The organism is Paenirhizobium selenitireducens ATCC BAA-1503, assembly GCF_900492185.1.
GTDB lineage: Bacteria > Pseudomonadota > Alphaproteobacteria > Rhizobiales > Rhizobiaceae > Allorhizobium > Allorhizobium selenitireducens_A.
This window is the reverse complement of sequence record NZ_UEYP01000006.1, coordinates 276,551-334,221: the sequence shown is the minus strand read 5'-3', so window position 1 is coordinate 334,221 and position 57,671 is coordinate 276,551. Positions and strand designations below refer to the sequence as shown.

Annotated in this window: 51 protein-coding genes and 3 tRNA genes (2 of these 54 running past the window's edge); 15 read left to right on the top strand and 39 right to left on the bottom strand. The window is 62.4% G+C overall.

What is annotated here, in order from left to right; translation table 11 throughout:
• A protein-coding gene (gene dprA / locus RHIZ70P_RS13600) for a DNA-processing protein DprA (protein WP_115670830.1) crosses the window boundary here: on the top strand, positions 1-157 show its final stretch. Its footprint begins 995 nt before the window's first position; the window shows 157 of its 1,152 coding nt (coding positions 996-1,152); the start codon falls outside the window, past its left edge; its stop codon occupies positions 155-157.
• Here dprA and RHIZ70P_RS13595 read toward each other — a convergent pair.
• Positions 110-337 (bottom strand): hypothetical protein, encoded by a 228-nt coding sequence (locus RHIZ70P_RS13595; RefSeq protein ID WP_232365456.1) that lies wholly within the window; start codon positions 335-337, stop codon positions 110-112. The two genes, dprA and RHIZ70P_RS13595, sit on opposite strands and share 48 nt — an antisense overlap.
• A gap of 243 nt (positions 338-580) precedes the next feature.
• Between RHIZ70P_RS13595 and topA the strand changes: the two genes are divergently transcribed.
• The 6 genes from topA (at position 581) to rpmG (ending at position 8,261) form a co-directional block, all read left to right on the top strand.
• On the top strand, positions 581-3,271 hold the full coding sequence (gene topA, locus RHIZ70P_RS13590; protein WP_115670829.1) for a type I DNA topoisomerase: 2,691 nt from the start codon (positions 581-583) through the stop codon (positions 3,269-3,271).
• A 98-nt stretch (positions 3,272-3,369) separates the two neighbouring features.
• The gene (rnr, locus tag RHIZ70P_RS13585) at positions 3,370-5,631 is read left to right on the top strand and encodes a ribonuclease R (protein ID WP_235842230.1); all 2,262 of its coding nucleotides are present in this window, start codon (positions 3,370-3,372) and stop codon (positions 5,629-5,631) included.
• A gap of 23 nt (positions 5,632-5,654) precedes the next feature.
• Positions 5,655-6,107, top strand: a complete 453-nt coding sequence (locus RHIZ70P_RS13580) for a DUF983 domain-containing protein (RefSeq protein WP_115670893.1) — start codon at positions 5,655-5,657, stop codon at positions 6,105-6,107.
• Positions 6,104-6,808 (top strand): NUDIX hydrolase, encoded by a 705-nt coding sequence (locus RHIZ70P_RS13575; RefSeq protein ID WP_115670827.1) that lies wholly within the window; start codon positions 6,104-6,106, stop codon positions 6,806-6,808. The genes RHIZ70P_RS13580 and RHIZ70P_RS13575 overlap by 4 nt, the downstream gene beginning before the upstream one ends.
• A 10-nt stretch (positions 6,809-6,818) precedes the next feature.
• On the top strand, positions 6,819-8,003 hold the full coding sequence (locus RHIZ70P_RS13570) for an MFS transporter (RefSeq protein ID WP_115670826.1): 1,185 nt from the start codon (positions 6,819-6,821) through the stop codon (positions 8,001-8,003).
• A gap of 90 nt (positions 8,004-8,093) precedes the next feature.
• Positions 8,094-8,261 (top strand): 50S ribosomal protein L33, encoded by a 168-nt coding sequence (rpmG, locus tag RHIZ70P_RS13565; protein WP_015915679.1) that lies wholly within the window; start codon positions 8,094-8,096, stop codon positions 8,259-8,261.
• Positions 8,262-9,132: 871 nt separating this feature from the next.
• On the opposite strand, the gene RHIZ70P_RS13560 is transcribed toward rpmG, so the two are convergent.
• Positions 9,133-10,506 carry a PleD family two-component system response regulator gene (locus RHIZ70P_RS13560; RefSeq protein WP_115670825.1) on the bottom strand — a complete coding sequence of 458 codons (1,374 nt, stop codon included), beginning with the start codon at positions 10,504-10,506 and terminating at the stop codon, positions 9,133-9,135.
• A gap of 13 nt (positions 10,507-10,519) precedes the next feature.
• A complete protein-coding gene (locus RHIZ70P_RS13555) occupies positions 10,520-10,891 on the bottom strand; it encodes a response regulator (RefSeq protein ID WP_115670824.1) in 372 nt (123 codons plus the stop codon).
• Positions 10,892-11,025: 134 nt separating this feature from the next.
• Between RHIZ70P_RS13555 and RHIZ70P_RS13550 the strand changes: the two genes are divergently transcribed.
• Both RHIZ70P_RS13550 and RHIZ70P_RS13545 read left to right on the top strand, forming a co-directional pair.
• Positions 11,026-11,319, top strand: a complete 294-nt coding sequence (locus RHIZ70P_RS13550; RefSeq protein WP_115670823.1) for a DUF3572 domain-containing protein — start codon at positions 11,026-11,028, stop codon at positions 11,317-11,319.
• Positions 11,320-11,967, top strand: coding sequence for a hypothetical protein (locus RHIZ70P_RS13545; protein ID WP_115670822.1), 648 nt, complete (start codon positions 11,320-11,322; stop codon positions 11,965-11,967).
• Here RHIZ70P_RS13545 and RHIZ70P_RS13540 read toward each other — a convergent pair.
• On the bottom strand, positions 11,962-12,549 hold the full coding sequence (locus tag RHIZ70P_RS13540) for a GNAT family N-acetyltransferase (RefSeq protein ID WP_115670821.1): 588 nt from the start codon (positions 12,547-12,549) through the stop codon (positions 11,962-11,964). The two genes, RHIZ70P_RS13545 and RHIZ70P_RS13540, sit on opposite strands and share 6 nt — an antisense overlap.
• Positions 12,550-12,617: 68 nt before the next feature.
• On the opposite strand from RHIZ70P_RS13540, the gene RHIZ70P_RS13535 reads away from it, so the two are divergent.
• Together RHIZ70P_RS13535 and RHIZ70P_RS13530 are read left to right on the top strand one after the other, a co-directional pair.
• Positions 12,618-13,916: a DNA polymerase IV gene (locus RHIZ70P_RS13535; RefSeq protein ID WP_115670820.1), complete on the top strand. Its 1,299-nt coding sequence runs from the start codon at positions 12,618-12,620 to the stop codon at positions 13,914-13,916.
• 167 nt (positions 13,917-14,083) lie between these two features.
• Complete coding sequence (locus RHIZ70P_RS13530) at positions 14,084-15,331, top strand: L,D-transpeptidase family protein (RefSeq protein WP_115670819.1); 1,248 nt, start codon at positions 14,084-14,086, stop codon at positions 15,329-15,331.
• 11 nt (positions 15,332-15,342) lie between these two features.
• Here RHIZ70P_RS13530 and dnaE read toward each other — a convergent pair whose 3' ends face one another.
• Positions 15,343-18,834 carry a DNA polymerase III subunit alpha gene (gene dnaE, locus RHIZ70P_RS13525; protein ID WP_115670891.1) on the bottom strand — a complete coding sequence of 1,164 codons (3,492 nt, stop codon included), beginning with the start codon at positions 18,832-18,834 and terminating at the stop codon, positions 15,343-15,345.
• A gap of 368 nt (positions 18,835-19,202) precedes the next feature.
• On the opposite strand from dnaE, the gene RHIZ70P_RS13520 reads away from it, so the two are divergent.
• Entirely contained in the window at positions 19,203-19,787 is a 585-nt protein-coding gene (locus RHIZ70P_RS13520) for a hypothetical protein (RefSeq protein WP_235842225.1), read from the top strand.
• A 21-nt stretch (positions 19,788-19,808) separates the two neighbouring features.
• Here the strand turns inward: RHIZ70P_RS13520 and RHIZ70P_RS13515 are convergent, their stop codons facing one another.
• From RHIZ70P_RS13515 to RHIZ70P_RS13390, 26 genes are all read right to left on the bottom strand, one after another.
• Complete coding sequence (locus tag RHIZ70P_RS13515) at positions 19,809-20,498, bottom strand: ABC transporter ATP-binding protein (protein ID WP_115670817.1); 690 nt, start codon at positions 20,496-20,498, stop codon at positions 19,809-19,811.
• A 12-nt stretch (positions 20,499-20,510) separates the two neighbouring features.
• Positions 20,511-21,821 carry a lipoprotein-releasing ABC transporter permease subunit gene (locus tag RHIZ70P_RS13510; protein ID WP_115670816.1) on the bottom strand — a complete coding sequence of 437 codons (1,311 nt, stop codon included), beginning with the start codon at positions 21,819-21,821 and terminating at the stop codon, positions 20,511-20,513.
• Between the two features lie 19 nt (positions 21,822-21,840).
• Positions 21,841-23,163, bottom strand: coding sequence for a proline--tRNA ligase (proS, locus tag RHIZ70P_RS13505; RefSeq protein ID WP_115670815.1), 1,323 nt, complete (start codon positions 23,161-23,163; stop codon positions 21,841-21,843).
• Between the two features lie 598 nt (positions 23,164-23,761).
• A complete protein-coding gene (locus tag RHIZ70P_RS13500) occupies positions 23,762-24,031 on the bottom strand; it encodes a DUF1467 family protein (RefSeq protein WP_115670814.1) in 270 nt (89 codons plus the stop codon).
• 98 nt (positions 24,032-24,129) lie between these two features.
• Positions 24,130-24,534, bottom strand: a complete 405-nt coding sequence (gene mce, locus RHIZ70P_RS13495; RefSeq protein ID WP_115670813.1) for a methylmalonyl-CoA epimerase — start codon at positions 24,532-24,534, stop codon at positions 24,130-24,132.
• A 59-nt stretch (positions 24,535-24,593) separates the two neighbouring features.
• A complete protein-coding gene (locus RHIZ70P_RS13490; protein WP_115670812.1) occupies positions 24,594-26,261 on the bottom strand; it encodes a ribonuclease J in 1,668 nt (555 codons plus the stop codon).
• 17 nt (positions 26,262-26,278) lie between these two features.
• Complete coding sequence (locus RHIZ70P_RS13485; RefSeq protein WP_115670811.1) at positions 26,279-27,046, bottom strand: biotin--[acetyl-CoA-carboxylase] ligase; 768 nt, start codon at positions 27,044-27,046, stop codon at positions 26,279-26,281.
• Positions 27,043-28,488: an NADH-quinone oxidoreductase subunit NuoN gene (gene nuoN, locus RHIZ70P_RS13480; protein WP_115670810.1), complete on the bottom strand. Its 1,446-nt coding sequence runs from the start codon at positions 28,486-28,488 to the stop codon at positions 27,043-27,045. Before nuoN ends, RHIZ70P_RS13485 begins: the two co-directional genes overlap by 4 nt.
• Before the next feature lie 18 nt (positions 28,489-28,506).
• A complete protein-coding gene (locus RHIZ70P_RS13475; RefSeq protein ID WP_115670809.1) occupies positions 28,507-30,018 on the bottom strand; it encodes an NADH-quinone oxidoreductase subunit M in 1,512 nt (503 codons plus the stop codon).
• Positions 30,018-32,018 carry an NADH-quinone oxidoreductase subunit L gene (gene nuoL, locus RHIZ70P_RS13470; RefSeq protein ID WP_115670808.1) on the bottom strand — a complete coding sequence of 667 codons (2,001 nt, stop codon included), beginning with the start codon at positions 32,016-32,018 and terminating at the stop codon, positions 30,018-30,020. Before nuoL ends, RHIZ70P_RS13475 begins: the two co-directional genes overlap by 1 nt.
• Before the next feature lie 7 nt (positions 32,019-32,025).
• On the bottom strand, positions 32,026-32,334 hold the full coding sequence (gene nuoK / locus RHIZ70P_RS13465; protein WP_115670807.1) for an NADH-quinone oxidoreductase subunit NuoK: 309 nt from the start codon (positions 32,332-32,334) through the stop codon (positions 32,026-32,028).
• 29 nt (positions 32,335-32,363) lie between these two features.
• Complete coding sequence (locus RHIZ70P_RS13460; RefSeq protein WP_115670806.1) at positions 32,364-32,978, bottom strand: NADH-quinone oxidoreductase subunit J; 615 nt, start codon at positions 32,976-32,978, stop codon at positions 32,364-32,366.
• 151 nt (positions 32,979-33,129) lie between these two features.
• Positions 33,130-33,621 (bottom strand): NADH-quinone oxidoreductase subunit NuoI, encoded by a 492-nt coding sequence (gene nuoI, locus RHIZ70P_RS13455; RefSeq protein WP_115670889.1) that lies wholly within the window; start codon positions 33,619-33,621, stop codon positions 33,130-33,132.
• Between the two features lie 40 nt (positions 33,622-33,661).
• Entirely contained in the window at positions 33,662-34,705 is a 1,044-nt protein-coding gene (gene nuoH / locus RHIZ70P_RS13450; protein WP_115670805.1) for an NADH-quinone oxidoreductase subunit NuoH, read from the bottom strand.
• 12 nt (positions 34,706-34,717) lie between these two features.
• Positions 34,718-36,799, bottom strand: a complete 2,082-nt coding sequence (gene nuoG, locus RHIZ70P_RS13445; RefSeq protein WP_115670804.1) for an NADH-quinone oxidoreductase subunit NuoG — start codon at positions 36,797-36,799, stop codon at positions 34,718-34,720.
• Positions 36,800-36,986: 187 nt separating this feature from the next.
• Positions 36,987-37,721, bottom strand: coding sequence for a 5' DNA nuclease (locus RHIZ70P_RS13440; RefSeq protein ID WP_115670803.1), 735 nt, complete (start codon positions 37,719-37,721; stop codon positions 36,987-36,989).
• 13 nt (positions 37,722-37,734) lie between these two features.
• A complete protein-coding gene (nuoF, locus tag RHIZ70P_RS13435) occupies positions 37,735-39,039 on the bottom strand; it encodes an NADH-quinone oxidoreductase subunit NuoF (RefSeq protein ID WP_115670802.1) in 1,305 nt (434 codons plus the stop codon).
• Between the two features lie 11 nt (positions 39,040-39,050).
• Complete coding sequence (locus RHIZ70P_RS13430; protein WP_115670801.1) at positions 39,051-40,232, bottom strand: NADH-quinone oxidoreductase subunit E; 1,182 nt, start codon at positions 40,230-40,232, stop codon at positions 39,051-39,053.
• Between the two features lie 19 nt (positions 40,233-40,251).
• Positions 40,252-40,494 carry a hypothetical protein gene (locus tag RHIZ70P_RS13425; RefSeq protein ID WP_115670800.1) on the bottom strand — a complete coding sequence of 81 codons (243 nt, stop codon included), beginning with the start codon at positions 40,492-40,494 and terminating at the stop codon, positions 40,252-40,254.
• A complete protein-coding gene (locus RHIZ70P_RS13420; RefSeq protein WP_115670799.1) occupies positions 40,494-41,684 on the bottom strand; it encodes an NADH-quinone oxidoreductase subunit D in 1,191 nt (396 codons plus the stop codon). Before RHIZ70P_RS13420 ends, RHIZ70P_RS13425 begins: the two co-directional genes overlap by 1 nt.
• A gap of 56 nt (positions 41,685-41,740) precedes the next feature.
• Positions 41,741-42,118 carry a four helix bundle protein gene (locus RHIZ70P_RS13415; protein WP_268877530.1) on the bottom strand — a complete coding sequence of 126 codons (378 nt, stop codon included), beginning with the start codon at positions 42,116-42,118 and terminating at the stop codon, positions 41,741-41,743.
• 53 nt (positions 42,119-42,171) lie between these two features.
• The gene (locus tag RHIZ70P_RS13410) at positions 42,172-42,774 is read right to left on the bottom strand and encodes an NADH-quinone oxidoreductase subunit C (protein ID WP_115670797.1); all 603 of its coding nucleotides are present in this window, start codon (positions 42,772-42,774) and stop codon (positions 42,172-42,174) included.
• Between the two features lie 18 nt (positions 42,775-42,792).
• Complete coding sequence (locus tag RHIZ70P_RS13405) at positions 42,793-43,374, bottom strand: NuoB/complex I 20 kDa subunit family protein (protein WP_115670796.1); 582 nt, start codon at positions 43,372-43,374, stop codon at positions 42,793-42,795.
• Entirely contained in the window at positions 43,365-43,730 is a 366-nt protein-coding gene (locus RHIZ70P_RS13400) for an NADH-quinone oxidoreductase subunit A (RefSeq protein WP_115670887.1), read from the bottom strand. Before RHIZ70P_RS13400 ends, RHIZ70P_RS13405 begins: the two co-directional genes overlap by 10 nt.
• Positions 43,731-43,967: 237 nt before the next feature.
• Positions 43,968-44,044 (bottom strand) — tRNA-Asp (locus RHIZ70P_RS13395).
• An 82-nt stretch (positions 44,045-44,126) separates the two neighbouring features.
• Positions 44,127-44,203: transfer RNA gene (locus RHIZ70P_RS13390), tRNA-Asp, on the bottom strand.
• Positions 44,204-44,541: 338 nt separating this feature from the next.
• Between RHIZ70P_RS13390 and RHIZ70P_RS13385 the strand changes: the two genes are divergently transcribed.
• Positions 44,542-44,617: transfer RNA gene (locus RHIZ70P_RS13385), tRNA-Val, on the top strand.
• Positions 44,618-44,660: 43 nt separating this feature from the next.
• On the opposite strand, the gene RHIZ70P_RS13380 is transcribed toward RHIZ70P_RS13385, so the two are convergent.
• On the bottom strand, positions 44,661-45,989 hold the full coding sequence (locus RHIZ70P_RS13380; protein ID WP_115670795.1) for an MFS transporter: 1,329 nt from the start codon (positions 45,987-45,989) through the stop codon (positions 44,661-44,663).
• A gap of 120 nt (positions 45,990-46,109) precedes the next feature.
• The gene (locus RHIZ70P_RS13375; RefSeq protein WP_147293996.1) at positions 46,110-47,210 is read right to left on the bottom strand and encodes a hypothetical protein; all 1,101 of its coding nucleotides are present in this window, start codon (positions 47,208-47,210) and stop codon (positions 46,110-46,112) included.
• Positions 47,211-47,395: 185 nt separating this feature from the next.
• On the opposite strand from RHIZ70P_RS13375, the gene RHIZ70P_RS13370 reads away from it, so the two are divergent.
• The gene (locus tag RHIZ70P_RS13370; RefSeq protein ID WP_115670793.1) at positions 47,396-48,382 is read left to right on the top strand and encodes an aldo/keto reductase; all 987 of its coding nucleotides are present in this window, start codon (positions 47,396-47,398) and stop codon (positions 48,380-48,382) included.
• Between the two features lie 91 nt (positions 48,383-48,473).
• Here the strand turns inward: RHIZ70P_RS13370 and RHIZ70P_RS13365 are convergent, their stop codons facing one another.
• From RHIZ70P_RS13365 to clpP, 6 genes are all read right to left on the bottom strand, one after another.
• Positions 48,474-50,672 (bottom strand): esterase-like activity of phytase family protein, encoded by a 2,199-nt coding sequence (locus RHIZ70P_RS13365; protein WP_115670792.1) that lies wholly within the window; start codon positions 50,670-50,672, stop codon positions 48,474-48,476.
• 103 nt (positions 50,673-50,775) lie between these two features.
• Positions 50,776-51,021 (bottom strand): hypothetical protein, encoded by a 246-nt coding sequence (locus tag RHIZ70P_RS13360; protein WP_115670791.1) that lies wholly within the window; start codon positions 51,019-51,021, stop codon positions 50,776-50,778.
• Positions 51,022-51,297, bottom strand: coding sequence for a DNA-binding protein HupB (gene hupB / locus RHIZ70P_RS13355; RefSeq protein WP_115670790.1), 276 nt, complete (start codon positions 51,295-51,297; stop codon positions 51,022-51,024).
• Between the two features lie 206 nt (positions 51,298-51,503).
• Positions 51,504-53,921, bottom strand: a complete 2,418-nt coding sequence (lon, locus tag RHIZ70P_RS13350; protein WP_115670789.1) for an endopeptidase La — start codon at positions 53,919-53,921, stop codon at positions 51,504-51,506.
• Between the two features lie 453 nt (positions 53,922-54,374).
• Entirely contained in the window at positions 54,375-55,652 is a 1,278-nt protein-coding gene (gene clpX, locus RHIZ70P_RS13345) for an ATP-dependent Clp protease ATP-binding subunit ClpX (protein ID WP_115670788.1), read from the bottom strand.
• A 296-nt stretch (positions 55,653-55,948) separates the two neighbouring features.
• Positions 55,949-56,581 (bottom strand): ATP-dependent Clp endopeptidase proteolytic subunit ClpP, encoded by a 633-nt coding sequence (gene clpP / locus RHIZ70P_RS13340; RefSeq protein WP_115670787.1) that lies wholly within the window; start codon positions 56,579-56,581, stop codon positions 55,949-55,951.
• 345 nt (positions 56,582-56,926) lie between these two features.
• Here clpP and RHIZ70P_RS13335 point away from each other — a divergent pair, with 345 nt between their 5' ends.
• Positions 56,927-57,671: the 5' portion of a GGDEF domain-containing protein gene (locus tag RHIZ70P_RS13335; protein WP_115670786.1), read on the top strand. The gene runs 518 nt beyond the window's last position; the window shows 745 of its 1,263 coding nt (coding positions 1-745); the start codon lies at positions 56,927-56,929; the stop codon falls past the right edge of the window.

Sequence of the window (57,671 nt, the reverse complement as noted above, 5' to 3'; positions counted from 1 at the left end):
CGACGCGCTCGGGCCGACGCCCGTAGAGATCGACGACATCGTGCGTCATACCGGACTTGCGCCGGCAGCTGTCTATCTCGTGTTGCTGGAACTCGACATTGCCGGGCGGTTACACCGGCATCCGGGTGGGCTTGTTTCCATTGCGATGATGGATTGACAGGGCGCGGCGGCCCATCTGCAGGTCGCCCGCCTCGACATAGGCCATTTCGATCAGGTAGCAGAGCATTTCCGCTCCCTCGTTTTCCGCGACCATGCGCAACTCGCCGAGCATCTGCCGGACGTAGGCAATGTTTTCCGCCGCGCGTGACTCGCCGCCGTTCATCGCTTTCGAGACCATGCTTCCCATCCACATTTGCCGCCTGGAGCGACCGAACCCCTGTGGTAAAAAACGATAGTTCCATTTATCGGAAATTGCAATCTTCAACAAATCTACACCAGGTTGCATCGCGTTGCAGGGAGGAGAAAAACCAACTGCCCTCTTGACCGCAGCCGAATCCCCCTCCATGTCGGGAAACCGGTTATCGGGACCAGGCCCTTTCGCCCCCGGAGGCAAGCCTTTTCCGCAGTACAGAGAAACGCAATGGATGTCGTAGTCGTAGAATCTCCGGCCAAGGCCAAGACGATCAACAAGTATCTGGGTCCCGGCTATAAGGTGCTGGCATCCTTTGGCCACGTGCGCGATCTGCCGGCCAAGGACGGCTCGGTGCGCCCCGATGACGACTTTGCCATGGACTGGGAGGTGGACGCAGCCTCGGCCAAGCGGATGAAGGACATTTCCGACGCCATGAAGGGCGCCGACGGCCTCATCCTTGCAACCGACCCGGATCGCGAGGGGGAAGCGATTTCCTGGCACGTGCTGGACCTCCTGAAGAAGAAAAAGGTGATCGGCGACAAGCCTGTCAAGCGCGTCGTCTTCAATGCCATCACCAAGAAGGCCGTGCTCGACGCCATGGCCCATCCGCGCGACATCGATACGCCGCTGGTCGACGCCTATCTGGCGCGCCGCGCGCTCGACTATCTCGTCGGTTTCAACCTCTCGCCGGTGCTGTGGCGCAAGCTGCCCGGCGCCCGTTCGGCCGGCCGCGTCCAGTCGGTGGCCTTGCGCCTCGTCTGCGACCGCGAGGACGAAATCGATCGCTTCGTCGCCGAGGAGTACTGGAACATTTCCGCGCTGCTGAAGACACCGCGCGGCGACGAATTCGAGGCAAGGCTGGTCTCGCATCTCGGCAAGCGCATCCAGCGCAATTCGGTGACGAACGGCGAGCAGGCAGGCGGAATCAAGACCTTGCTCGAAGGCGCGCAGTATGTCGTCGACAGCGTCGAGGCCAAGCCCGTCAAGCGCAATCCCGGCCCGCCCTTCACCACCTCGACGCTGCAGCAGGCCGCCTCCTCCAAGCTCGGGTTCTCGGCATCCCGCACCATGCAAGTCGCGCAAAAGCTCTATGAAGGCATCGACATCGGCGGCGAGACGGTCGGTCTCATAACCTATATGCGTACCGACGGCGTGCAGATGGCGCCCGAGGCGATCGACGGTGCCCGCGCCGCCGTCGCGGACCAGTTCGGTCCGCGCTACGTGCCGGAGAAGCCGCGCTTCTATTCGACCAAGGCGAAAAACGCCCAGGAAGCCCACGAAGCGATCCGCCCGACCGATTTCAACCGCTCGCCCGACAAGGTGCGCCGCTTCCTCGACGCCGACCAGATGCGTCTCTACGACCTGATCTGGAAGCGCGGCATTGCCAGCCAGATGGCGTCGGCCGAGATCGAGCGGACCACGGTGGAGATCCTTGCCGACAACGATGGTGAAAAGGCCGGCCTGCGCGCCGTCGGTTCGGTCATCCGCTTCGATGGTTTCATCGCCGCCTATACCGACCAGAAGGAAGAGGGCGAACCGAGCGAGGACGGCGACGACGAAGGCCGCCTGCCGGAGATCAATGCCCGCGAGGCGCTCGCCAAGAAACAGATCAACGCAACCCAGCACTTCACCGAGCCGCCGCCGCGCTATTCGGAAGCAACGCTGATCAAGAAGATGGAAGAACTCGGCATCGGCCGTCCTTCCACCTATGCCGCGACCCTGAAGACGCTCAGCGACCGCGAATATGTGACGATCGAAAAACGCAAGCTGATCCCGCATTCCAAGGGACGGCTGGTCACCGCCTTTCTCGAGAACTTCTTCACCCGTTATGTCGAATACGACTTCACCGCGGATCTCGAGGAGAAACTCGACAAGATCTCCGCCGGCGAACTGAACTGGAAGGACGTCCTGCGCGAATTCTGGACGAGTTTCTTCGCCCAGATCGAGGACACCAAGGAACTGCGCGTCACCAACGTGCTCGACGCCCTGAACGAGGCATTGGCACCGCTGGTCTTCCCGAAGCGCGAAGACGGCTCGGACCCGCGCATCTGCCAGGTCTGCGGCACGGGCAACCTGTCGCTCAAGCTTGGCAAATACGGCGCCTTTGTCGGCTGCTCCAACTATCCGGAATGCAGTTTCACCCGCCAGCTCTCCTCGGACGGTGGCGCGGACGCCGAAGCCTCCGGCAACAACGAGCCGAGGGCACTCGGCAAGGACCCGGTGACGGACGAGGAGATCACCCTGCGCAGTGGCCGTTTCGGCCCTTACGTGCAGCGCGGCGACGGCAAGGAGGCCAAGCGCTCCTCGCTGCCCAAGGGCTGGACCCCGGACAGTATCGACTTCGAAAAAGCACTTTCGCTGCTGTCGCTGCCGCGCGAGGTCGGACCGCATCCGGAAACCGGCAAGATGATCACCGCCGGCCTTGGTCGCTACGGGCCGTTCATCCTGCATGACGGCACCTATGCCAACCTCGACAGCATCGAGGACGTTCTGTCGGTCGGCCTCAACCGCGCCGTCACAGTTCTGGCGGAAAAGCAGAGCAAGGGTCCCGGCGGACGCGGGCGCACCGCCGCTGCCGCACTGAAGGAAATCGGTGAACATCCGGACGGCGGCGCGATTACTGTTCGCGATGGCAAATACGGTCCCTATATTAACTGGGCCAAGGTCAACGCGACGCTCCCCAAGGGCAAGGATCCGCAGTCGGTGACGATGGAGGAGGCCTTGCTCCTGATCGCCGAGAAGGCTGGCAAGAGCGGCACCAAGAAGGCCCCGGCGAAGAAGGCCCCGGCCAAGGCCGCTGCGAAACCGAAGGCCGCCAAGGCCAAGGCTTCGGACGCGGATGCCACTGTCGCCAAGGCGAAGAAGACAACCGCCGCCAAGCCGAAGGCCAAGGCGGCACCAAAGACGAAGAAGAGCTAGATTTGAGCAAGACCCCGCGCGACCGTTCTCCCACTCCCGCCTCCGGCAACCGCAGGAGCCGGCGCGCGGAGGCCGCGGGCGCGAAATGCGACAAGCCGGTGATCATCCATGGCGAAATTCCGTCACGCGAGGTGTTGCTGGAGTTCATCGCCGACAATCCGGACCGCGCCTCCAAGCGGGAGATCGCCAAGGCATTCGGCCTGAAGGGCGATGCGCGGGTCGAGCTCAAGGAAGTGCTGCGCGCGCTGGAGAGCGACGGCCTGGTGCAGAAGGACCGCAAGTCGCTGAAGCGGCCCGGCGCCCTTCCCCCGGTCACAGTGCTCGACATCACCACCCGCGACAAGGACGGCGAGTTGATCGGCCGCCCGGCGGAATGGAACGAGGAACTGGGCGTCGCGCCCGCCGTCGCCATCCGCCAGTCGAGCGCCGACCGCGCCAAGGGCAAGGCGCCCGTCGGTGGACTGGGCGACCGGGTGCTGGCCAAGATCTTCGCCTCCAAGGACAGGGCCGGCCCGGCCTATACCGCCCGCATCATCAAGATCATCGACCGCCACCGCGACGCGCTTCTGGGCGTCGTTCGCGAAATGCCCGGCGGCGGCGCCCGCCTGATGCCGATCGAGCGACGCGGCGAGGAGATGCAGATTTCGCCGAACGACCTTGGAGAGGCCAAGGATGGCGACCTGGTCGAAGTCGAGATCGCCCGCACCGGCCGCCTCGGGCTGACAAAAGCGCGTGTGCTTACCGTCATCGGCTCGGTCGCCTCGGAAAAGGCGATCTCGATGATCGCCATCCATGCCCATGGCATTCCGCACATATTCCCGCAATCGGTGATCGCCGAGGCGGACGAAGCGAAACACGCGACGATGTCCCACCGCGAGGACTGGCGCGATGTGCCGCTGATCACCATCGACCCGCACGACGCCAAGGACCATGACGACGCGGTCTATGCCGAGCGCGACCCCTCGCCCGACAATCCGGACGGCGTGATCGTCACCGTCGCCATCGCCGACGTCTCCTGGTATGTCCGGCCAAAGTCGGCGCTCGACCGCGAGGCGCTGAAGCGCGGCAATTCGGTCTACTTCCCCGACCGGGTCGTGCCGATGCTGCCCGAGCGCATCTCCAACGATCTCTGCTCGTTGCGCGAGGGCGTCGACCGTCCGGCGCTCGCCGTGCGCATGACGTTCTCGAAGGAAGGCCGCAAGGCCGGCCATACCTTCCACCGCGTCATGATGAAGAGCGCGGCCAAGCTCTCCTACCAGCAGGCCCAGGCGGCAATCGACGGCAAGCCCGACGACAAGGCCGGTCCGCTGCTGGAGCCGATCCTCAAGCCGCTGTGGCACGCCTACGAGGTGTTGAAGCGCGGCCGCGACCGGCGCCAGCCGCTCGAACTCGACATGCCCGAGCGCAAGATCATCCTCAAGCCCGACGGCACGGTCGATCGGGTGCACGTGCCCGAGCGGCTCGATGCGCACAAGCTGATCGAGGAGATGATGATCCAGGCGAACGTCGCCGCCGCCGAGACGCTGGAGAAGAAGCGCCAGCCGTTGGTCTACCGCGTGCACGACGCGCCGAAGCTGTCGAAGCAGGAGGCGCTGCGCGAGTTCCTGGCGACGATCGGCCTGACGCTCGCCAAGGGCGCCGGCCTGCGTTCCAACTCGTTCAACGGCATTCTCGCCAAGGCGCTCGACACGCCGCACCAGACCATGGTCAACGAAATGGTGCTGCGCAGCCAGAGCCAGGCGATCTACAGCCCGGAGAATATCGGCCATTTCGGACTCAACCTCTTGAAATACGCCCATTTCACCTCACCGATCCGTCGCTATGCCGACCTGATCGTGCATCGGGCGCTGGTCGGCTCGCTCGGGCTCGGAGAGGGCGGCATCACGCCCGAGGAAGAGGCGGCACTCGACGACATCGCCGCGGAAATCTCGACGTTCGAGCGGCGCGCCATGGCGGCCGAGCGCGACACCATCAACCGGCTGATCGCCCATCATCTGGCGGGCCGGATCGGCGACGAGTTCGACGGGCAGATCTCGGGCGTCACCAAGGCCGGCCTGTTCGTCACATTGCCGCAGTTTGGTGCCGATGGCTTTGTTCCTGTTTCAACGCTCGGGCGCGACTACTATATCTATGACGAGGCGCATCAGGCGCTGTCGGGGGAGAAGACCGGCCTGGGGTATCGCCTCGGTGATTCCATTCAGGTCAGACTGGTCGAGGCCGTGCCGCTTGCCGGTGCCCTTAGATTCGAGATGCTGAGCGAGGGGCGCGCCATGCCGGTCGCCACACGCTCGTTCCACAAGGCCGGCCGGCGCGGAGCGTCCAGGAAGCCGGGCACGCGACCCAACCGGCCGAGACGGTGAGGAAGACCATGGAAGGAAATGAGATGCCAGCCAGCCAGCAACAGGAAGCGATACGCTTCGGCGGCGCAGCCCCAGAGGAACGCCCGCTCGGGCGCTCGATCATGCGCGGTCTCCTCAACCAGTGTCCGGCCTGCGGCAGCGGCAAGCTTTTCCGGGCCTATCTGAAGCCGGTCGATACCTGCGCGGCCTGCGGCGAGGAGATTTTCCATCACCGCTCCGACGACCTGCCGCCCTATCTGGTCATCATGGTCCTCGGTCACGTTCTGCTCGGCGGCTTCATGATGACCGATCTGATCTTTCCGGCGTCGGACTGGATCCATCTCGCCATCTGGGCACCGCTCGGCATCGTCACCGCGCTTGTCACGATCCAGCCGATCAAGGGCGGCGTGATCGGCCTGCAATGGGCGCTGCGCATGCACGGCTTCGGCGGCGAGACCGACGAGCCCGAGAGCTTCGGTCCGAAGACCAACCCATGACACCGCATCCCTTCGAGGTGCAGGACAAGGCATCCCAGGCTGCCGTGAGACTGCGGCCGCGCGACGCGGCATCACTTCTCCTCATCGATCGCTCGGGCTCCAGCCCGCGCGTGCTGGTCGGCAAGCGCGGCAGCGGCCACGCCTTCATGCCGAACCTTTATGTCTTCCCAGGCGGACGGCGTGACCGCAGCGACAGCCGGCAGGCCATCCTGCGCGATCTGCACCCCCACGTGCTGGCAAAGCTCAGCGGTGACCTGGAGAGCGGGACCGCGCTGAGCCGCAGCCGCGGCCTGGCATTCGCCGCCGTGCGTGAACTCGAAGAGGAGACCGGGCTTGTCATCGGTCGCCGCGAGATCGGCCGCAACCGCACACCCCGCCTGTGCGCCGATCTCGGCAGCCTGCGCTATGTGGCGCGCGCCATCACGCCACCCGGAAATGTCCGGCGCTTCGATACCCGTTTCTTTCTCACCTTCACCGACGAGGCCGAAGTCGATCCGGGGGCTATCTCCGATTCGTCCGAGCTGCACGACCTTCGCTGGCTTGACATGCACGACCTTTCCGGTCTGAACATGCCGGACATCACGAAGACCATTCTCGAGGACGTGAAGGCGCAGATGACCGTGGACCCCTCCCTGCCGTTTGGAGGCAGCCTGCCCTTCTATTTTTCCCGCCGCGGCCAGTTCTTCCGCGAAGTTATCTGAGGATTATCCGATGACGAATTCGGGAAACGGCGCCAACGGTCACCGTGAGGATATTCACTGGCCCTCGCTTGTTGCGGCCATCTCGGCGATCTCCGCGGTCGGCATCGCGATCGGGCTCGGCCTGCCACTGCTCAGCATCATTTTGGAAAAGCGCGGCATATCGTCCACGCTGATTGGACTAAACTCCGCCATGGCGGGGATCGCGGCCATGGTCGCCGCCCCCATCACGACAAAACTCGCGCACAGCGTCGGCGTTGCCCGTACCATGCTTTGGGCGGTCGCGCTGTCGGCCATTAGCGGGCTGGGCTTCTACTATGCCGACCAGTTCTGGATGTGGTTTCCGCTACGGCTGGTCTTCCATGGGGCAACGACGACGCTTTTCATCCTGTCCGAGTTCTGGATCAATGCAGCGGCGCCACCCTCGCGCCGGGGGCTGGTGCTCGGCATCTACGCAACGGTACTGTCGCTCGGCTTCGCCTGCGGCCCGCTGCTCTTCTCGCTGATCGGCAGTGACGGCATCCTGCCGTTTGCCGTCGGTGGCATCGCCATTCTCCTTGCGGCGGTACCGATCTACATTGCCCGCGGCGAGAGCCCGCAACTGGACGAAAAGCCGAGCAGCCATTTCCTGCGCTACATTTTCCTGGTTCCGACCGCGACCGCCGCCGTCTTCGTCTTCGGCGCCGTGGAAGCCGGCGGTCTTTCGCTGTTCCCGATCTACGCGACGCGGATAGGATTCGGCGAATCGCAGGCCGCCTTGCTGCTGACCGTGATGGGAATCGGCAACATGATCTTCCAGATCCCGCTCGGGCTGCTGTCGGATCATCTCAAGGACCGCAGGCTTCTGCTGTCGGCCATGGCCGTGATCGGGCTCGGCGGGTCCCTCGCCCTTCCCCTATTGTCGGAAAGCTGGCTGCTGATGGCCGTCGTACTGCTTTTCTGGGGCGGCAGCGTCTCCGGCCTCTATACGGTCGGCCTCAGCCATCTCGGCTCGCGCCTGACCGGTTCCGACCTTGCGGCCGCCAATGCTGCCTTCGTTTTCTGCTATGCAGTCGGCACCGTCGCCGGCCCGCAGGCGATCGGGGCGGCGATCGACATCTCCGGAAACCACGGCTTTGCCTGGGCGATTGCCGGCTTTTTCGGCCTCTACGTCGCACTTTCCGTGGCCAGGCTGTTTTTCAAAGGTAAACGGACTTGACTTTTCCGGCGCGATTTGTAGTTTCGCGCCAGATTTGCCGTGGGCTTCGTTCGGTCGTCCACGGCTTCGTTTATTAAAGGCAGGACGACCATGGCCAAGGCTACAACAATCAAGATCAAGCTGCTGTCGACAGCCGACACGGGTTTCTTCTACGTCACGACCAAGAACAGCCGTACGATGACGGACAAGATGACGAAGACGAAGTACGACCCGATCGCTCGCAAGCACGTCGAATTCAAGGAAACCAAGATCAAGTAATTCTTGATCGATTTCCAGCGTTTCAGGCGCGTTGCCCCCCGGGCAGCGCGCCTTTTCGTTTTGGGATGGTAGAGCAATCGCCGCAGATGTTCGTCTGCCCGCAGCACCCGCTCGACGGGGTGCGCCATAAAAGCAAAAGGCACCGCGCCTAAACGGCTGCGGTGCCTTTGCTACGTGAACGGGGGTCGGTCGGTACACAAATACGGCACGAGGAACCGTTTATCACTTGCGTACCAACCGACCGACCCCACGACCCAGGAGATGCGGCGGACCTGAGCATCATGGGGCATCGATTAGCCTCTTTCACGAGGCGTTCTTTCTGTTGACCTCAACTTCGCTCAACTTGAGAAGAAAATCAATAGTTTCTTAACTCTTCCACATTTTGCTTATGGCTATGGTTAAAATGACAGAGGCCGACACAGTTTAGGTCACCGGAATACAAACGGCCCGCATCAAATCTACTTTATAACGATATTGCGTTACTGAAGTAAAAACGGCCGCCGGACGCACGAGAGTCCACGCTCACACAGTCCGGGCCCGTCAATATATCACTATTCTCTAATATAAATGAGTAAAGAAACAAAACCGAACGCATCAAGTGCGTCGGATATTCCAACTATAGTTGAGGCTTACTCAAATTAACCCAGGCAAAGCGGTTTCAACATTATTGAAACCAAACAAAAGCTTCAAACAGCTGACGCATACAACAAAAGGAATTAAGCGACGACGGGCGAACCAACGCTGGATTTTGACCATTGTCATTCACAGACAAGTTGAGCGCAATCCCCCAATCCGGCAACTTGACAAAACGGAGATTCACCGAATTTCCAAGATCGGATGTGAGGCCCGGATCATTCTGCTACACTACGTTTCAAGCCGCGGCGGCGACCACGCGGTTGCGGCCGTCGCGTTTCGCCTGGTAGAGCGCCAGATCGGCCTTCTTCAACAACTGCTCCGGCGTATCGACTCCTCGGCTGGCCGTCGCGATGCCCATGGACGCCGTGATTTCCAGCGCCATGTCCGTTCCTTTCAACTGGAACGGTTTCGACTCGATGATGGCCCGCAGCCGCTCGGCGACATGGGCCGCGACGTCCGGTGAGGTATCCGGCATCACCACGACGAACTCTTCGCCCCCGTAGCGGCAGGCCAGGTCCGCACCACGCACCGTCGAGCGGATTCGCATGGCGAACTCCTTCAACACCTCGTCGCCGGCATCGTGGCCATAGGTATCGTTGACCTGCTTGAAGCGGTCGATATCGGTAATGCAGACCGAGAGCGGCTTGCCACGTGCCTGAGCGCGGGTAAACAGCATCTTTAGATGGCTGTCGAGATAGCGGCGATTGTGCAGCCCGGTCAGGCCGTCCGTCACCGCGAGTTCGATCGTCTGCGTCACACTGTGGCGCAGGCGGTCATTGAAGCGCTTGCGCCGGATCTGGGTCAGCGTGCGGGCCACCAGCTCGTTGGGATCGAGCGGGCGCACGATGTAGTCGTTCACCCCGAGATCGAGCGCGCGCACGATCATCTGTTCGTCGCCAAGCTCGGTGATCAGAAGGATCGGGATGATCCGGGTGCGCTCCAGCGAGCGTAGCTGGGAGCAGAGCCGAAGCGGATCATAGTCATCGAGATTGCCGTTGACGATCACCAGATCATAGGCGTTTTCGGCAGCGTCGAACACCGCTGCCTGCGGATCCGACATTGCGGTTACGGAAGCGATCGGCTTCAGCGTCTTGATGATGCGTTCCTGCGAGCTGCCACGGCTGTCGACCAGCAGCACCTGGGCGGTCTCTTCGAGCCTGCCGTCGCTGAGGCGGAGCGGATCGTCGATGCCGATGGATTGGGCGGTATCGGCACGGATGCGCAGCTCGTCGCTCAGCGTCTTCAGGCGCACGAGGCTCTTGACCCGGGAGATCAATTGCAGGTCGTTGACCGGCTTGGTGAGGAAGTCGTCGGCGCCCGCCTTCAACCCACGTACCCGGTCGGACGGTTGATCGAGCGCCGTCACCATCACCACCGGGATGTGCGCCGTGCGCGGATTGGCCTTCAGCCGCTCGCACACCTCGAAGCCGTCCATGTCCGGCATCATGATGTCGAGCAGGATGACGTCGACCTGGGTACGGTCGCAAATGTCCAGCGCGTCCCGGCCGTTGTCGGCGGTCAGCACATCGAAATATTCGGCGATCAGCCGGGCCTCGAGCAATTTGACGTTGGCCGGTATATCGTCGACGACAAGAATTCTCGCGGTCATCGGCCCCGTTCCCTCACGCGTCGCCCAGATAGGTCTTGATCGTCTCGATGAACTTGGGCACCGAAATCGGTTTCGACACATAGGCCTCGCAACCGCCCTGGCGGATGCGCTCCTCGTCGCCCTTCATCGCAAAGGCCGTGACGGCGATCACGGGGATCACGTGCAGTTCCGGATCTTCCTTCAGCCATCGCGTCACATCGAGGCCCGAGACCTCCGGCAACTGGATATCCATCAGAATAAGGTCGGGACGGTGCTGGCGGGCCAGATCGAGCGCCTCCAGGCCATTGCGGGTCTGGATCGTCTCATAGCCCGAAGCTTCGATAAGATCGCGGAAGAGCTTCATGTTGAGCTCATTGTCTTCGACAATCATTACCTTCTTCGGCATAAACCCCGTCCCTTGATCCCGCCTGGCGTCCGCTCAATCTTCACGGCGCGGCAGTCTGCACTTCTGGTGCAATCCCATGCTAAGGTCATTTGGTTGAGAAATAGGTAACTCTGTCGGAGAAGACAAAAAGGCCCATGAAGAACAGCAGCATATCCGCCCATGCCGAGGAAACCGCCATTGCCGTGCTCGGCTGGCTGGCCGGAGAACCAGACATGCTCGGGCGTTTTCTGGCGCTCTCGGGCACGCGCCCCGACCAGTTGCGCCAATCGGTTGGCGACCCTGCCTTCATGGCCGGCATGCTCGATTTCCTGATGGCGCACGAGCCGTCCCTCCTGGCCTTTTGCGCCGCGACCGGCACCGAGCCGGAGGCGGTGGTCAGGGCATCGCATCACTATACCGGTCCGACGCTCGATTCGGGAGAATGCTGAATGGTGATCGGGCTCGATGCGGTCCGATTGACGGAGAGACCGCTGGTCGTCTGCGACGTCGATGACGTCGTTCTCGAATTCGTCACACCGTTCCAGGCATTCCTCGAAAGCCGAGGCCATCGGCTCCTGCCGCGTTCGTTCCGGCTGCATGGCAACATCGTTTCGCAAGCGACAGAGACCGCCCTGCCCGATCGCGAGGTCAGCGATCTCATCGAGGCCTTCTTCGATGCCCAAGAGGCCTGGCAATCCCCGTTTTCCACAACGGCTGCGGCGATCGAGGCCATCGCCCGCGATGCCGACATCGTGTTCCTGACCGCCATGCCGCCGCGCTTTGCTGACCGACGCCGGCGCCTGCTCGACTCGATCGGTCTCAGCCAGCCGCTGGTGGCGACCAAAGAGCCCAAGGGTCCAGTTGTCGAAACCCTGCATGGCGGGCGCCCGTTGCCGGTCGCCTTCATCGACGACATGGCGCACAATCTGGCTTCGGTTGGAACACATGTCGCCGACTGCCTGCTCTTGCATATGATCCCGGTCTCCGAGATCCATCGCCATGCGCCGCTGGCCGAACCGCCTGTCCTGCGCGTTGCCGACTGGCCCGAGGCAACGCAGCACATCCGCCGGCATTGCAGCGCCGGCAGGGCTTCATAAGAGCGCCAGCCGCATCAGCGGCCTGCCCTCCTTGCGCAAGGCCACTTCCTCGAAACCGGCAGCGCGAAAAATCCGCGTCGGCCCGACATAGAGACCAACGGATTTCGACTGCTTGGTACGATCGATCGGACAGGCCTCGATGCGGCTTGCACCGTTTTGTCTGGCGAAATCGACGGCTGCGGCCAGCAAGGCGTGGCTGAGGCCGGCGCCACGGCCGGACGAGACAACGAAAAAGCAACTGATCGCCCAGACACCCGGATCGGCCGCATCGGCTTCGTCCACCGGGCGGGACACGGTGCGCGATGAATTCCAGTTGGGGACATCGCTTCGCGGCCCCACCTGTACCCAGCCGATCGGTTGGCCGTCGCGATAGCCGATCAGGCCCGGCGGCGGCCCCGACAGCACGCGCGCCCGCATGTGCTGCTTCTTCTCAGCACCGCCGAGCAGCTTGCGCTGCGCCGGCATAAGGCGGAAATGGGTGCACCAGCAGCCATAGCCGGCGCCCTGCGGCCCCATCACCGTTTCGAAATCGGGCCAGAGGTCAGGGGACAAAGGCTTTGTTGTGAACGCGGTCTCATTCATCGAATCTTGCCTCTTGAGTGCGATGAGGCTAGCGCGTATGGTTGCCATGTTCAACCTTTGTTCTCATCATGACCGCGCCCACCGATCATCTTCCGGGCTTCTGTCGCGACTGCCTGACCGGTCAGGCGGAGGGCGCAAGGCGTTGCCGTGCTTGCGGCAGCCCCCGCCTCGTCTACCATCCGGAACTCTACCGGCTGACGCTCGCCCATATCGATTGCGACGCCTTCTATGCCTCGGTGGAGAAGCGCGACAATCTCGACCTCGTCGACAAGCCGGTGATCATCGGCGGGGGAAAGCGCGGCGTCGTGTCGACCGCCTGCTACATCGCCCGCATTCACGGGGTGCGCTCGGCCATGCCGATGTTCAAGGCGCTGGAGGCCTGTCCGCACGCCGTGGTGATCCGGCCGGACATGGAGAAATACGCGCGAGTCGGGCGCCAGGTCCGGGCCATGATGGAGGAACTGACACCGCTGGTTCAGCCGCTGTCGATCGACGAGGCCTTTCTCGAGCTCAGGGGGACCGAGCGGCTGCATCACGACCCGCCGGCGCGGGTGCTGGCGCGCTTTGCCCGCCGGGTGGAGACGGAGATCGGCATCACGGTCTCGGTCGGGCTTTCCTATTGCAAGTTCCTGGCCAAGGTTGCATCCGACCTGCAGAAGCCGCGCGGCTTCTCGGTGATTGGCGAGGCCGAGGCGCTGTCCTTCCTCGCCCCCCGCCCGGTCACGACAATCTGGGGCGTCGGAAAGGCCTTCGCCGCGACGCTGGAGCGCGATGGGATCCGCACGGTCGGCCAATTGCAGACGATGGAAGAAGGTGACCTGATGTGCCGCTACGGCACGATGGGGCAGCGGCTGTTCCGTTTGTCGCGCGGCATCGACGACCGCGACGTCCATCTCAATGACCCCGCCAAGAGTGTTTCGGCCGAGACCACCTTCTTCGACGACATCTGGCATTTCGAGGATCTGGTGACGCACTTGCGGGCGCTGTCGGAGAAGGTCGCGTGGCGATTGAAGAAGAGCGGCATCGCCGGACAGACCGTCGTCCTGAAACTCAAGACTGCGGACTTCAAGGGACGGACGCGCAATCGCCGTCTCGACGATCCGACGCAACTGGCCGACCGGATCTTCCGCACCGGACTGGCACTGCTGGAAAAGGAAGCCGATGGCACGCGCTTCCGCCTGATCGGCATCGGCGTGACGGACCTGCAGGGGGAAGCGCTTGCCGATCCGCCGGATCTCGTCGACGAACAGGGGCGGCGGCGCGCCGCCGCCGAGGCGGCCATGGATAAACTGCGCGAAAAATTCGGCAAGGCAAGCGTACAGACCGGCTATACCTTTCCGGCCAAGGACAGGGCGAAAGAACGATAAATTATACTTGAGGTTTCAAGCCGATTTAACAAAGGGTGAAGGAGGCGAGCAAAATATCAAGTTCACCTGACGTACACGAGTTCGTGAACATCGATTTCTCTTCAAACTTTCCTTAATTTTGGAATTATAGTCTGTGGAAATTCGTATTGCGTAGGGGGTCTCGTATCATGCTCAAGTCACTGGCTGCCTCACTCGGCCTCCTGTCCGCGACCATTCTCGCCCAACCGGCTCTCGCGGGCGGTGGCGAAGCGCTGCAGATCTTCGTGTCGAAGGCCGAGCAGACGCTCACCGTTTATGACGGCGATCGGGTGATCGCGACCTCCAGGGTATCGACCGGCAAGGCCGGCCATACCACGCCTTCCGGCATTTTCTCGATCCTGGAAAAGCGCAAGTACCACGAATCCAATCTCTATTCGAACGCGCCGATGCCGTGGATGCAGCGCATCACTTGGTCCGGCGTGGCCCTGCACGAATCAAGCAGCGTGCCCAGCTATCCAGCCTCGCACGGCTGCATCCGCCTGCCGCGTGCCTTCGCCAAGGACCTGTTTGCGATGACCGAGCGCGGCGCGCATGTCATTATCACCGACCAGCCGGTCACGCCCGTCTGGCTCGAGCATGCGGCACTGTTCTCACCGCGCATTCCCGCACAGGAAGGCCAGTTGCTCTCCGACGCAGAATTGCGGCCCACGACGATCGACGCCTCGCTGAAGCCGGTCGAGGTGGCGATGGCCGATGTGCTGCCAAAAGCCGGGGCGACGGCCAAGGTGGTGCTCAAGGACGAGCCGCCGCTTCGCATCCTCATCACCCGGCGCGGCCAGCGCGAAACACTGCTCGACGCGCAGGCGCTGTTGGGCGAACTCGGCTTCGACGCCGGCGTTCCCGACGGACATATCGGCAAGCTGACCGTCTCGGCCGTCAACGGCTTCAAGCGCTGGAAAGGTCTCGACACCCGCGGCGAACTGGTCACGGCCGAATTCCTCGACGCGCTTTACCAGAGCGCCGGCAAGGGCCCGCCGCCGCTCGGACAGATCATGGTGCGGCAGAAGTTCAAGCCGATGTTCGAAGCGCCGGTCACGATCGCCGATCCGCATGTCGCACTCGGCACGCACCTCATCGAGGCCGTCGACGTCGACCGCTATGGCGGCAAGGCCGCCTGGCGCGCGGTGACGCTCGACAATCACATCTCGAAGACGATGGCCAAGCGGCTCGGCATCACAGAACCGTCCGGCGACGCCACCATCGACAATGCCGCGGCCGCGCTGGACCGGACCACCATCCCCGACGACATCCGCCACCGGATCGAGACACTGATGAGCGAAGGGACCTCGCTGACCATCTCCGATACCGGCATCGGACCTGAAACCGGTCCCGGCACGGACTTCATCACCATCACCCACCGCGCGCCCAAGGCCTGAGCGCCGGCGGCTCAGACCAGTTCGACGTCGATCACACCCGGCGCGGAGCGCATGGCTGCGGCGATCTCGGGCGAAATCCGGTATCTCTCGGTGAGTTCCACCTCGATCTCCCGCTGGCCGTCATCCTTGATGACGATGAAGGAGACAAGGCCGTCGCCGCGGGTGTTGAGATGGGCGGCGACCGTCTTCAGCGGGCCGGAATCGCGCACATAGACCCGCAGCGCCTTCTGCATCTGGACCGATTTCTCTTCCAGCGACTGGGCCGTCTGGATTCGCAGCCCGATGCCTTCCGGCCGTTCCTCGGCGGCCACCGTGATGACCAGCGACTTGCCCGATTCGAGCAGGTCGCGGTATTGGTTCAACCCTTCCGAGAACAGCACCGCTTCATATTGTCCCGACGCATCGGAGAAGGTGACGATGCCCATCTTGTTGCCGGTTCGGGTCTTGCGTTCCTGGCGCGCGATCACGGTGCCAGCCAGCCTGCCGGCGGTCGCGCCCTGGCGAACGGACTGGGAAAAATCGGCGAAATTCTGGACACGCAGCTTGTCGAGCAGCGACCGATAGGAATCGAGCGGGTGCGCCGTCAGGTAGAAGCCGAGCACCTGGAATTCGCGCATCAGCTTTTCCGACGGCAGCCAGGCCGCATAGGCGGGGAAGGAGATGCGCTCCGGTCCGCTCGCGGCGCCTGAGCCGAACATGTCGGACTGGCCGCTTACCGCGTTTTCCTGGGCACGCTGGGCATAGCCGAGGATACGGTCCAGGCCGCCCACCAGCTCGGCGCGATCGCGGCCGAAGCAATCGAAGGCACCGGCGCAGATCAGGCTTTCAAAGACCCGGCGATTGACCTGCTTCGGATCGATCCGCAGGCAGAAATCCTCGATCGATTCGAAAGGCTTGTCGCCGCGTACGGCAACGATGTGCTCGACCGCCGAATCGCCGACGCCCTTCAATGCGGCGAGCGCATAGAAGATCCGGTTCGGACCCGCCTGGAACTGGCGGAACGAGGTCTGCACCGAGGGCGGCACGATCTCGATGCCGAGCCGGCCGGCATCCTGGCGGAAGTCGTTGAGCTTTTCCGTGTTCGCCATGTCGAGCGTCATCGAGGCGGCGAGGAACTCGGTCGGATAATGCGCCTTCATATAGGCGGTCTGGTAGGAGACGATGGCGTAGGCTGCGGCGTGCGACTTGTTGAAGCCGTAGTTGGCGAACTTGGCCAGCAGTTCGAAGATGTTTTCCGCCTGCGGCTTGGACACGCCGTTCTTCATCGCGCCATCGACGAAGCGGGCGCTCTGCTGGTCCATCTCCGCCTTGATCTTCTTACCCATGGCACGACGCAGAAGGTCGGCCTCGCCGAGCGAATAGCCCGACAGAACTTGGGCGATCTGCATGACCTGTTCCTGGTAGACGATAACGCCTTGCGTCTCCTTCAGCAGGTAGTCGATCTGCGGGTGGATGGAGGCAATCTCCTCCTCGCCGTGCTTTCGCGCATTGTAGACTGGGATGTTCTCCATCGGACCCGGTCGATAGAGCGCGACGAGCGCGATGATGTCCTCGATGCAGTCGGGCCGCATGCCGATCAGCGCCTTGCGCATGCCGGCACTTTCAACCTGGAACACGCCGACCGTTTCGCCGCGCGACAGCATTTCATAGGTCAGCTTGTCGTCGAGCGGGATGGCCGCCAGATCGACCTTGATGCCGCGCTGCTCGAAGACGAAATCGACCGCCGTCTTCAACACGGTCAGGGTCTTCAGGCCGAGGAAGTCGAACTTGACGAGGCCGGCCTGCTCGACCCACTTCATGTTGAACTGGGTGACCGGCATGTCGGAACGCGGATCGCGATACATCGGCACGAGCTTGGACAGCGGCCGGTCGCCGATCACGATGCCGGCGGCATGGGTCGAGGCGTGGCGGTAAAGCCCCTCGATCTTCTGGGCGATGTCGAGCAGCCGCGCCACCACGGGCTCTTCCTCGGCCGCCTCGCGCAGCTTCGGCTCCTCCTCGATCGCCTTCGACAGCGGGGTCGGATTGGCGGGATTGTTCGGCACCAGCTTGCAGATCTTGTCGACCTGGCCATAGGACATTTCCAGCACGCGGCCGACGTCGCGCAAAGCCGCGCGGGCCTGGAGCGAACCGAAGGTGATGATTTGCGCCACCTGCTCGCGGCCATACTTCTGCTGCACGTAGCGGATCACCTCTTCGCGGCGATCCTGGCAGAAGTCGATGTCGAAGTCGGGCATCGACACGCGTTCAGGATTGAGGAAGCGCTCGAACAGCAGCGAGAATCGCAAGGGGTCGACGTCGGTGATGGTCAGCGCATAGGCGACCAGCGAGCCAGCGCCGGAACCGCGGCCCGGACCGACCGGAATGTCGTGCTGCTTTGCCCATTTGATGAAGTCGGCAACGATCAGGAAGTAGCCCGGGAACTTCATGCGCTCGATGACGCCGAGTTCGAACTCCAGCCGTTCGCGATAGTCCTTCTCCTCATAGCCCGGCGCCATGCCAAGGGCCGCCAGCCGTCCGTCCAGCCCCTCCTCCGCCTGACGGCGCAATTCCAGCGCCTCGGCGCGTTCGGCCTCCTGCGGATCGTCGGTGCCGCCGGTAAAGCGCGGCAGGATCGGCTTGCGGGTATCGAGCACGAAGGCACAGCGGCGGGCAATCTCGACCGTATTGGCCAGCGCCTCCGGCAGATCGGCAAACAGCGCCTGCATTTCCTTGCGGCTCTTCAGATAGTGATCCGGCGTCAGGCGGAAACGGCTGTCGTCCGAGACGATCGCATTGTGGGCGACCGCCATCAGGGCATCGTGGGCCTCATAGTCGTCACGCGACGGGAAGAAGGCTTCGTTGGTGGCCACCAGCGGCAGGTCGTGCTCATAGGCCAATTGCACCATGCGTCGCTCATGGCCGCGATCATAGTCGCCATGACGCTGCACCTCGACATAGAGACGATCGCCGAACAGACGTTTCAGTTCGCCCAACCGCGCCTCGGCCTGGGCTCGGTGGCCCTCCTTGAGGGCCAAATCGACCGGCCCCTTCGACGCCCCGGTCAGCGCCACCAATCCGTCGGTTCCCAGCTCTTCCAGCCAGGACATGGCAATGTGGACCGCCTGGGCCGAATCCCCGCCGAGATAGGCGCGGCTTACCAGATCGACCAAGCGCTCGTAGCCGGCGGCATCAGCCGCCAGAAGCACGATCGCCGGATAGGCGCTCACACCGGACTGGCCGGCGCGCTTTTCGCTGCCGCCATCCCCCATGTCGATCGACAACTGGCAGCCGATGATCGGCTGGAGACCGTCGCCGAGCGCCTTTTGCGAGAATTCGAGCGCGACGAACAGGTTGTTGGTGTCGGTAATGGCGATTGCCGGCTGATCGTCGGCAACCGCCTTGCCGAGGATCTTCTTGAGCGGCAGCGCCCCTTCGAGCAGCGAATAAGCCGAATGCACACGCAGATGGACAAAGCCCGGCCCTGCGCCAAGCGGCTCTGCTCCATTCCCGCCCGCAACCATGTCAGCCATCGAACTCAATCCTCGTCACGCACCTGAATCAGGCGTGATTTTCCGCCGTGCGGGAGGGGAAGTCCAGAACAGATTGGACCGAGATCGGGATCTCTACAGATATGCGAGGATCAAAGGGTATCAGCGGGGAAACATCAAAGCGCCAGCATGATCACCGAGAGGCTGGCGACGAACATGGAAATCGAGGCGAATGCGGCAACGTCACGAAGAATTTCGGTCATGGCTCTCTCCTTACTCGTTATGTGCCTTTTATGTTCGCTTTATGTTCTCGTGTCAATACCAAATTAGGTCGGCCCTTCGCGTGACTTTGCGCCGGAGATCCGACAGACTGTCGCATACAGGCTTCTGGGGGATGGGCAGTGATCAGGCAGTTCTTTTTGTGGGTTTCGGTGGGGTTGCTGCCGGCCACGGGTGTTCTTGCCCAGTCGTTTCCAGCCGAGCGGATTATCTCCGGAGCGTCCGGCGACTGGAACAAGGACGGAGCGACGGATCTGGCCCTGCTCGTTGCCCCCGGCAGCGAAGACGAGGTCATCGGAATTTATCTCTATGTCACGGAGAGCGATCGCGGCCTGCTGAAGCTGGTGACATCCGCACCGGACAAAGTCTGGGGCAATTCCAGACTGGACGGCTTCTATGGCCAGGATCCGGCGATCACGGCACTCGCAAACGGCTCCATCGCGGTGATGTCGCAAAACTCCGCCATCGGCCGCAACCGCTGGGAGAGAACCCTGACACTTGCATATCGCGAGGACCGGTTCATCGTCGCCGGCTACACCTACAGCTATCATGACACGCTTGATCTCGATGACAGCGGCTCCTGCGACTACAATGTCGTGACCGGCAAGCTCAAACGAGACGAAACCGCGCAAAGCGTTGCCCCCAGGACCGTATCGATCGAGGATTGGACGGACGAGATCGGCAGCAAGGCTTGCGGGCTCCTCTAGACGGTCCCGCCCCCACACCGACTATGCGAGGAAATCGACGACCTTTCCGTCGATCAGCGTCACGCAGCGATCCATCCGACGCGCCAGTTCGTGATTGTGGGTGGCGATCAGGGCAGCGAGGCCGGACTGGCGCACCAAGGCTTCCAGCGCGGAAAACACATAGGAAGCCGTCTCCGGATCGAGGTTTCCAGTCGGTTCGTCGGCGAGCAGGACCAGCGGCGCATTGGCAACGGCGCGGGCGATGGCGACGCGCTGTTGCTCGCCGCCCGACAATTCCGCCGGACGGTGCTCGCCGCGATGGCCGATCCGCATGTAGTCGAGCAATTGCGAGGCGCGCTCGCGGGCTTCGTCGCGCGAAAGACCGGCGATCAGCTGCGGCATCATGATGTTCTCCAATGCGGAGAACTCCGGCAGCAGGTGATGGAACTGGTAGACAAAACCGACCGAGTGGCGCCGCATCGCAGTGCGACGCTCGTCCGAGAGATCGTGGCAGGCCACACCGCCGAGCGTCACTTCGCCCGCATCGGGATGCTCGAGCAATCCGGCCACGTGCAGGAGCGTAGACTTGCCCGTACCCGAGGGAGCGACCAGGGCGACGGTCTCCCCGCTCCTCAGACTGAAGTCGGCGCCCTTGAGGATGCTGAGTGTGGTTTCGCCCTGCCCGTAATGGCGGTCGATGCCCGAGAGCGAAAGAACGGTATCGGAAGGCATGAAGCGGTATCCTTATTCGTAGCGCAGGGCCTGGACCGGATCGAGGCGCGAGGCGCGCCAGGCCGGGAAGATCGTCGCCAGGAAGGACAGGCTGAGTGCCATGACGACGACGGACACCGTCTCACCGACATTCATGTCGGCGGGAAGCTTGCTGAGGAAATAGAGCTCCGGGTCGAACAGAACGGTGCCCGAGACCCAGGAGAAGAAACCACGGATCGATTCGATGTTGAGACAGACGACCACACCGAGCACGACGCCGGCAAAGGTGCCGGTCGCACCGATCGCCGCCCCGGTCATGAAGAAGATCCGCATGATGGCATTGGCGCTCGCCCCCATGGTGCGCAGGATGGCGATGTCGCTCGACTTGTCCTTCACCAGCATGATCAGGCCGGAGATGATGTTGAGCGCCGCGACCAGCACGATCAGGGTGAGGATCATGAACATCACGTTGCGCTCCACCTGCAGGGCGGAGAAGAAGGTCTGGTTGCGCTGACGCCAGTCGGTGATGAAAATCTGCCGGCCGGCGGCCTCCTCGATCTTCGGCCGCATCTCGTCGATTGCGTCCGGGTCCGAGACGAACAGCTCGATCGACTGAACCAGGCCTTCGGCGTTGAAATAGAGTTGCGACTCCTCAAGCGGCATGTAGATGATCGAGGCGTCGTATTCCGACATGCCAATCTCGAACACACCCGAGACCGGATAAGCCTTGACGCGAGGATTGACCCCGAGCGGCGTCACGTCTCCCTCCGGCGAGACCAGCGTGATCGTGTCGCCGGCCGTAATTCCGAGATCGGCGGCCATGCGCGAACCAACCAGGACGCCCTGCCCCGCGGCAAAGCCGACCAGGTCACCAGCGCGGATATTGGAGGAAACGGTGGTGAGCTTGGTCATGTCTTCCGAGCGGATGCCGCGCACCAGAGCGCCGGTTCCGGCCCCGGCGCGGCCGGAGGCCAGCGTCTGCCCCTCGACCAGCGGCAGCGCCATGGTCACACCCGGAACGGCGGAAAACTTCGTCGCCAGTTCCGCGTAATTCTCCAGCGGCCCGTCGACCGGCTGGACGATCATGTGACCGTTGATGCCGAGGATGCGGGAAATCAGTTCGGTGCGAAACCCGTTCATCACCGCCATGACGATGATCAGCGTCGCCACGCCGAGCATGATGCCGACGAAGGAGAAGCCGGCGATCACCGAGATGAAGGCCTCCTTGCGCCGGGCGCGCAGATAGCGCCAGGCCACCATGCGCTCGAAACCGGAGAAAGGCCGGGCGGCCTTCTCCCTGTCCGGAGCGGCGGCGGTCTCGTTGGCGGAGGCTGCACTCGTCATTTCGTCTCCTCGCTCGGTCTTACCCGACCAGCTTGTTGATGGCGGCCTCGATCGTCATCGTCTCGCGGGCGCCGGTCTTGCGGTCCTTGATCTCGATCTCGCCATTGGCGACCGAGCGGGGCCCGGCAATCAGCTGCACCGGAACGCCGATCAGGTCGGCGGTCGCGAACTTGGTACCGGCGCGATCGTCGGTATCGTCGTAAAGCACGTCCTTGCCGGCCTTGGAAAGCGCCGCGTAGAGCCGCTCACAGGCGGCATCGCAGGCCTCGTCACCGACCTTCATGTTGATCACGACGCAATCGAACGGCGCGACCGAATCCGGCCAGATGATGCCGTTCTCGTCATGCGAAGCTTCGATGATGGCGGGAACAAGGCGGGTCGGGCCAATGCCGTAGGATCCCATGTGGACAAGGTGCTCCTTGCCGTCCGGCCCTTGCACCTTGGCGCCCATCGGCTCGGAATATTTCGTGCCGAAATAGAAGATATGGCCCACCTCGATGCCGCGGGCCGAGAGGCGATCGGCTTCGGGGATAGCATTGAAGGCGGCCTCGTCGTGCATTTCCGAAGTCGCCGCATAGACCGAGGTCCACTTGTCGAAGATCGCCTGCAGACCGGCGACATCGTCGAAATCCGTATCTTCGGCCGGGATGTCGAAATCGACGAAGCTCTTGTGGCTGAAGACTTCCGACTCGCCGGTTTCGGCGAGAATGATGAATTCATGGCTGTGATTGCCGCCGATCGGGCCGGTATCGGCGCGCATCGGGATCGCCCGCAAGCCGAGGCGGGAGAACGTCCGCAGATAGGCAGCGAACATCTTGTTGTAGGAGTGGATCGCGTCGTCCTGGGTCAGGTCGAAGGAATAGGCATCCTTCATCAGGAACTCACGCGAACGCATCGTGCCGAAGCGCGGCCGGATCTCGTCGCGGAACTTCAACTGGATGTGGTAGAGGTTCAGCGGCAGGCTCTTGTACGACTTGACATAGGACCGGAAGATATCGGTGACCATTTCCTCGTTGGTCGGACCGTAAAGCATCGGACGCTCCTGGCGGTCCTTGATGCGCAGCATCTCCTTGCCGTAGTCCTCGTAGCGACCGCTTTCCTGCCAGAGTTCTGCCGACTGCAAGGTCGGCATCAGAAGTTCGATGGCACCGGCGCGGTTCTGCTCTTCGCGAATAATGCCGTTGACCTTGTCGAGCACGCGCTTGCCGAGCGGCAGCCAGGAATAGATCCCCTGGCTCTGCTGGCGGATCATGCCGGCGCGCAGCATCAGGCGGTGGGAGACGATCTCCGCTTCCTTTGGGTTTTCCTTGAGGATCGGCAGGAAATAGCGCGAAAGACGCATAACAGGTTCCAACAGTTTAGGATTCCACAAGAAGCGGAATCAGCCATGACGACGGTGTTTCTCGAAGCGTCATAGCGGTTTCCCTCGCACAAGAAAACCCGGATGAACGTGGCCGCATGGTCACCCCACAGGCCTGTCGCGTGTCATGTCGGACAGCACGCTGGAGAGGATGGGACCGTCATGAAATGCGGAGTTTCAAGACCTCACCTGCGACATTTCCGACGTGAACGATTTTTTCTCGGGACTGTAGCAATTTTGCAAAAAATGGGGTGACAAAGCGCACAAGTTGGGCTAGCGTTAGCCCACAAAACAGGCAGGAAGTTCAAATTCTTGCCAAATTCGCGGTCAAGTCTTGGGAGGATCAGATCTTAGGCGCGCTCGTTCGCAGCCCCTTAATTGGTGAAGGATCACGCGATACTTGAACAAGGTCTTCGGACCTTGTTTTTTTTTGCCCTTCAGAGATCCTGAGATATCAGGTAGCGGTATGCCTGACGCGTTTTCTGTTGCGATGACAATGACTTAAGCGCCGATTCTGAGGATTTGAATCCGGCGTCGCGGGCTTGTGCCACCCACGGCAAGCTCCGGGCCGACGCGGCCATCAATCGAATTTGGGAAGGAAGTTCGGCAAGCTGTCGAGGCCCACGCCGAAATAGGCCGTCGCGAGATACCAGCCGCCGTAGATGACTGCCGAGACGACAGTGGTGATCGCCACGACCTTGCCGCCGCGAAAACGTGCCGGCGCGCTCTCGACGCTGCCCGGAACGACCTCGTCGGCCTCGGCCTGCGTCTTCATACCGATGGGCAGGACGGCAAACAGCGTAATCCACCAGATGACGAAGTAGATCGCGAAAAACGACAGAATGGACAAGGTATTGATCCTTCGGCTGGCCAGCGCCCACAGGGTGCCGGGTTCGACCGTCTTATAGGGTCACTGCGGGTTTCGCGCAAATGGCCGGTGGCGCCGGGTCAGACCTGCTCGAGTTCGATCAGCGTGCCGTAGAAGTCCTTTGGATGCAGAAACAGCACCGGCTTGCCGTGGGCCCCGATCTTCGGCTCGCCACCGCCAAGCACGCGTGCACCGCCGCTTGCCAGCTGATCGCGCGCGGCCAGGATATCGTCGACCTCGTAGCAGATGTGATGCATGCCGCCGCCCGGGTTCTTGGCGAGGAAGGCCGCAATCGGCGAGTCGGCGCCGAGTGGCTCGAGCAGTTCGATCTTGGTGTTGGGCAGTTCGACGAAGACCACCGTTACGCCGTGTTCCGGCAGAGCCTGCGCCTGCGAAACATGGGCGCCCAGCGTGTCGCGATAGGATGCGGTGGCGGCAACGAGATCCGGAACGGCGATGGCGACGTGATTGACGCGTCCAAGCATGACAGGCTCCTATAAGACGAAACACGGCGAAGCTATAGCAGCTTCGCCGCGAAGATCAGTCAGACTTTGGTCACGAACACGGTGACGATCGGTTTCTTGCCCCAGGCGTCGTTGGCCGTGCCGCGCACCGCCCGCCGAATGCTCTCGCGCACCATTTCCAGGTCCTTGCGCCGCGCACGCGGAATGCTCTCGACCGCACCGAGCACGGCGTCATAGAGGGTGTCCTCCATGGACTCACCCTCCTGGTCGTATTGCGGCAGGCCGAAGGTGACGAGCTCCGGATCGCCGAGGAATTCAAGGCGAGCATCCAGGACGACATTGACGGCGACGTGTCCGACATAGGACAGCTTGCGCCGGTTGCCGATGCCCATCTCGTCGAGATTGCCGATGAGCTTGCCATCCTTGTAGATGCGGCCGTGCGGAACCTGGTCGATGACCTCGGCTTCGCCGGGGGCCAGCCGGAGCATGTCACCATTGCGCACGCGCGGTACGCTCTTGATGCCGGCCTGCTCGGCCAGTTCGGCCTGGGAGATCAGGTGGGCTGCTTCCCCATGTACCGGCACGAGGATCTGCGGCCGGGTCCATTCGTACATCTGCAACAGTTCGTTGCGGCGCGGGTGGCCCGAAACATGGACCAGCGCTTCGCTGTCGGTGACGATATGGATGCCCTGCTCCATCAGACCGTTCTTGATCTCGATGATCGCCTTCTCATTGCCCGGAATGGTGCGCGACGAGAAGACGACGGTGTCGCCGGCGGTCAGCGCCACATTGCGCATCTCGTCGCGGGCGATCTTGGCAAGCGCCGCACGCGGCTCGCCCTGGCTGCCGGTCAGAATGATGACGACCTTGTCGCGCGGGATGAAGCCGAACTCGTCTTCGGCGATGAAGGGCTTCAAGCCTTCCATGATGCCGAGATCGTCGGCGACGGCGCAGACGCGCTTCAGCGACGAGCCGAGCAGCAGCACTTCGCGACCGGCAGCTTCGGCTGCCTGGGCGATCGAACGGATACGCCCGACATTCGACGAGAATGTGGTGATCGCGACGCGGCCCTCGGCCGCCTCGATGATCTGGCGCAGCCCCTCCGAGACCTGTTCCTCCGAAGGCGAAACGCCATCGCGCATGGAATTGGTGCTGTCGCACATCACGGCCAGCACGCCCTCGTCGCCGAGTGCGCGGAAACGCGCTTCATCGGTCAGCGGCCCGAGCGACGGATGATGGTCGATCTTCCAGTCGCCGGTGTGGATGACGTTGCCGAGCGGCGTGCGGATGACCAGCGACATCGGCTCGGGAATCGAGTGGTTGACGCCGACCGCCTCGATCGAGAAGGGGCCGACATTGATCACGTCGCCGGCCTTGAACGGTGTCACCGGGATCTTTGCCCGGCTGCCTTCGTAATCCCGCTTGGCTTCCAGCATACCGGCGGTGAAGCCCGAGCCGTAGACGGGGACGTTGAGGCCCGGCCAGATGTCGTTGAGGCCGCCATAGTGGTCCTCATGCGCATGGGTGATGATGATCGCCTTGAGCTTGTTCTTGCGGGCGGCGATAAAGCTGACATCGGCAAGGACGAGATCGACGCCCGGCAGGTCCGGACCCGGGAAGGTCACGCCGCAATCGACCATGATCCATTCGCGGTTCGACGGTGCGCCATAGCCGTAGAGTGCGAGGTTCATCCCGATTTCGCCGACGCCGCCCAGCGGCACGAACACCAGTTCTTCGTTCTTAGCCATTCTTTCCTTGATCCAGTTCACCCGAAAAAGACGTCGCCAGCGGCGATCGCCATGCGGCCTTCGTCGCCGCGGTCGAGTATCAGCATGCCTTTATCATCGATTCCGCAAAAGTAACCGGAAATCGACCGGTCCGGCAGGTTCACCGTGATTTTTTCGCCGATGCCGCAGGCGACCGCCCGCCATCGTTCGACGATGCCGGCGATCCCCCTGCCCTCGTCCCAGATCGCCAGCATGTCGGCCATGCTGGCAAACAGATGGGCAAACAATTCCGGAGGCGAGACAAAGACCCCGTGATCGTTGAGCGAGGTTACCGGATAGGCCGTGTCGTCCGGCTTGGCGCGTATGTTGATGCCGATGCCGATCACCAGCGCATAGCGTCCGTCGGCCAGCCGCTCACCTTCGAGCAGGATGCCGCAGGTCTTCTTGCGGCCGATCAGGATGTCGTTGGGCCACTTGACTTCGAGCGGCGGCGCATCGGCGGGGAGCACCTGGCGGATCGCGCCATGAACGGCGAGCGCCACGGCGAGCGGCAGCGACGCCATTCGCTCCAGCGGCGCCGGGTCGATCAACAGCAGCGACGCATAGAGATTGCCGGGTTCCGACAGCCAGGCTCGGCCGCGACGTCCGCGCCCTCCAGTCTGGCTGTCGGCCGTGATCCAGAGGAAACCGAAATCGCCCGCGCGAGCGCGGGCGAGGCATTCCGTGTTGGTCGAGGCAACGGAACCGAGTGCCTCATGCCGGAAGTCGTCCAGCGACAACCGGCGCTGTCCGCCGTTCCTGCTCAATTAAAGAGCGTCTTGGCGGCCGCTTCGGCCGCTGTGCCGAGCGGTCCACCGACCAGCACATAGCCGACGACGAACAGACCCGAAAGGCCGAAGACGAGACGGAGTTCGCCGGCAATGCGCGAGAATTCGCCCCTGGCTTCGTCGAACCACATCACCTTGACGATGCGCAGATAGTAGAAGGCGCCGACGACGGAAGCGAGAACGCCGATGATGGCCAGGGCATAGAGCTTGGCTTCGATGGCGGCGACGAAGACGAAGTACTTCCCGAAGAAGCCCGCCAGCGGCGGAATTCCGGCCAGCGAGAACATCAGCGCGGTCAGCACGACGGCCATGAACGGCTTGGTGGTCGAAAGGCCGGCGAGGTCATCGATGTTCTCGACATTGCCGCCTTCCTTCTGCTTCATCGCCATGATGCAGGCGAAGGTGCCGAGCGTCATGATCAGGTAGATCAGCATATAGGTGATCACGCCACTGACGCCCGTCTCCGTTCCGGCGGCGAGGCCCACCAGCGCGTAGCCCATGTGGCCGATCGACGAATAGGCCATCAGTCGCTTGATGTTACGCTGGCCGATCGCGGCAAACGAACCAAGCAGCATGGAGGCGATAGCGATGAACACGATGATCTGCTGCCATTCGGCAAAGACCGGCAGGAAGGCGTCGATGACGATGCGCACGACGATCGCCATGGCGCCAATCTTCGGCGCAGCAGCCAGGAAGGCCGTGACCGGGGTCGGGGCGCCCTCGTAAACGTCTGGCGTCCACATGTGGAACGGCACGGCCGAAATCTTGAAGGCAAGGCCGGCGAGGATGAAGACCAGGCCGAAGATCAGGCCGAGGCCCGGTTCGCCGGCGGCCATCACCGCGGCAATCTCGTCGAAGCCGATATTGCCGGTGAAACCATAGACCAGCGACATGCCGTAGAGCAGCATGCCGGAGGACAGCGAACCGAGGACGAAATATTTCAGGCCGGCTTCGGTGGAGCGCAGGCTGTCGCGGTTGATCGCGGCAACGACGTAGAGCGCCAGCGACTGCAGCTCCAGCGACAGGTAGAGCGCGATGAGGTCATTGGCCGAGATCATCAGCATGATGCCGAGGGTGGCCAGAACCAGCAGAACCGGGAATTCGAACTTGTCGAGATGATCGCGACGGGCGTGACCGACGGCCATGATCATCGCGGTGATCGAACCGATCAGGGCGAGCGCCTTCATGAAGCGGGCAAAGCCGTCCGCCTTGTAGGCGCCGCCGAAGGCTTCGCCTTCGGCCGGAACCAGGATCATCCACAGGCCCGAAGCGATCAGCAGTGCAACGGCGAGACCCATGACGGTCGTTGCCGACTTCTGACCGGAAAAGACGCCGACCATCAGCAGCACCAGGGCACCGACCGCAAGGATCAGTTCCGGCGTGACCAGATGCAGACTAGCGAGGAGTGTTTCAGGGGTCATGTCCAAAGGATCCTGTCGTCAGTTCGCGATGAGCGCAACGGATTGCGCTGCCTGCAGTGCGGCTTCGTAATTGTTCACGAGAAGGTCGACCGATGCGGCCGTGGCGTCGAAGATCGGAGCCGGATAGACGCCGAAGAAGATGGTCAGCGCGATCAACGGATAGAGAATGGCCTTCTCGCGCAGCGAAAGATCGAGCAGACCCTTGAGGCTTTCCTTCTCCAGCGCACCGAAGATGACGCGACGATAGAGCCACAGGGCATAGGCCGCCGAGAGGATGACACCGGTGGCGGCAAACAGGGCAACCCAGGTATTGGCGCGGAAGACGCCGATCAGGGTCAGGAACTCGCCGACGAAACCGGAGGTGCCGGGAAGACCGACATTGGCCATGGTGAAGACCATGAAGGCCGTGGCATATTTCGGCATGTTGTTGGCGAGGCCACCATAGGCGGCGATCTCGCGGGTGTGCATGCGATCATAGATGACGCCGACGCAGAAGAAGAGCGCGGCCGAGACGAAGCCGTGGCTAATCATCTGGAAGATCGCGCCCTGCACGCCCTGGGTATTGGCGGCGAAGGTGCCCATGGTCACGTAGCCCATGTGCGCGACCGACGAATAGGCGATTACCTTCTTCATGTCGTCCTGCATCAGCGCCACCAGCGAGGTGTAGATGATGGCGATGACCGACAGCGTGAAGACGAGCGGGGCGAAATAGTCCGACGCCAGCGGGAACATCGGCACCGAGAAGCGCAGCAGGCCGTAGCCGCCGAGCTTCAAGAGGATGCCGGCGAGGATCATCGATCCAGCGGTCGGCGCCTGAACGTGCGCATCCGGCAGCCAGGTGTGAACCGGCCACATCGGCATCTTCACGGCAAACGAGGCGAAGAAGGCGAGCCATAGCCAGGTCTGCATTTCGGCCGGGAACTTGTGGTTCAGCAGCTGGGTAATGTCGGTCGTGCCGGCATTCCAGTACATGGCCATGATGGCGAGCATCATCAGCACCGAGCCGAGCAGCGTGTAGAGGAAGAACTTGTAGGAGGCGTAGACGCGATCCTTGCCGCCCCAGACGCCGATGATGATGAACATCGGGATCAGGCCGGCCTCGAAGAACACGTAGAACAGCACGATGTCGAGCGAGACGAACACGCCGATCATCAGGGTCTCAAGGATCAGGAACGCGATCATGTATTCCTTGATGCGCTTCTCGACCGAAACCCAGCTGGCAAGAATGCAGAACGGCATGAGCAGCGTCGTCAGGATGACGAACAGCATGGAAATGCCGTCGACGCCCAGATGATAGGCGATTCCGGTGCCGAGCCATTCGGTCTTCTCGACCATCTGGAAGCCGGGGTTCGAGTTGTCGAAGCCGATCCAGATGAAGAGCGAGACGACGAAGGTGAAGACCGTCGTCAGAAGCGAGACATTGAGGATGTTGCGGCGGCCAAGGCTGGTGTCCTGGCGGGTCAGCAGCAGCAGCGCCACGCCAACCAGCGGCAGAAAGGTGACCGTCGAGAGAATGGGCCAATCGGTCATCAGAAGGAACTCCCGAGCATCATCCAGGTAACAAGGGCCGCAATGCCGATCAGCATCGCGAAGGCATAGTGGTAGAGGTAACCCGACTGCAGGCGGACAACACGCTGGGTGAGGTCAGCGACGCCGGCGGCGACACCGTTCGGGCCATAGGCGTCGATGACGCCGATGTCACCCTTCTTCCAGAAGAAGCGTCCAAGGGCCTTGGCGGAACGTACGAACAGGAAGTCGTAAAGTTCGTCGAAATACCACTTGTTGAGCAGGAACTGGTAGAGCACGCGGTGCTGCTCGGCGAGGACCTTCGGCGTCGAGGGCGACTTGATATACATGTACCAGGCGGTGACGAAGCCGGTCAGCATGGCGACGAAAGGGCTCCACTTGACCCACAGCGGTACGTGATGGAACTCTTCGAGGATTTCGTTTTCCGGACCGGTGAAGAGAGCACCCTTCCAGAATTCGTTGTATTCGTGGCCGAAGAAGTAGCCTTCGAAGACAACGCCGGCAAACACGGCGCCGAGCACCAGGACGACGAGCGGGAAGAGCATGACCATCGGCGATTCATGCACATGGTGCATGACATCGGCCGAAGCGCGCGGCTTGCCGAAGAAGGTCATGAAGGCCAGGCGCCAGGAATAGAAGCTGGTGAACAGCGCGGCGATGACGAGCAGCGTGAAGGCGAACCCGGCGACGCTCGAATGCGAGGCATAGGCGCTCTCGATGATCACGTCCTTGGAGAAGAAGCCGGCAAAGCCGATCATCGTTCCGGGGATGCCGACGCCGGTCAGCGCCAGCGTGCCGATGGTCATCGCCCAGAAGGTATAGGGGATGTGCTTACGAAGACCGCCCATATAGCGCATGTCCTGCTCGCCGTCGACGGCATGGATGACCGAGCCGGCGCCAAGGAACAGGAGCGCCTTGAAGAAGGCGTGGGTGAACAGGTGGAACACGGCGGCGCCGTAGGCACCAAGGCCGAGCGCGACGAACATGTAGCCGAGTTGCGAGCACGTCGAATAGGCGATGACGCGCTTGATGTCGTTCTGCACCAGGCCGACGGTCGCAGCGAAGAAGGCGGTGATGGCGCCGATCAGGGTGACGAAGGTCAGCGCATCCGGCGACAGTTCGAACAGCGGCGACATGCGCGCGACCAGGAAGACGCCGGCGGTGACCATGGTCGCGGCATGGATGAGGGCCGAAACCGGAGTCGGGCCTTCCATGGCGTCCGGCAGCCAGGTGTGCAGCAGGAATTGCGCCGACTTGCCCATGGCGCCCATGAACAGCAGCAGGCAGACGGCGGTGATCGCGTGGCCCTTGTCGAGCGCCATGCCGAACAGGTTGATCACGACTTCCGTGCTTTCAGCACCTTCAGCCGGCAGATAGGTCTGGGTGGCGGCAAAAATCGTCTCGAAGTTGATCGAGCCGAACAGCACGAAGATGCCGGAAATGCCGAGAATGAATCCGAAGTCACCGACGCGGTTGACGATGAAAGCCTTCATGGCGGCGGCGGCGGCCGACGGCTTCTTGAACCAGAAACCGATCAGCAGATAGGACGCCAGGCCTACCCCTTCCCAGCCGAAGAACATCTGCAGCAGGTTGTCGGAGGTCACCAGCATCAGCATGGCGAAGGTGAACAGCGACAGGTACGAGAAGAAGCGCGGCCGATGCGGATCGTGGTGCATGTAGCCGATCGAATAGAGGTGCACGAGGGTCGACACGGTGTTGACGACAACCAGCATGACGGCGGTCAGCGTGTCGATCCTCAGCGACCATTCGACGTCGATGCCGCCGGACTGGATCCAGCGCAGGACGGAAACCTTGATAACCTCGTGGCCTTCGCCGTGACCGAGGCCGACATTGATGAAGACGATCCACGACAGGATTGCGACGATCACCATCAGGCCGGTGGTGATGTATTCCGAAGCCTTGGCGCCGATCTGGCGACCGAACAGGCCGGCGATGAGCGCGCCGATCAGCGGAAGAAAGACGATAGCCTTATAGATGAGCATAGCCGTATCAGCCCTTCATCACATTGACGTCTTCGACGGCGATCGAGCCGCGATTACGATAGAAGACCACGAGGATGGCGAGGCCGATCGCCGCTTCCGCCGCCGCCACCGTCAGGATGAACAGGGCGAAGACCTGGCCGACCAAGTCGTTGAGGAAGACCGAGAAGGCCACCATGTTGATGTTGACCGAAAGCAGGATGAGCTCGATCGACATCAGGATGACGATGACGTTCTTGCGGTTGAGGAAGATACCGAAGACGCCGAGCGTGAAAAGCAGCGCGCTGACTGTCAGGTAGTGGGAAAGACCGATTTCCATAATTCTTGCTCCTTGACCTCTCAGCTGCCTCAGATGCCCTGGCCCGGCTTGACCTTGACCACCTTGACGGCGGTCTCGGGCGTGCGGGCAACCTGGCGGGAGACGTCCTGCCGCTTGATGTTTTCACGATGGCGTAGCGTCAGCACGATCGCGCCGATCATCGCCACCAGAAGCACCAGGCCGGCGATCTGGAAGAAATAGACATAATTCGTATAGAGCACGTCGCCGAGGGCGGCGGTGTTGGTGCGTGCGTCAAGCGCCGGGATGGGCATGGTGATCGCTTCTGCGGCTTGCGGCGAAAGCGCGCTGCCGCCGATGACGATCAGAAGCTCCGCCGCGACGATCACACCGACCAGAGCGCCGACCGGGGCATATTTCAGCACACCGGAGCGCAGCTCGGCGAAATCGATGTCGAGCATCATCACCACGAACAGGAAGAGGACCGCAACCGCGCCGACGTAGACGACCAGCAGGATCATGCCCAGGAACTCGGCACCGATCAGGATGAACAGGGCCGAAGCGTTCACGAAGGTGAGGATCAGGAACAGGACCGAATGGACCGGGTTCCGCGCGGAAATGACCATGAACGCCGACGCCACAGCGACAAAGGCGAAGAGATAGAAAAAGAGAGCCTGAAGACCCATGTTGGTGCCTTTTCATCTTCCCCCGGGCGTGGGCTCCTGCCCTGCCGCCCGATGACGCTCAACCGGCATCCCCACCGAACAAGCGCCCCGTTTCAAATTCTGCCGCAGCGGAAGACATTCGTCCCTCGCCATGGCGCCGTCATGCCGCGGATCAGCGGTATGGCGAATCCAGCGCGATGTTGCGCGCGATTTCGCGTTCCCAGCGGTCGCCATTATCGAGCAGCCGGGCCTTGTCGAAGTAGAGTTCCTCGCGGGTCTCGGTGGCGAACTCGAAGTTCGGGCCTTCGACGATCGCATCGACCGGGCAGGCTTCCTGGCAGAAGCCGCAATAAATGCACTTCACCATGTCGATGTCGTAACGCACCGTGCGACGCGTGCCGTCATTGCGGCGCGGGCCGGCCTCGATGGTGATCGCCTGGGCCGGACAGATGGCCTCGCACAGCTTGCAGGCAATGCAGCGCTCCTCGCCGTTCGGATAGCGGCGCAGCGCATGCTCGCCACGGAAGCGCGGAGAGACCGGGCCCTTCTCGAAGGGATAGTTGATCGTCGACTTGGGCGCGAAGAAATAGCGCATCGACAGGAAGAAGGCGCCGACGAACTCTTTCAGGAACAAGGAACTGACAGTCTGGGAAAGACTTGCCATCTTCAACCTCCAAATCTGCCGAATGAACGGATGGCCATGATTATGCCCACCCCATGATCTTCAGCACGAATGCAACGATGATGACCATGGCGAGCGAGAGCGGAAGGAAGACCTTCCAGCCGAGGCGCATCAGCTGGTCATAGCGGTAACGCGGGACGAAGGCCTTCACCATGGCGAACATGAAGAACACCATGGATGCCTTCAGGACGAACCAGATGATGCCCGGAACCCAGTTGAGGAACCAGACGTCGACCGGGGGCAGCCAGCCACCGAGGAACAGGATGGTGGTCATGGCGCACATCAGGACGATGGCGGCATATTCGCCGAGCATGAACATCATGTACGGGGTCGAGCCGTATTCGACCATGAAGCCGGCGACCAGTTCCGATTCCGCTTCGGGAAGATCGAACGGAGGGCGGTTGGTTTCTGCCAGTGCCGAGATGAAGAAGATCACGAACATCGGGAAGAGCGCCAGCCAGTGCCAGTCGAGGAAGGAATTCGGCAGGCCGACCATGGTGCCAAGGCCGTCCTTCTGAGCGTAGACGATGTCTGTCAGGTTCAGCGATCCGACGCAGAGCAGGACCGTGACGATGACGAGGCCGATCGAGACTTCGTAGGACACCATCTGCGCCGCCGAGCGCAGCGCGCCGAGGAACGGGTACTTCGAGTTGGAGGCCCAGCCTCCCATGATGATGCCGTAGACCTCGAGCGACGAGATGGCGAAGATATAGAGAATGCCGACATTAATGTTGGCGATCACCCAGTTATCGGCGACCGGCACGACGGCCCAGGTGGCAAGCGCCAACGTCACCGAAACGAGCGGAGCCAGCAGGAAGACACCCTTGTTGGCGCCGGCCGGAATGACCGGCTCCTTGAAGACGAACTTCAAAAGGTCGGCGAAGGACTGGAACAGGCCCCAGGGACCGACGACGTTCGGGCCGCGGCGCATCTGAACGGCTGCCCAGATCTTGCGGTCGGCCAGCAGGATGTAGGCGATGAAGACCAGAAGGGCGACCAGCAGCAGCAGCGACTGGCCGATCATGATGGCCGCCGGCCAGACATAAGTGGAAACGAAACTGTCCATGATCCCCTGCCCTTACTCTGCCGCAGCCTGGAAATTGTTGCGGGCCAACGCCGAGCACTCGGCCATGACGGCCGAAGCGCGTGCGATCGGGTTCGTCAAATAGAAGTCTTTCACCGGCGACGCAAACGCGGATTTCGTCATCTTCCCGGCTTTTTTCGCAAGTGCGGCAATTTCGGCACCGGTGCCCGGCGCGATCTCGTCGAGGGCGGCGAAATGCGGGTGGTCCGCGTAGAGCCTGGCGCGAAGAGCGCCCAGCGAATCAAACGGCAGCTTCTTGCCGAGCACGTCGGACAGCGCCCGAATGATCGCCCAGTCCTCGCGGGCATCGCCCGGCGCGAAGCCGGCGCGGTTGCCCATCTGGACGCGGCCTTCCGTGTTGACCCAGGTGCCCGACTTCTCGGTATAGGTCGCGCCCGGCAGGATGACGTCGGCATGGTGCGCGCCGTTGTCGCCATGGCTGCCGATGTAGACGGTGAACTTCGCAGCCTTCCTGGTGAAGTCGAGTTCGTCGGCGCCCAGCAGGAACAGCACGTCCATCGAGGACAGCATGTCGCCGGCATTGACACCGCCTTCGCCCGGCACGAAGCCGAGATCGAGGCCACCGACGCGCGAAGCGGCGGTGTGCAGGACGGCAAAGCCGTTCCAGTCTTCGCTAACGGCACCGACCGCATTGGCAAGAGCGGCGGCATTGGCCAGAACAGCAGCGCCACCGGCACCGGTTATCGCGCCCTGGCCGACGATGATGAGCGGAGCCTTGGCGGCCTTCAGTTTCTCGACGAAGCCGTTCTTGCCCGACACCAGTTCGCCCAGCGTATCCGTACCGGCACCGAGATGCTCATAGGGATAGCGCATCTCACCACCCTCACCAATCACGCCGATCGGCAGGCCGCTGCGACGCCAGGCCTTGCGGATGCGGGCGTTGAGCACGGCCGCCTCATAGCGCGGATTGGCGCCGATGATCAGGATGGCGTCGGCCGATTCGATGCCTTCGATGGTGGAATTGAACAGGTAGCTTGCGCGACCGAGCGACGGATCAAGTGCCGCCCCATCCTGGCGACAGTCGGTATTGGTCGAGCCGAGCGAATTGACGAGCGCCTTCAGCGCGTACATTTCCTCGACCGAGGCCAGATCGCCAGCGATCGCACCGATCTTGGCACCCGTGGTGGCCGCAACGGCCGACTTGATCGCGGCGAAGGCCTCTGCCCAGGTCGCGGCCTGCAGGCGGCCGTCGCGGCGCACATACGGCCGGTCGAGGCGCTGGGTCTTCAAGCCGTCCCAGATGAATCGGCTCTTGTCGGAGATCCACTCCTCGTTCACCTCATCGTTGACGCGCGGCATGATGCGCATGACTTCGCGGCCACGGGTGTCGACGCGGATCGCGCTGCCGAGCGCGTCCATGACGTCGATCGATTCGGTCTTGTTCAGCTCCCAGGGACGGGCGGTGAAGGCAAACGGCTTCGAGGTCAGTGCGCCGACCGGGCAGAGGTCGACGACATTGCCCTGCAGCTCCGAGGTCATCGCCTGCTCGAGATAGGTGGTGATCTCGGCGTCTTCGCCGCGGCCGATCAGGCCGAGCTCGGCGATGCCGGCGACTTCGGTGGTGAAGCGGACGCAACGCGTGCAGTGGATGCAGCGGTTCATCACGGTCTTGACCAGCGGGCCGATATACTTGTCCTCGACCGCGCGCTTGTTCTCGGTGTAGCGCGAGCTGTCCATGCCAAAGGCGATGGCCTGGTCCTGAAGGTCGCATTCGCCGCCCTGGTCACAGATCGGGCAATCCAGCGGATGGTTGATGAGCAGGAATTCCATCACGCCTTCGCGGGCTTTCTTGACCATCGGCGTGTTGGTGAAGACTTCCGGCAGTTCGCCGTTCGGGCCGCCACGGATGTCGCGCACGCCCATGGCGCAGGAAGCCGCCGGCTTCGGCGGGCCACCCTTCACCTCGACGAGGCACATACGGCAATTGCCGGCGACCGACAGCCGTTCATGGAAACAAAAGCGCGGGACTTCGGCGCCGGCTTCCTCGCACGCCTGCAACAGCGTGAAATGATCCGGGACTTCGATCTCTTTACCGTCGACTTTCAGCTTAGCCATATTCGCCTTCCTGCCTCACGCATAGTGCGCATTGCACCGCAGCTTTCGCCGCGGCAGGCGGAGCCGTTCAACCTGGATTGACCCGTCCCCGCCATCTATTTCCCGATCCGCACCCCGCGCCGCGAGGCTGGACATCCATTGTTCTTCGCCGACAGCAACCGCTCCCTGCGGAGCGCGTTGACCGGCGTTATTTCCTGCCGCGCGCCAGCTTGCGCGCCTGCCCCGCCCAATCGTCCCGAATGGCCCTGCCGTCAAGCCCGATTGCCGCGTCGAGCGCCTCGAGTTCCGCGGCGTCGAGCGCCGTCAGATCCGCAAAGCGGCGGATACCGCGTGCATTCAGCACCTGTTCCAGTTTCGGGCCGATCCCTTCGATCTTCTTCAGGTCGTCGGCCCTGCCGTTTGCCTTTGCGGTCTTTGCCAGCTTGACCGTCGCTGCCTTCTCCGGCGCCTCGGTCGTGATCGCAGCGCTACTCCGCCGTACCGTCACCGGCTTTGCGGCCGCCGCGTTCGCCGGCTTCGGCGTGGCCGGCTTCAACGCCATCGGCTTTGCCGCCTGGACGGTCCCCGGCTTGGTCCGTTTCGCCTTTGAAGGCTTCACATCCGCAACCGCGACTGTCGCGACGGTGGCCGCAGAGCCAGCATCCTCGCCCCTGGCCCCGGCGTTCGCCTGCTCTTCCTCGAGCCTTCGGGCCAGCTTACCGCTCGCCTCGAGCGCACCGTGCAGCGAGCCGAGGAAGACGCTCGTCATGTGCGTCGCAAGACCGAAACCAATCGCCGTGGCCGCGGCAAACGCCGCCGTCGGATGCGCCATCAGCGGGTGCAAGGGCACGGCCGGCATGTCCTTCAGCGCATCGGCAAGACGATCGGAATCAGCCGGCTCTGCCGACCGCCGTTCCCCCGTCTTGTCCGGTGCCTTGGCCATCGCCGCTCGTTCCTTACTCGGCTGCTTCCATGACCACGCCATGCGCCATGGCGTGGCGGGTGTACTGATCGATCCGCGATTCGATCTCCGGCCGGAAGTTGCGGATGAGGCCCTGGATCGGCCAGGCGGCGGCGTCACCGAGCGCACAGATGGTGTGGCCCTCGATCTGCTTGGTCACCTGGAACAGCATGTCGATCTCGCGCTTCTGGGCATTGCCCCTTACCATGCGCTCCATGACCCGCATCATCCAGCCGGTACCTTCGCGGCACGGCGTGCACTGGCCGCAGCTCTCGTGCTTGAAGAAGGCCGCGATGCGCCAGATCGCCTTGATGATGTCGGTCGACTTGTCCATGACGATCATGCCGCCGGTGCCGAACGACGACTTGACCTCGCGCAGGCCGTCGAAGTCGAGCACGACGTCCATCATGTCCTCGGCCTTGACGACCGGGCAGGATGCGCCGCCCGGAATGACGGCAAGGAGATTGTCCCAGCCGCCACGGATGCCGCCGGCGTGCTTTTCGATCATCTCGCGGAAGGTGACGCCCATGCTCTCCTCGACCGTGCACGGCCGGTTGACGTGGCCGGAGATCATGAACAGCTTGGTGCCGACATTGTTCGGGCGGCCGAACGAAGAGAACCAGCCGGCGCCACGGCGCAGGATGGTGGGGGTGACGGCGATCGATTCGACGTTGTTGACCGTCGTCGGGCAGCCGTACAGACCCATATTGGCCGGGAACGGAGGCTTCAGGCGCGGCTGGCCCTTCTTGCCTTCGAGGCTTTCGAGCAATGCCGTCTCCTCGCCGCAGATATAGGCGCCGGCGCCGTGGTGGACATAAATGTCGATGTCATAGCCGAGCTTGTTGTTCTTGCCGAGCAGGCCGTAGTCATAGCACTCGTCGATCGCCGCCTGCAGGGCCTCACGCTCGCGCATGAACTCGCCGCGGACATAGATGTAGGCCGCATGGGCGCCCATGGCGAAGGAGGCGATGACGCAGCCTTCGATCAGCGTGTGCGGATCGTGGCGCAGGATGTCGCGGTCCTTGCAGGTGCCGGGTTCGGATTCGTCGGCATTGACCACCAGATAGTGCGGACGGCCGTCGCTTTCCTTCGGCATGAACGACCATTTGAGGCCAGTCGGGAAGCCGGCGCCGCCACGGCCGCGCAGGCCCGAGGCCTTGACCTCGTTGATGATCCAGTCGCGGCCCTTCTCGAGCAGCTGCTTGGTACCGTCCCAATGACCACGGCTCATGGCGCCCTTCAGGGACTTGTCCTTGAGGCCGTAGATATTGGTAAAGATGCGATCCTGATCTCTCAACATATCCTAACCCCTTACCGCGGCTTCTTGCCGAAGACCTTGATGTATTCGGCCTCGCCGCCCCGGGCGAGCGCCTCGGCCTGCTTGACCCAGTCGTCGCGCTCGATCCGGCCCGCAAATTTCAGATAACCGTCAACCCATTCGCGCTCGGCCTTCTGCCAGCCGGCGATCTGGGCAAAGGTGTAGATGCCGAGACCGTTGAGGATGCCTTCGATTTTCGGGCCAACGCCCGAGATCATCTTGAGGTCATCCGGCGTGGCCGGCTTGTCGATGCCGGCCGGACGGTTCTTGTCGTCCAGCGACAGCTGCCCGGCGACCGGTGCCTTCTGCGCTTTCGTACCCTTGCCGGCGGCATCGGCGGCAGCCGTCTCGGAGATCGTTTCCTTGATCTCGTCACTGGCCGGCTTTGCGCTCTTGCGGGCCGCCTTCACGTCGGGACCACCCGGCGTCGCCGACTTGCCGTCGGCCGGGGTCTTGAGCGCCGGATTGGTCTCGTCGGTGGTGGTGACCGGTCTTGCGGCGTTCGCCGGCGGCACCGCGGCCTCGGCTACAGGTGCCGGCTCGATCTTCGCCTTCTGCACGACAATCTCTTCCGTGAGCGTCGTCGGTCCACCGGCCGGGGCCGAATAGATGCGATCGACCTGCGGACCGGGCGTAATGTCGGACCCCTTGCCTGCCTGGAAACGATCGATGATGTGCTCGAGCTGGGTCGGCGTCAGGTCTTCATAAGAGTCCTTGAAGATCATCACCATCGGCGCGTTGACGCAGGCGCCCTGACATTCGACTTCTTCCCAGGACAGGGTGCCATCCTCGTTGAGTTCGAACGGATCGTGATGGATCTTCGACTTGCAGACCTTGATCAGGTCCTCGGCGCCGCGCAGCATGCACGGCGTGGTGCCACAGACCTGGACGTGGGCGCGGGTGCCCACCGGCTTCAGCTGGAACTGGGTGTAGAAGGTCGCGACTTCCAGCACGCGGATATAGGGCATGGAAAGCTTGTCGGCGACGAATTCGATCGCCGCTCGGGTAACCCAGCCGTCCTGTTCCTGGGCGCGCATCAGAAGCGGAATGACCGCCGATTGCTGCCGGCCTTCGGGGTATTTGGCAATCGTTGCCTCGGCCCAGACGGCATTCTCCTCGTTGAACGAGAAACCTACCGGCTGGAATTGATCTTCGGCTAGTCGACGAACGGACATTACTTCCTCACGCCTTGTCTCAGTTTATGGAACCACACCGCGAATTCGTCAGGGACGTGAATTCGCAGGCATAGGCCGAGTTTTCTTTCTGCAGGAATACGATCAGCTTGGAGCCGTTGGAGACGGTCGACTTGATCTCGTAGCCCTGCTTGATGAGGTCTCCCATCGACGACGCGGAGCCGCTCGACGACACGCCCGCATCCTGCGCCTGCGCAAAGGCGGCGAACAAAAGGGCGGCGGTCGTCAGCAGCACGCGCAGCATCAGCGGTCGACCTCACCGAACACGATGTCAAGCGAACCGAGGATCGCCGAGATGTCGGCGAGCTGGTGACCGCGGCAGATGTAGTCCATCGCCTGAAGATGCGCATAGCCCGGCGCGCGGATCTTGCAGCGATACGGCTTGTTGGTGCCGTCCGATACGAGATAGACGCCGAACTCGCCCTTCGGCGCTTCCACCGCGGCGTACACTTCACCCGCCGGCACATGGTAGCCTTCGGTGTAGAGCTTGAAATGATGGATCAGCGCTTCCATCGACCGCTTCATTTCGCCGCGCTTCGGCGGAACGACCTTGCCGTCGATCGAGGAGATCGGACCGGTCTTGGCATCGCCCAGCAGGCGATTGACGCACTGCTTCATGATCTTCACCGACTCGCGCATTTCAAACATGCGGATCAGGTAGCGGTCGTAGCAGTCGCCATTCTTGCCGACCATGATGTCGAAGTCCATGTCGGCATAGCACTCGTAAGGCTGCGACTTGCGCAGATCCCAGGCCGCACCCGAACCGCGCACCATGACGCCGGAGAAGCCCCAGGCCCAGCAATCCTCGAGGCTGACCACGCCGATATCGACGTTGCGCTGCTTGAAGATGCGGTTGCCGGTCAGAAGATCGTCGATATCGTCGAGCTTGGCCGGGAACTGGTCGCACCACTTGCCGATGTCCTCGACCAGCTCATGAGGAAGATCCTGGTGGACGCCACCCGGACGGATATAGGCCGAGTGCATGCGCGCGCCGCAGGCGCGCTCATAGAACACCATCAGCTTTTCGCGTTCCTCGAAGCCCCAGAGCGGCGGCGTCAAAGCGCCGACGTCCATGGCCTGGGTCGTGACGTTCAGGAGATGCGACAGGATACGGCCGATTTCCGAATAGAGGACGCGGATCAACTGGCCACGGATCGGGATCTCGACGCCGAGCAGCTTTTCGACCGCCAGCGAATAGGCATGTTCCTGGTTCATCGGCGCGACATAGTCGAGCCGGTCGAAATAGGGCAGCGCCTGCAGATAGGTCTTGGTTTCGATCAGCTTCTCGGTGCCGCGGTGCAGCAGGCCGATATGCGGATCGACGCGCTCGACGATTTCGCCGTCGAGTTCCAGAACGAGGCGCAACACCCCGTGTGCGGCGGGATGCTGCGGGCCGAAGTTGATGTTGAAGTTGCGGACGTTGTGTTCAGTCATTGCGATTCGCTCCGCGCATCGAGGCATTAGCCAATAGGCAGTAGCCAGTAGGGCGTCTATTCACTCGTGCGACCATTCCGTTCATCCTGCAAACTGCGGATCAGCGACCTTAGCATTTTCCCGACTTCCTCACTCATCGCCAACCCCTTTCCGATTCTCTGTTCGGTTAGAAGCCCGAGGCGCGAGCTTAGTATCAAATGCGTCTCCAACTCTTTGAGAGAACCCTGAGCGATTTTCAAATGCTGGACATAGGAGCCCGTAACATTTCGACCGTGACCTTCCGCGATGTTGGCCGGGACAGATGCTGCTGCCCGCCTGATCTGCGACACGAGGCCATAGACCTCATCCCGCGGAAAGCCCTTCGTCAACTCATAGCTCTCTACCGCGAGATCCATCGCGCGTTGCCACACTCTGAGATCCTGGTAGGAGTTGATCGTCGTCTGACTGCCCCTTTCCTTCCTACTGTCTACTGGCGACTGCCTAAATCCTACTGCTTCGCCTTCTCATCGCCCGGCAGCACGTAATCCGTGCCTTCCCAGGGCGAGAGGAAGTCGAAATTGCGGAATTCCTGCTTGAGTTCGACCGGTTCGTAGACGACGCGCTTGGCGTTGTCGTCGTAACGGACCTCGACGAAGCCGGTGGTCGGAAAATCCTTGCGCAACGGATGCCCCTCGAAACCGTAGTCGGTGAGGATGCGGCGCAGGTCCGGATGGTCGGTGAACATGATGCCGTACATGTCCCAGGCTTCCCGCTCGAACCAGTCGGCACCGGGGAAGACGGAACAGGCCGACGGAACCGGCTTGTCCTCGTTGGTCTGGACCTTGACGCGGATGCGGAGATTCTGGCGCGGCGAGAGCAGGTGGTAGACCACATCGAAGCGATCTGCGCGCTTCGGGTAGTCAACGCCGCAAATGTCGATCAGGTTGACGAACCCGCACTGCACATCGTCACGCAGGAAGGTGAGGAGCGCGATCACGGTCTCGGGCTTCGCCGTCAGGGTCAGCTCGTCGTAACGCATCTCCGAAGAGGCGATGAGCGCACCGCGCACCTCGGAGAGGTAGGATGCAAGCTCGTTCAGGGCTTCACTCATTTGTCTCGTCCCTTCGCCTTACCGTTCGATGGTGCCGGTGCGGCGGATCTTCTTCTGCAGCAGAAGCACGCCGTAGAGCAGCGCTTCTGCCGTGGGCGGACAGCCCGGCACGTAGATGTCGACCGGCACGACGCGGTCGCAGCCGCGCACGACCGAATAGGAATAGTGATAGTAGCCGCCACCATTGGCGCAGGAGCCCATGGAGATGACGTAGCGCGGTTCCGGCATCTGGTCGTAGACCTTGCGCAACGCCGGCGCCATCTTGTTGGTCAGCGTGCCGGCGACGATCATCACGTCGGACTGGCGCGGGCTGGCGCGCGGCGCAAAACCGAAGCGCTCGACGTCGTAGCGCGGCATGGAAAGCTGCATCATCTCGACGGCACAGCAGGCGAGACCGAAGGTCATCCACATCAGCGAGCCGGTGCGGGCCCAGTTGATCAGATCGTCGGTCGAGGTGACGAGAAAGCCCTTGTCGGCGAGCTCATTGTTGATCTCGCCGAAGAAGGCATCGTCAGAGCCGATCGGCTTGCCGGTATTGGGATCGATGATCCCCTTGGCCTGCGGCGCAACCAGCGTCGTGTTGGACTGGCTCACTCCCATTCGAGTGCCCCCTTCTTCCATTCATAGATAAAGCCGATGGTCAGCACACCGAGGAACACCATCATGGACCAGAAGCCGAACCAACCGATATCACCGAACGAGACCGCCCAGGGGAAGAGGAACGCGACTTCGAGGTCGAAGATGATGAAGAGGATCGACACCAGGTAGAAGCGGATGTCGAATTTCATGCGCGCATCGTCGAAAGCGTTGAAGCCGCATTCATAGGCCGAGAGCTTTTCCGAGTCGGGCGCCTTGAAGGCGACGGCGAACGGCGCGATCAGCAGCGCCAGGCCGATTACGAGGGCAATACCGATGAAAATGGCAATCGGAACGTAGGAACTGAGCAGTTCAGTCATCATGTCCATCCCTGCTTGTATCGAATGCCGGGCGGCAGTTCGGGCACAAGGCCAACAAGCCGAAAAGAGTGTTGCAACGAGCCGTGGTTAGCGCAGCCGGCCCGGTTGCGCAAGACCGGCATCGGGCTTTTCACCCGATACCGGGACCACATTACCAGCCGGTAAAAACCCTGTCGCGCGCAATCGGTATATTATGACCGTGCGGCGCAACAAAACACTGAATGAAGGGAATGGGAATGGCGCGAGTGACGGGGCTCGAACCCGCGACCTCCGGCGTGACAGGCCGGCACTCTAACCGACTGAGCTACACCCGCGCATTGTTGGACCACCAAATTGGTGACCCGACCCTCAACGCCGCCCGCAAGAGCTTGACGGTAAGGTTAGGCTTTTTGAGAATGGCGCGAGTGACGGGGCTCGAACCCGCGACCTCCGGCGTGACAGGCCGGCACTCTAACCAACTGAGCTACACCCGCGCATTTCTCAAGGAAGCGTTGCCGCTTCGTTACGATCGGCTGGGCCGTTCGATGAGCGGCTAACTAAGGGGTTCGCTTATTGGTGTCAAGCGCGATCGAAGACAAATCCATGACGGAACGAAATTTGTTCGTCCGCCCTGGCGCCATCTCCAGACACCGGTGGAAAACCACCCTCGCCTGCCCCTCACGAAAAGCCTGCAAAGCCGGGCTTTGACATAGACGGACGCGCGAGGCGGGCCAAAAAAATCAAAAAATCTTCACAAACACCCTTGCGGATTTTTCCCGATCCGCATAGATCACGGCCACCGACGCAGCGGGCCTTGCCCGACAATGCGGAAGGGCGATTAGCTCAGTTGGTAGAGCGCCTCGTTTACACCGAGGATGTCGGGAGTTCGAGTCTCTCATCGCCCACCATTCCCTTCCCATGTAAATTTCGCCTTCATTCGCCGTTTCCGCGTCATGCCAGCAGCGTGCGCAGTCGCTTCTGTTCGGCCTCGTCCAGGGAAAAGCGCCACATCAACGCGATGGCGGCCAGCTTCGGCAGAATCGGCAGCCAGGCGTAGAGCGCGCCCAGCGCCTGCAGTGCCGTCGCGCTCTGCGACGCAGCCGGGGCTGTCGAAAAGCCGGCAAGTCCCAGCAGCGGAAAGACGATGCCGGCCGACAGCGCCAGGGCCAGCTTGGTGATGAAACTCCAGGCGGCGAAATAGAGGCCAGAACGCTGCTCTCCCGATCGCACGGTGTCGTTGTCGATGACGTCGGCCTGGATGGCCGGCGGCAGCGCCAAGTCGTACCCCAGCAGCAAGCCGGTCGCCACGCAGATCACGGCAAAGATGGCGGCATCCCCCTCCCCGAGCAGGCCCGCGCCCGAGAAGACCAGGCAGGCGAGCGTCATGGAGATCGACCAGGCGCGGTGCTTGCCCGTTCGCGCCGACGTCCAGACCGCGAGTGGAACGCCCGCGACCGCGGCGAGGAAGTAGGAAAACAACAAGGGCCCTTCCCATCCCGGCGCGTCCAGGCGGGCGGTGACGAAATAGATGAACAGCGAGGCCGGTATCGCATTGGCGAAGCTGTTGAGCAAAAAGGCTGCGGCCAGCCGGAGAAACGGCCGGTTACCGGCGAGATGCGACAGGCTTTCGCGAAGGGACAGGCGGCGCACCGACCGGTCGACCGGCTCCTGCACCCGCCAGACCGCCAAGCCTGCGGCAAGCGGCAGGATGACGGCGACGAAGACCGCGATCCAGGCCAGGCCATGAAAGGCGTCGGCCCGCTCGAGCCCGCCGACAAAGGGCAGCGAGATGGCCAGCAGCGATCCGACAAGCGTCGCACCCTCGCGCCAGGCCGAGACCCGGACGCGGTCGTGATAGCCGTCAGAAAGTTCCGCACCCCAGGCGGTATAGGGCAGAAGCGTCCAGGTGGCGCCGATCGAAAGCGCCGTTCCCCACAGCGCCAGATGGGCGAGGCCGGCATCGGCAGGCGGCCAGAAGAGCATGAAGGCGGCAAGGGCCGTCAAAGGCACGGAGGATAGAAAGAAACCGCGGCGGCGGCCGTATCGGCACGTCACGCGGTCGGCAAGCCAGCCGAAAAGCGGGTCGGTCACGGCATCGATCAGGCGAATCGCCAAGAGAACCCCGCCGATGGCCGCAAGGGGAATGGCAAAGGCGGCCGCATAGAAGCTCGGCACGATGATGTAGAGCGGCAACGCGATCGCCGCCATTGGCAGGGCCGGCACGGCGTAATAGAAGCATGTCACGGCGGACTGCCGCGGCTGCGGCGCCGGTTGGGTCATGTCGGGTGCTCTCCGGGCCGCCAGGGATCGACTGCGGCCTATCCCGTTACGGCAGAAGCGGCTGACTGGTTTTTCCGGCCCCGCGTGACGGCAGTTCGGGAGAATGGCGGCGAGCGCGGTTCAGATGAGTCGCAGGATCCTCTGCACGGACGCGGATACCGGCGCCCCGGCCAGAGCGAACCGGGCAAGCATTCTCGCGGAGAGACGCAGCGCGGCGAGCATGAATGCCAGCAACAGGCTGGCGACGGCGGCAGCGACGGCATAGAGCGCCGCCCCGATTTCGAGAACGGACCGGCCGAGGAATTTCATCACCGCATGCGATTCGTCGCCGAAGCGGATGGCGACCCTCTGCAGCTTGCGCAGGTCCTTCGGGCCGTCGGCAATGGCCAGGGCGGCCAGCGAACTGCGCACCCCGCCCTTCGTCCCGATCGTTCCGAGCACCGTCGCATCATCGACAAGGGTCTGCGCGACCTTGCGGTCCACCGAACGCTCCGCGACCCTTTGCAGCCGGGCGAGACCGAGCGCGCCTTCGTCGCTCGCGGCAATCAGTTCGGCCTTCAATAGGCGGGTGTCGACCAGCCTTGCGGCATTCTTGGTCAGATAGGCGGTGAGCGGCGCGGAGAGCTTGCGCGCGCGGTAGGTATTCTTCAGCACGGACAGGCCGGCGTCGGGAACTGCAGTCGCTCCGACTGTGCCCAAGGTCGAGACGGTCAGGCCAAGCCCGACGGCGGACAAGCCCAACAGGATCGGATCGTAGTCTTCACCCGCCACATAGCGGTAGCCCTGGACGGAGAAGTCGCGCAGATCGCCGACACCGATCAGGTCGCTGGTCACCGAGCCGGCTATCTCCGCACCGCTGTCGAGCGAGCCGACGACGAAGCCTTTTGCCGCACGGCTGCCGGTCAGATAGGCACGACCGATCCATGTGCCTTCGGCCCGTTCCCGAAGGGCGGGAGAGAGGGCGTGACCGTGACGGACCGCCAGATCGTAGAGCGCCACGGCATAGTCGTGGTCGCCAGCGGCGATGGCCTGCTCGATCTCCGCGACATAGGTGGCGGACGGTGCGGCATAGAGGCGATATCCGGCGAGCGCGGCAGGATCGAACAGCCCGACCATCATGCCGGAACAGTAGACTGTGGCTGCGGCATTCCATACCGCAAACCCGAGTGCCAGCAGCGAAGCCAGGCGCAAAACCTTCAAGAACGCCGACAGCAATCTCACGCCTTCTTCCCCAATGGAGGTGCAGCAACCGAGGAGCCTCTCCTATCCCTCCTTCACGGTGAATTTGCGGCGTGCGCGCCCGGCATTGCCAGTCGTCGCGCACGGCCGCCCACCCTTCCCTTGCCCGCCTGCCCGACCCTTGCTAACTGCTTCGATGCAGAATTCATGAACAAGGAGGATCGAGCATGCGACAGCATTCATTCGGCAGAACGGACTTCACCGTCAGCGACATCGGCTTCGGCGCGTGGCAGATCGGCGGTTCCTGGGGCGAGGTTTCCGAGGCTGACGGACGGGCCGCTCTCAACGCCGCGCTCGATGCCGGCATGACCTTCATCGACACGGCCGACGTCTATGGCGACGGGCGCTCGGAGCGCATCATCGCCGACGTCCTGAAGGCCCGCGGCGGCGCGCGGCCGATGGTCGCCACCAAGGCCGGCAGGCGGCTCAATCCGCATGTGGCGGGCGGCTATACCAAGGCCAACCTGGAAGGATTCATCGACCGCTCCCTGCAGAATCTTGGCGTCGAGCGGCTCGACCTCGTGCAACTGCACTGCCCGCCGGCGGAGGTCTACTATCACCCGGAAGTGTTCGAGGGGCTGGAAGAACTCAAGCGCGCCGGAAAGATCGCCCATTACGGCGTCAGCGTCGAGAATGTCGAGCAGGCGCTGAAGGCGATCGAATATCCGGGCGTCGTCAGCGTGCAGATCATCTTCAACCTGTTTCGCCAGCGCCCGGCCGGGCTTTTCTTCCAGGAGGCAAGGCGCCGCAATGTCGCGGTGATTGCCCGCGTGCCGCTGGCAAGCGGCCTGCTGTCGGGCAAGATCACCGCGGCGACGCAGTTCGCGGCCGAAGACCACCGCAACTTCAACCGCCATGGCGAGGCCTTCGACGTCGGTGAGACCTTTGCCGGCGTGCCCCTGGAGACCGGTCTTCAGGCCGTCGAGGAAGTGCGCAAGCTGGTCCCCGCAGGCACGGCGATGGCGGCTTTAGCGCTGCGCTGGATCCTGATGCACGAGGCGGTCACGGTTGCCATTCCCGGCGCGCGCAACGCCACCCAGGCGCAGGCCAATGCGGCGGCGTCCGACCTGCCCGCCCTCTCAGAGGACGTCATGGCGGCCGCCAGGGACATCTACGACCGGCTGATCGCCCCGCACGTCCATCAGCGCTGGTAGGCGCCGCCCCGGAGGCAAGCCGGTTGGCAAATGCATGGAGGCCGGGTGATCGCTCACCCGGCCTCCAATCGTCTTGGGAGGACGATGTTGATCAGTTGGTGCCCTTGAGGTCGACCGGGAAGAACAGGGTCTCTCCCGAGGAGTCGTCGACGCCGTCATTGTCGGTGACGGCAAAAGCCTTGCCCGCGGCATCGAAGGTGAAGCCTTCGAGCTTGTCGACGACATAGCCATTGGTCGCAGCCTTGAGGTCCGGCAGGAAGTCGTGGGCTTCTTCCTTCTTCACCAGCGGCAATGCTTCGCCGATCTTGGCGGGCTTCAGGTCGGCAATCGCGACGCGATAGAGCTTCTTCAGCTTGGCGGCATCGCCGATCAGGTTGTCGCGTTCGACGATATAGACGTGGTCGCCATGGGCGGTGATCTCGGACAGGCCGACCCAGCCGCTTTCGCCCTTGTCGAGCGGATAGCGCACGGCGCCCCATTCCTTCGACTTCGGGTTATAGGATACGAGCTTCACTGTGCCCTTCTCGTCATCCTTCCATTCGCGCTGGACGGCCATCCACAGGGTGGCCTCATCTCCGGAGCTGACCATTGTGACGCCTTCGAAGCCGAACCGGATTTCGCCCTTGAGCAGTTCCGCAGGAAGGGCGATCTCTTCCTTGATTTCGCCCTTGTCATTCACGTGATAGAGCGCGTGCGGCAGCAACTTGTCGCTATTGCCCTCAGACGCCAGCCAGAACCCACCCTTGCCGTCGAGCGTGATGCCCTCGATGTCGAGCTTCTGGGCCGGCTGGCCGCCACGGGTGACCGGCAGGGCCGTCGTGATGGCGGCGGGCGTCTGCGTCGCGTCGATGGTGAAGATCGTCGGCTGCATGGCGTAGAAGCTGTCGTTGACGGCATAGAGCTGGCCTGCCTTCTCGGCATCGCCGACGAGGCCCGAGAGTGCGCCCCAACCGATCGGTGCGCCATCGACGATTTCCGAGCGGATCGTCGGATAGGCGGCTTTGCCTTCTCCGAGTTCATAGAGCATGACATGCGAGCGGGCACCGCCGTCCTCGACCAGATCGGTCTCATTGGCCGTTACGAGCAGGTTGCGGCTTGGGATGGCCACCGCGCCTTCAGGACCCACGCCGGACGGCAGCAATTGGACCAGTTCCGGCTCGGCGCCGGTGTCCTTGTAGACGCCCACGACGGACGCGCGCTCCGAAAGGACGAAGAAGTACTTGCTGTCGCCGAAGGTTGCCGCCTCCAGGCCCTCGAGCTCAACGCCCTTGGACTTGGCGCGCTTGTCGGGGAAGTGGCCGATCCGGGCGATCTCGAGTTCGAGCGACGGGCCGGATTCATAGCTGACCTTGCCGGTCTTGTCGAAGATGGTGAAGCTGCGCGAGCCGCCTTCGTAGTCACCTTCGTTGGCAACGACGAAACGATCGTCGTCGAGCCACTTCAGCGCGTCGGGCTCGCGAAAGACGCCTTCCTTCTTGCCGGTGAACCTCAGCGCACCGTCGGACTTGGTGTCGATGCCGGCCAGGTCGATCGCACCGGCCGAAAAGTGGGTCTTCACGGTGCCGGTCTTGCCGTCGACGATGGCGATGTGGTTGTTTTCCTGCAGCGTCACGGCGATTTCACCGAGGCTGTTGATCGAGACGAATTCCGGTTCCGGATCGTCCGCGCCGACTTCGGCAAGGCCGGTCATGGCGACGTGCTTGATCGAGGCGCAATCGGCCACACCATCCTTCAGGGAGACGATCGCCAGATCGCCGGCCGGCAACTGCGGAAGCTGTCCGTCATTCAGGTCTTCGTCGCGCTCGTTTTCGATGGCGATCACGGCAAAGCTCTTGTCGGCGGACACGGCGACGGAATCCGGCTGTCCGCCGAGATCGCAGGTTGCATCGACGGCCTTGGATGCGAGATCGACGATGGCGAGCTTGCCGGAGGGCTTCACGTAGCTTTCCGACGTGTTGACGGCGACGAGGACCTTACCGCCGACTACCGCCACCGAGGTCGGCTCGCCGTCCATGGCGAGCACACCGCCGGCCTTCGGTGCCTTGGCGTCGGAAATGTCGATGAAGCCGATCACGCCGAGCGGACTGTCGGAATAGACGAGCGTCATGCCGTCTTCCGACGCGGTTATGATCTCGGCGGACGTCACAGACTTCTGATCCTTGTCAGCCGGAATATTGGCGGCGACGGGGAAGGATGCAATACGATTGAAGACCTGCTCGGCGCTGGCCGGAACGGCAACGGACGCCAAAAGGGCTGCGGTCAGCGCCGCGCGGGAAAAGCCATACGTCATGGGAAACCTCCTGTTTCCGTGGGAAAGGAACAGCAGGCTTTTGCGTCATGCGGATGACAGGCGGATGACAATCCGCACGGGATTGCATGACGCCCCTTCCCCGTCAGGCGAAAGACCGTTCCTTGCGTATCTCCGCCGCCATCAGGAAGTAGGCACACGTCAGCCGATACTGGCCGATGACCGCCGGAAGGACGGCCTCGAGCAGCAGCGGCAAGGCAAGACCGGTCGCGACGACGAAGCCTGCGGCGAGCGCCAGCCCGGCATTTCGTTGAACGAAAAAAGCCCGGCGCGATGGCCGGGCTTTCCATTGGCATGACCTGCCCTGCTTCAGCAGGCAGGCGATCAGCAATTAGCTGTTGCAGGCGTCCTTGAGACCCTTGCCGGCCGTGAACTTCGGCACGTTGCGGGCCGGGATGTCGACTTCAGCGCCCGTCGACGGGTTGCGGCCCTTGGAGGCTTCGCGACGACCGACGGTGAAGGCACCGAAGCCAGCGAGGCGAACGTCGCCGCCGTTCTTCAGCTCAGCCTGGACCGTTTCGAAAACGGCGTCAACGGCGGAAGCTGCATCGGCCTTGGTGAGGCCGGCCTTTTCGGCGACCGCGGATACGAGTTCGTTCTTGTTCATGTTTCCACCCTTTCTGATTGGTATGAAACGACTCAATGGATAAGTCGGGCGGAGAATACGGATGCATCTGCCCTAGGCAACTCAAAAGCACCGCAATGGCCCGGAAAACAAGCGCTTTCAGGCAGTTTGCACAAAAAAGGCTGGCATTTCTGCCAGCCTTTTTCCGTTCAATGTGCCAATTTGGCAAGAGTGAGGCAAAATCGGCCTCAATGCGCCACGGCGGCCCCGGTTTCGTCGACCCCTTCGACGGTGCCGATGGCGGGTGTTTCGACCGTTCCGTCCCATTCAATCGGTTCAGGTACGCGGATCAGGGCATGTCGAATGACTTCGCCCATGCGCGAGACGGGAACGATTTCAAGGTTGTTCTTCACGTTGTCCGGGATATCCGCCAGGTCCTTGGCGTTCTCTTCCGGGATCAGAACCTTCTTGATACCGCCGCGCAGTGCCGCGAGCAGCTTTTCCTTCAAGCCACCGATCGGAAGGACGCGACCACGCAGCGTGATCTCGCCCGTCATCGCCACGTCCTTGTTGACCGGAATGCCGGTCATGATCGAGACGATGGCGGTCGCCATGGCGACGCCGGCCGACGGACCATCCTTCGGGGTCGCCCCTTCGGGAACGTGGACGTGGATGTCCGACTTGTCGAAGCGCGGCGGCTCGATGCCGAAGTCGACGGCGCGCGAACGAACATAGGATGCCGCCGCCGAAATCGATTCCTTCATCACGTCCTTGAGGTTGCCGGTGACCGTCATGCGGCCCTTGCCCGGCATCATCACGCCTTCGATCGTCAGCAGTTCGCCACCGACTTCGGTCCATGCCAGACCGGTGACGATACCGACCTGATCCTCGCCCTCGGCCTCGCCGTGACGATAGCGCGGCACGCCGAGATAATCGTGGATGTTGGCGGCCGTCACGGCAACCGACTTCACCTTGCCCTTGAGGATCTCGGTGACCGCCTTGCGGGCGAGCTTCATCAGCTCGCGCTCAAAGCTGCGCACCCCGGCCTCGCGGGTATACTGCTGGATGATCGCCTTGATCGCGTCGTCGGCGACCGAGAATTCTTCCGGGCGCAAGGCATGGTCCTTGATCGCCTTCGGCAGCAGGTGCCGCTTGGCGATCTGCAGCTTTTCGTCCTCGGTATAGCCGGCGATCCGGATGATCTCCATGCGGTCCATCAGCGGGCCCGGAATGTTGAGCGTGTTCGCCGTGGTGATGAACATCACGTTCGACAGGTCGTACTCGACTTCCAGGTAGTGGTCCATGAAGGTCGAGTTCTGTTCCGGATCCAGAACCTCGAGCAGGGCCGACGACGGGTCGCCGCGATAGTCCTGGCCAAGCTTGTCGATCTCGTCGAGCAGGAAGAGCGGATTGCCCTTCTTCGCCTTCTTCATCGACTGGATGACCTTGCCCGGCATCGAGCCGATATAGGTGCGGCGGTGACCGCGGATTTCGGCTTCGTCACGAACGCCGCCGAGCGCCATGCGGATGTATTCGCGACCGGTCGCCTTTGCGATCGACTTGGCGAGCGAGGTCTTGCCGACGCCCGGAGGGCCGACGAGGCACAGGATCGGGCCCTTGAGCTTGGTCGCACGCGCCTGGACGGCGAGATATTCGACGATGCGCTCCTTGACCTTGTCGAGACCGAAATGGTCCTCGTCGAGGATCTTCTCCGCCGCGTTGAGGTCGACCTTGACCTTGGACTTCTTGCCCCAGGGCAGGCCGAGCAGCCAGTCGAGATAATTGCGCACGACGGTGGCTTCCGCCGACATCGGGCTCATGTGGCGAAGCTTCTTCAGCTCGGCCTCGGCCTTCTCCCTGGCTTCCTTGGAGAACTTGGTCTTGGCGATCTTCTCTTCCAGTTCGGCCATTTCGTCGCGGCCGTCTTCGCCGTCGCCGAGCTCCTTCTGGATCGCCTTCATCTGTTCGTTCAGGTAATATTCGCGCTGGGTCTTCTCCATCTGGCGCTTGACGCGCGAGCGGATGCGCTTCTCGACCTGGAGAACGGAAATCTCGCCTTCCATGAAGCCGAGCGCCTTTTCAAGACGCGTCTTCACGCTCACCGTTTCCAGCATCTCCTGCTTTTCGGTGATCTTGATGGAAAGATGCGAGGCAACCGTGTCGGCGAGCTTCGAGTAGTCCTCGATCTGGCTCGCGGCGCCAACCACTTCCGGCGAAATCTTCTTGTTCAGCTTGACGTAGTTCTCGAACTCCGAGACCACCGAGCGGCTGAGTGCCTCGATCTCGACCGGATCCTCGTCCGGCTCGGCGAGAACACTTGCCGTCGCCTCGTAGAACTCCTCCCGGCCGGTGTAAGATTCGATCTTGGCGCGGGCGCGGCCCTCGATCAGCACCTTGACCGTACCGTCGGGCAGCTTCAGCAGCTGGAGGACATTGGCGATGGTGCCAATCTCATAAATCGCGTCAGAGGCAGGGTCATCGTCCCCGGCATTGATCTGGGTCGCCAGCATGATCTGCTTGTCGGAGCCCATGACCTCTTCCAGCGCACGGATGGACTTTTCGCGCCCGACGAACAGGGGCACGATCATGTGGGGGAAAACCACGATGTCGCGCAGGGGCAATACGGGATAGATATTGCCTTCGTTTGCTGCAGACGTTTTCGACATTTTCATTCCTTTCCGACGTCCCGGCGTGAACCGGAACCTGGCACCAGTCCCCGAAGGCAACTGGCACATCTCTTGCTCCCCCAACAAGTGGAGTTCCGCGATGATGAATTCAAGCCTGCCCGAACGCCTGCCGCCCTCGAATGTGACAGCGGTGTTACGGACGGCGACACAACGCTACACAACAAAGCTTGCGCGACATGTGCGGAACCGAGCGCCTTGCGCCCTGCTCCGACCGGCGACCGTAAACGTCGCGGCGAAGCACTTAACCTTGTAGACCATGGCCGCGCCCGGGAAAACCACGGATCGGCAAAATCGCCGACTTCTTAGCGTTTATCGCCCCACTGCGCCACTTGTCGCCTCTCGCGTCTGCCTTCGTTCGTCCTTTCGGGAGGCTATAAACAAAAAAAAGCCCGCCACAGCGCGGCGGGCTCTGATTCAAAGACGAGACCGGGGTCAGGCGGAAGCGTTGGCCTTCTCTTCCTGACGGTCAGCGTAGATGTAGAGCGGACGTGACGATTCGCGCACCACGTCGTCGGAAATGACAACCTCGCGAACACCCTCGAGCTCCGGCAGTTCGAACATCGTGTCGAGCAGGATCTTCTCCATGATCGAACGAAGGCCGCGGGCGCCAGTCTTGCGGGTAATTGCCTTGCGGGCGATTTCGCGCAGCGCGTCCTCGTGGAAGGTCAGTTCGATGTCTTCCATCTCGAACAAGCGCTGATACTGCTTGACGAGCGCGTTCTTCGGCTCCGACAGGATCTGGATCAGCGCATCCTCATCAAGATCCTCGAGCGTCGCCAGAACCGGCAGACGGCCGATGAATTCCGGGATGAGGCCGAACTTGACCAGGTCTTCCGGCTCCAGTTCGCGCAGCACTTCGCCGACGCGGCGATCGTCTTCGGCCCGAACCGTCGCACCGAAACCGATGGAGGTCTTTTCGCCACGCGCCGGGATGATCTTGTCGAGACCGGCAAAGGCGCCGCCGCAGATGAACAGGATGTTCGTCGTGTCGACCTGCAGGAACTCCTGCTGCGGATGCTTGCGGCCACCCTGCGGCGGAACCGAGGCAACCGTGCCTTCCATGATCTTCAAGAGCGCCTGCTGAACGCCCTCGCCCGAGACATCGCGGGTGATCGACGGATTGTCGGACTTGCGCGAAATCTTGTCGACCTCGTCGATGTAGACGATGCCGCGTTGGGCGCGTTCCACATTGTAGTCCGCCGACTGCAGCAACTTCAGGATGATGTTCTCGACGTCCTCGCCGACATAGCCGGCTTCGGTGAGCGTCGTGGCATCGGCCATGGTGAAGGGCACGTCGATGATGCGGGCCAGCGTCTGGGCAAGATAGGTCTTGCCGCAGCCGGTCGGGCCGACAAGCATGATGTTCGACTTGGCCAGCTCTACGTCGCCGCCCTTGGAGGCGTGCGACAGGCGCTTGTAATGGTTGTGCACCGCGACCGAGAGGATCTTCTTGGCCTGCCTCTGGCCGATCACGTATTCGTCGAGGATCTTGATGATGTCCTGCGGCGTGGGAACGCCGTCGCGGGACTTGACCATCGACGACTTGTTCTCTTCGCGGATGATGTCCATGCACAATTCGACGCATTCATCGCAGATGAACACCGTCGGTCCGGCAATCAGCTTGCGGACCTCGTGCTGGCTCTTGCCGCAGAAGGAACAATAGAGGGTATTCTTGGAGTCACCGCCGTTGCTTCCGCTGACCTTGCTCATGTCTTTATCCTTCCAGCACGCCGCGCCTCCGACCAGCGGAGGGCGGTCACTCACACCGCCCGGCCCCGGCCGTCACCTGACGGCCGAAACCTAACCCGATTTGGAGGTACTTACCGATCCATTCAATCCAGTTTCAGGATCGGCGGCAACGAAAACCCCTTCAAATCGTCAGGCTACGTCATCAAACTACAACATAGCCTTAATAGGTACTAATAGCGCTTTCCGCATCGGTTTACACCCCTGGGCCAATCACAACCGGTTCATGCGACGCGAACCGGGATCGCCCAGGGCCGAACTCACGCGGCCGGAGCGCCTTCGAGTTCCTGGCGAGAGGTCAGGATCTTGTCGATCAAGCCCCAGTCCTTCGCCTCACTCGATTCCATGAAATGGTCGCGGTCGAGTGTCTGTTCGACTTCCTCGAGGCTGCGGCCGGTATGCTTGACGTAAACCTCGTTCAGCCGGCGCTTCATCTTGATGATGTCGCGCGCATGGCGCTCGATGTCCGAAGCCTGGCCCTGGAAACCGCCCGAGGGCTGGTGCACCATGATGCGGGCATTCGGGGTGGCAAAGCGCATGCCCTTCTCGCCCGCGGCCAGAAGCAGCGAACCCATCGACGCCGCCTGACCGACGCACAGCGTCGAGACGGCAGGGCGGATGAACTGCATCGTATCGTAGATCGCCATGCCGGCGGTAACAACGCCGCCCGGCGAATTGATATAGAGGGCGATTTCCTTCTTCGGATTCTCGGCTTCGAGGAACAAAAGCTGTGCGCAGACCAGCGACGCCATCGTGTCTTCGACCGGACCCGTCAAGAAAATGATGCGCTCCTTGAGGAGGCGGGAAAAGATGTCATAGGAGCGCTCGCCGCGGTTCGTCTGCTCCACAACCATCGGCACCAGGGCCATGGCGGTATCAACTGGATTTCTCATGTCCGTCCTTTATCAGCCTCATCCCCGAACACTCGGTGCGCGGCGGGAATCACATAAAACCTGTCAATCCCTACATAGAGTGTCAGCACCCTCAACTTCAAGGCTCGCGGCTCGGTTATCCTTAATGGCGCGGGGCTTAGAACCAGAGCCATTAAACACTTCGCGCCTTCACGCCTATGCCATGGCCCGCCCCGACCACAGCTATTCCAAGGCCGATGGTAAACCAGATGCTAATAAACACTGGCAAGCTTGCGCGAACCTGCGGAACCCCCGATTTCTTAAGGAGGTGTTAAACAGTGTGCCCCATCTTGCGACGAATTCTCCGAGCGTAGCCAAGGCCCATCCGTGATCGACATCAAGACCGCATTGCTGCTGTGGGCGATGGAAGCCGCGACGCTCGCCGTTCTGCTCGCGGCCGTCTGGTTCCACGATCGTGGCCAGCGGCATTTCGTCCTTTGGGCACTTGGCTTTTTGGCCCAGGGTTCGGGCGTCGCGCTCATTGCCCTGCGCGGCCATATCCCGGACTTCGCCTCGATCGAACTGGCCAATGCGGTGGCGCTGGCCAGCTTCTTCTTCTGGACCGCCGGATTGCTGCATCTCGCCAGGCGTCCGGCCAGTGTCTGGGCCCTTGTCCCCATGCTCTTGTGGATCGGCGGCATGCTCGTTCCGGTCGTCCGGGATACCATCGCCTACCGCATCGCGCTCTACAATTTCGGCACGGCCTGCGGCCATATCCTGCTCGCCGCCGTCGTCGTTCGTTACGAGGTCGCGAAACCCCGCTACCGCCGGCTGTTCTTCGGCATCTGTGCGGTTCAGGCGGTCGCGGGCTTGCTGGTCATGACAATGGCCATCCTCACCCTGCCGTCCAGCATCCAGGCTGCTCCCCATGCAGCGATCACCGCCGCGATCAACCTGTTCGGCTTCCTCTCGGCCATCCTGATCGGCGCGAAGATCGTCATGGATCGGTCCGAGGAGCGTCTGGAACAACTGATCCGGACCGATCCGCTGACGGGCGCGCTCAACCGACGGGGGGTGTCCGAAGGTTTCTCCAGCCTCATGGCCCCGTCGAACCATGCAGCGCCGTCTCTGG

Bases quoted from the DNA above. Each gene is read 5' to 3' on its own strand.
- RHIZ70P_RS13595 (WP_232365456.1), bottom strand. From the start codon at position 337: ATGGTCTCGAAAGCGATGAACGGCGGCGAGTCACGCGCGGCGGAAAAC.
- topA (WP_115670829.1), top strand. From the start codon at position 581: ATGGATGTCGTAGTCGTAGAATCTCCGGCCAAGGCCAAGACGATCAAC.
- RHIZ70P_RS13580 (WP_115670893.1), top strand. From the start codon at position 5,655: ATGCCAGCCAGCCAGCAACAGGAAGCGATACGCTTCGGCGGCGCAGCC.
- RHIZ70P_RS13575 (WP_115670827.1), top strand. From the start codon at position 6,104: ATGACACCGCATCCCTTCGAGGTGCAGGACAAGGCATCCCAGGCTGCC.
- RHIZ70P_RS13570 (WP_115670826.1), top strand. From the start codon at position 6,819: ATGACGAATTCGGGAAACGGCGCCAACGGTCACCGTGAGGATATTCAC.
- rpmG (WP_015915679.1), top strand. From the start codon at position 8,094: ATGGCCAAGGCTACAACAATCAAGATCAAGCTGCTGTCGACAGCCGAC.
- RHIZ70P_RS13560 (WP_115670825.1), bottom strand. From the start codon at position 10,506: ATGACCGCGAGAATTCTTGTCGTCGACGATATACCGGCCAACGTCAAA.
- RHIZ70P_RS13555 (WP_115670824.1), bottom strand. From the start codon at position 10,891: ATGCCGAAGAAGGTAATGATTGTCGAAGACAATGAGCTCAACATGAAG.
- RHIZ70P_RS13550 (WP_115670823.1), top strand. From the start codon at position 11,026: ATGAAGAACAGCAGCATATCCGCCCATGCCGAGGAAACCGCCATTGCC.
- RHIZ70P_RS13545 (WP_115670822.1), top strand. From the start codon at position 11,320: ATGGTGATCGGGCTCGATGCGGTCCGATTGACGGAGAGACCGCTGGTC.
- RHIZ70P_RS13540 (WP_115670821.1), bottom strand. From the start codon at position 12,549: ATGAATGAGACCGCGTTCACAACAAAGCCTTTGTCCCCTGACCTCTGG.
- RHIZ70P_RS13535 (WP_115670820.1), top strand. From the start codon at position 12,618: ATGACCGCGCCCACCGATCATCTTCCGGGCTTCTGTCGCGACTGCCTG.
- RHIZ70P_RS13530 (WP_115670819.1), top strand. From the start codon at position 14,084: ATGCTCAAGTCACTGGCTGCCTCACTCGGCCTCCTGTCCGCGACCATT.
- dnaE (WP_115670891.1), bottom strand. From the start codon at position 18,834: ATGGTTGCGGGCGGGAATGGAGCAGAGCCGCTTGGCGCAGGGCCGGGC.
- RHIZ70P_RS13515 (WP_115670817.1), bottom strand. From the start codon at position 20,498: ATGCCTTCCGATACCGTTCTTTCGCTCTCGGGCATCGACCGCCATTAC.
- RHIZ70P_RS13510 (WP_115670816.1), bottom strand. From the start codon at position 21,821: ATGACGAGTGCAGCCTCCGCCAACGAGACCGCCGCCGCTCCGGACAGG.
- proS (WP_115670815.1), bottom strand. From the start codon at position 23,163: ATGCGTCTTTCGCGCTATTTCCTGCCGATCCTCAAGGAAAACCCAAAG.
- mce (WP_115670813.1), bottom strand. From the start codon at position 24,534: ATGCTTGGACGCGTCAATCACGTCGCCATCGCCGTTCCGGATCTCGTT.
- RHIZ70P_RS13490 (WP_115670812.1), bottom strand. From the start codon at position 26,261: ATGGCTAAGAACGAAGAACTGGTGTTCGTGCCGCTGGGCGGCGTCGGC.
- nuoN (WP_115670810.1), bottom strand. From the start codon at position 28,488: ATGACCCCTGAAACACTCCTCGCTAGTCTGCATCTGGTCACGCCGGAA.
- RHIZ70P_RS13475 (WP_115670809.1), bottom strand. From the start codon at position 30,018: ATGACCGATTGGCCCATTCTCTCGACGGTCACCTTTCTGCCGCTGGTT.
- nuoL (WP_115670808.1), bottom strand. From the start codon at position 32,018: ATGCTCATCTATAAGGCTATCGTCTTTCTTCCGCTGATCGGCGCGCTC.
- nuoK (WP_115670807.1), bottom strand. From the start codon at position 32,334: ATGGAAATCGGTCTTTCCCACTACCTGACAGTCAGCGCGCTGCTTTTC.
- RHIZ70P_RS13460 (WP_115670806.1), bottom strand. From the start codon at position 32,978: ATGGGTCTTCAGGCTCTCTTTTTCTATCTCTTCGCCTTTGTCGCTGTG.
- nuoI (WP_115670889.1), bottom strand. From the start codon at position 33,621: ATGGCAAGTCTTTCCCAGACTGTCAGTTCCTTGTTCCTGAAAGAGTTC.
- nuoH (WP_115670805.1), bottom strand. From the start codon at position 34,705: ATGGACAGTTTCGTTTCCACTTATGTCTGGCCGGCGGCCATCATGATC.
- nuoG (WP_115670804.1), bottom strand. From the start codon at position 36,799: ATGGCTAAGCTGAAAGTCGACGGTAAAGAGATCGAAGTCCCGGATCAT.
- RHIZ70P_RS13440 (WP_115670803.1), bottom strand. From the start codon at position 37,721: ATGGCCAAGGCACCGGACAAGACGGGGGAACGGCGGTCGGCAGAGCCG.
- nuoF (WP_115670802.1), bottom strand. From the start codon at position 39,039: ATGTTGAGAGATCAGGATCGCATCTTTACCAATATCTACGGCCTCAAG.
- RHIZ70P_RS13430 (WP_115670801.1), bottom strand. From the start codon at position 40,232: ATGTCCGTTCGTCGACTAGCCGAAGATCAATTCCAGCCGGTAGGTTTC.
- RHIZ70P_RS13425 (WP_115670800.1), bottom strand. From the start codon at position 40,494: ATGCTGCGCGTGCTGCTGACGACCGCCGCCCTTTTGTTCGCCGCCTTT.
- RHIZ70P_RS13420 (WP_115670799.1), bottom strand. From the start codon at position 41,684: ATGACTGAACACAACGTCCGCAACTTCAACATCAACTTCGGCCCGCAG.
- RHIZ70P_RS13410 (WP_115670797.1), bottom strand. From the start codon at position 42,774: ATGAGTGAAGCCCTGAACGAGCTTGCATCCTACCTCTCCGAGGTGCGC.
- RHIZ70P_RS13405 (WP_115670796.1), bottom strand. From the start codon at position 43,374: ATGGGAGTGAGCCAGTCCAACACGACGCTGGTTGCGCCGCAGGCCAAG.
- RHIZ70P_RS13400 (WP_115670887.1), bottom strand. From the start codon at position 43,730: ATGACTGAACTGCTCAGTTCCTACGTTCCGATTGCCATTTTCATCGGT.
- RHIZ70P_RS13380 (WP_115670795.1), bottom strand. From the start codon at position 45,989: ATGACCCAACCGGCGCCGCAGCCGCGGCAGTCCGCCGTGACATGCTTC.
- RHIZ70P_RS13370 (WP_115670793.1), top strand. From the start codon at position 47,396: ATGCGACAGCATTCATTCGGCAGAACGGACTTCACCGTCAGCGACATC.
- RHIZ70P_RS13365 (WP_115670792.1), bottom strand. From the start codon at position 50,672: ATGACGTATGGCTTTTCCCGCGCGGCGCTGACCGCAGCCCTTTTGGCG.
- hupB (WP_115670790.1), bottom strand. From the start codon at position 51,297: ATGAACAAGAACGAACTCGTATCCGCGGTCGCCGAAAAGGCCGGCCTC.
- lon (WP_115670789.1), bottom strand. From the start codon at position 53,921: ATGTCGAAAACGTCTGCAGCAAACGAAGGCAATATCTATCCCGTATTG.
- clpX (WP_115670788.1), bottom strand. From the start codon at position 55,652: ATGAGCAAGGTCAGCGGAAGCAACGGCGGTGACTCCAAGAATACCCTC.
- clpP (WP_115670787.1), bottom strand. From the start codon at position 56,581: ATGAGAAATCCAGTTGATACCGCCATGGCCCTGGTGCCGATGGTTGTG.